This window comes from Sulfitobacter sp. W027, assembly GCF_025143985.1.
Classification (GTDB): Bacteria; Pseudomonadota; Alphaproteobacteria; order Rhodobacterales; family Rhodobacteraceae; genus Sulfitobacter.
In genome coordinates this window covers 999,901-1,057,176 of record NZ_CP083564.1, presented here as the reverse complement: position 1 = coordinate 1,057,176, position 57,276 = coordinate 999,901, and the positions used below count along the sequence as shown (strand labels likewise).

50 protein-coding genes, 1 tRNA gene and 1 pseudogene (2 of these 52 cut by a window edge) are annotated in these 57,276 nt (G+C 61.5%); 20 read left to right on the top strand and 32 right to left on the bottom strand.

The features are described 5' to 3' along the window. From hflK to rpiA, 3 genes are all read right to left on the bottom strand, one after another. A protein-coding gene (gene hflK / locus K3759_RS05260) for an FtsH protease activity modulator HflK (protein ID WP_259984661.1) crosses the window boundary here: on the bottom strand, positions 1–928 show its 5' portion. Its footprint begins 296 nt before the window's first position; the window shows 928 of its 1,224 coding nt (coding positions 1–928); the start codon lies at positions 926–928; the stop codon falls past the left edge of the window. A gap of 68 nt (positions 929–996) precedes the next feature. Beyond that, complete coding sequence (gene gorA, locus K3759_RS05255) at positions 997–2,376, bottom strand: glutathione-disulfide reductase (RefSeq protein ID WP_259984659.1); 1,380 nt, start codon at positions 2,374–2,376, stop codon at positions 997–999. Positions 2,377–2,438: 62 nt separating this feature from the next. Continuing rightward, a complete protein-coding gene (gene rpiA / locus K3759_RS05250) occupies positions 2,439–3,227 on the bottom strand; it encodes a ribose-5-phosphate isomerase RpiA (protein WP_259984657.1) in 789 nt (262 codons plus the stop codon). A gap of 165 nt (positions 3,228–3,392) precedes the next feature. Between rpiA and K3759_RS05245 the strand changes: the two genes are divergently transcribed. The 3 genes from K3759_RS05245 to K3759_RS05235 all read left to right on the top strand — a co-directional run bounded on the left by K3759_RS05245 (position 3,393) and on the right by K3759_RS05235 (position 6,464). Continuing rightward, on the top strand, positions 3,393–4,085 hold the full coding sequence (locus tag K3759_RS05245; protein WP_259984656.1) for a glutathione S-transferase family protein: 693 nt from the start codon (positions 3,393–3,395) through the stop codon (positions 4,083–4,085). Next, positions 4,085–5,458, top strand: coding sequence for an L-serine ammonia-lyase (locus K3759_RS05240; RefSeq protein ID WP_259984653.1), 1,374 nt, complete (start codon positions 4,085–4,087; stop codon positions 5,456–5,458). Before K3759_RS05245 ends, K3759_RS05240 begins: the two co-directional genes overlap by 1 nt. A 94-nt stretch (positions 5,459–5,552) precedes the next feature. Then, the gene (locus K3759_RS05235) at positions 5,553–6,464 is read left to right on the top strand and encodes a pirin family protein (protein WP_259984652.1); all 912 of its coding nucleotides are present in this window, start codon (positions 5,553–5,555) and stop codon (positions 6,462–6,464) included. An 18-nt stretch (positions 6,465–6,482) separates the two neighbouring features. Here the strand turns inward: K3759_RS05235 and K3759_RS05230 are convergent, their stop codons facing one another. Continuing rightward, positions 6,483–7,067, bottom strand: a complete 585-nt coding sequence (locus K3759_RS05230) for a TetR/AcrR family transcriptional regulator (protein ID WP_259984651.1) — start codon at positions 7,065–7,067, stop codon at positions 6,483–6,485. Positions 7,068–7,142: 75 nt separating this feature from the next. Here K3759_RS05230 and K3759_RS05225 point away from each other — a divergent pair, with 75 nt between their 5' ends. The 5 genes from K3759_RS05225 (at position 7,143) to K3759_RS05205 (ending at position 12,136) form a co-directional block, all read left to right on the top strand. Then, positions 7,143–7,511 (top strand): hypothetical protein, encoded by a 369-nt coding sequence (locus K3759_RS05225; RefSeq protein ID WP_259984650.1) that lies wholly within the window; start codon positions 7,143–7,145, stop codon positions 7,509–7,511. A gap of 116 nt (positions 7,512–7,627) precedes the next feature. Beyond that, the gene (locus K3759_RS05220; protein WP_259984649.1) at positions 7,628–8,914 is read left to right on the top strand and encodes a homoserine dehydrogenase; all 1,287 of its coding nucleotides are present in this window, start codon (positions 7,628–7,630) and stop codon (positions 8,912–8,914) included. Between the two features lie 280 nt (positions 8,915–9,194). Beyond that, positions 9,195–10,157: a class II fructose-bisphosphatase gene (gene glpX, locus K3759_RS05215; protein ID WP_259984648.1), complete on the top strand. Its 963-nt coding sequence runs from the start codon at positions 9,195–9,197 to the stop codon at positions 10,155–10,157. A 52-nt stretch (positions 10,158–10,209) separates the two neighbouring features. Then, positions 10,210–11,949, top strand: a complete 1,740-nt coding sequence (recJ, locus tag K3759_RS05210) for a single-stranded-DNA-specific exonuclease RecJ (protein ID WP_259984647.1) — start codon at positions 10,210–10,212, stop codon at positions 11,947–11,949. A 112-nt stretch (positions 11,950–12,061) separates the two neighbouring features. Next, positions 12,062–12,136 (top strand) — tRNA-Glu (locus K3759_RS05205). Positions 12,137–12,156: 20 nt separating this feature from the next. Here K3759_RS05205 and K3759_RS05200 read toward each other — a convergent pair. The 3 genes from K3759_RS05200 to K3759_RS05190 are packed head-to-tail and all read right to left on the bottom strand — an operon-like array spanning position 12,157 to position 13,869. Further along, on the bottom strand, positions 12,157–13,227 hold the full coding sequence (locus tag K3759_RS05200) for a tyrosine-type recombinase/integrase (RefSeq protein ID WP_259984646.1): 1,071 nt from the start codon (positions 13,225–13,227) through the stop codon (positions 12,157–12,159). Next, a complete protein-coding gene (locus K3759_RS05195) occupies positions 13,224–13,403 on the bottom strand; it encodes a hypothetical protein (protein ID WP_259984645.1) in 180 nt (59 codons plus the stop codon). The genes K3759_RS05200 and K3759_RS05195 overlap by 4 nt, the downstream gene beginning before the upstream one ends. Before the next feature lie 10 nt (positions 13,404–13,413). After that, positions 13,414–13,869, bottom strand: coding sequence for a hypothetical protein (locus tag K3759_RS05190; protein ID WP_259984644.1), 456 nt, complete (start codon positions 13,867–13,869; stop codon positions 13,414–13,416). Between the two features lie 648 nt (positions 13,870–14,517). Between K3759_RS05190 and K3759_RS05185 the strand changes: the two genes are divergently transcribed. Together K3759_RS05185 and K3759_RS05180 are read left to right on the top strand one after the other, a co-directional pair. After that, positions 14,518–14,745 carry a helix-turn-helix transcriptional regulator gene (locus K3759_RS05185; RefSeq protein ID WP_259984643.1) on the top strand — a complete coding sequence of 76 codons (228 nt, stop codon included), beginning with the start codon at positions 14,518–14,520 and terminating at the stop codon, positions 14,743–14,745. Position 14,746: 1 nt separating this feature from the next. Further along, complete coding sequence (locus K3759_RS05180; RefSeq protein WP_259984642.1) at positions 14,747–15,193, top strand: hypothetical protein; 447 nt, start codon at positions 14,747–14,749, stop codon at positions 15,191–15,193. Between the two features lie 110 nt (positions 15,194–15,303). Here the strand turns inward: K3759_RS05180 and K3759_RS05175 are convergent, their stop codons facing one another. The 9 genes from K3759_RS05175 to K3759_RS05135 form a co-directional block, all read right to left on the bottom strand. Further along, positions 15,304–16,368 carry a phage portal protein gene (locus K3759_RS05175; protein WP_259984641.1) on the bottom strand — a complete coding sequence of 355 codons (1,065 nt, stop codon included), beginning with the start codon at positions 16,366–16,368 and terminating at the stop codon, positions 15,304–15,306. Positions 16,369–16,370: 2 nt separating this feature from the next. After that, entirely contained in the window at positions 16,371–16,856 is a 486-nt protein-coding gene (locus tag K3759_RS05170) for an HK97 family phage prohead protease (RefSeq protein ID WP_259984640.1), read from the bottom strand. Positions 16,857–16,949: 93 nt separating this feature from the next. Then, positions 16,950–18,185, bottom strand: coding sequence for a phage major capsid protein (locus K3759_RS05165; protein ID WP_259984639.1), 1,236 nt, complete (start codon positions 18,183–18,185; stop codon positions 16,950–16,952). Continuing rightward, the gene (locus tag K3759_RS05160; protein WP_259984638.1) at positions 18,178–18,528 is read right to left on the bottom strand and encodes an HNH endonuclease; all 351 of its coding nucleotides are present in this window, start codon (positions 18,526–18,528) and stop codon (positions 18,178–18,180) included. The genes K3759_RS05165 and K3759_RS05160 overlap by 8 nt, the downstream gene beginning before the upstream one ends. Beyond that, complete coding sequence (locus tag K3759_RS05155) at positions 18,525–18,866, bottom strand: phage head closure protein (RefSeq protein ID WP_259984637.1); 342 nt, start codon at positions 18,864–18,866, stop codon at positions 18,525–18,527. Before K3759_RS05155 ends, K3759_RS05160 begins: the two co-directional genes overlap by 4 nt. Then, entirely contained in the window at positions 18,857–20,566 is a 1,710-nt protein-coding gene (locus tag K3759_RS05150; protein ID WP_259984636.1) for a terminase TerL endonuclease subunit, read from the bottom strand. The genes K3759_RS05155 and K3759_RS05150 overlap by 10 nt, the downstream gene beginning before the upstream one ends. A 380-nt stretch (positions 20,567–20,946) precedes the next feature. Continuing rightward, positions 20,947–21,174 (bottom strand): hypothetical protein, encoded by a 228-nt coding sequence (locus K3759_RS05145; protein WP_259984635.1) that lies wholly within the window; start codon positions 21,172–21,174, stop codon positions 20,947–20,949. Continuing rightward, a complete protein-coding gene (locus K3759_RS05140) occupies positions 21,171–21,719 on the bottom strand; it encodes a hypothetical protein (protein ID WP_259984634.1) in 549 nt (182 codons plus the stop codon). The genes K3759_RS05145 and K3759_RS05140 overlap by 4 nt, the downstream gene beginning before the upstream one ends. Next, positions 21,716–22,126 (bottom strand): hypothetical protein, encoded by a 411-nt coding sequence (locus tag K3759_RS05135; protein WP_259984633.1) that lies wholly within the window; start codon positions 22,124–22,126, stop codon positions 21,716–21,718. The genes K3759_RS05140 and K3759_RS05135 overlap by 4 nt, the downstream gene beginning before the upstream one ends. Positions 22,127–22,838: 712 nt before the next feature. Between K3759_RS05135 and K3759_RS05130 the strand changes: the two genes are divergently transcribed. The 3 genes from K3759_RS05130 to K3759_RS05120 all read left to right on the top strand — a co-directional run bounded on the left by K3759_RS05130 (position 22,839) and on the right by K3759_RS05120 (position 26,015). Beyond that, positions 22,839–23,621 carry a sugar transferase gene (locus K3759_RS05130; protein WP_259984632.1) on the top strand — a complete coding sequence of 261 codons (783 nt, stop codon included), beginning with the start codon at positions 22,839–22,841 and terminating at the stop codon, positions 23,619–23,621. 71 nt (positions 23,622–23,692) lie between these two features. Continuing rightward, positions 23,693–24,598: a CpsD/CapB family tyrosine-protein kinase gene (locus K3759_RS05125; RefSeq protein ID WP_259984631.1), complete on the top strand. Its 906-nt coding sequence runs from the start codon at positions 23,693–23,695 to the stop codon at positions 24,596–24,598. A 115-nt stretch (positions 24,599–24,713) separates the two neighbouring features. Beyond that, complete coding sequence (locus K3759_RS05120) at positions 24,714–26,015, top strand: DUF874 domain-containing protein (protein WP_259984630.1); 1,302 nt, start codon at positions 24,714–24,716, stop codon at positions 26,013–26,015. 5 nt (positions 26,016–26,020) lie between these two features. Here K3759_RS05120 and K3759_RS05115 read toward each other — a convergent pair whose 3' ends face one another. Continuing rightward, positions 26,021–27,331 (bottom strand): oligosaccharide flippase family protein, encoded by a 1,311-nt coding sequence (locus K3759_RS05115; RefSeq protein WP_259985570.1) that lies wholly within the window; start codon positions 27,329–27,331, stop codon positions 26,021–26,023. Positions 27,332–27,490: 159 nt separating this feature from the next. Here K3759_RS05115 and K3759_RS05110 point away from each other — a divergent pair, with 159 nt between their 5' ends. Next, a complete protein-coding gene (locus K3759_RS05110) occupies positions 27,491–28,696 on the top strand; it encodes a glycosyltransferase family 4 protein (protein ID WP_259984629.1) in 1,206 nt (401 codons plus the stop codon). Here K3759_RS05110 and K3759_RS05105 read toward each other — a convergent pair. The 8 genes and pseudogenes from K3759_RS05105 to K3759_RS05070 form a co-directional block, all read right to left on the bottom strand. Further along, a complete protein-coding gene (locus K3759_RS05105) occupies positions 28,693–29,547 on the bottom strand; it encodes a glycosyltransferase family 2 protein (RefSeq protein WP_259984628.1) in 855 nt (284 codons plus the stop codon). The genes K3759_RS05110 and K3759_RS05105 overlap by 4 nt on opposite strands. After that, entirely contained in the window at positions 29,538–32,138 is a 2,601-nt protein-coding gene (locus tag K3759_RS05100; protein ID WP_259984627.1) for a hypothetical protein, read from the bottom strand. The genes K3759_RS05105 and K3759_RS05100 overlap by 10 nt, the downstream gene beginning before the upstream one ends. Beyond that, entirely contained in the window at positions 32,135–33,079 is a 945-nt protein-coding gene (locus K3759_RS05095) for a hypothetical protein (RefSeq protein WP_259984625.1), read from the bottom strand. Before K3759_RS05095 ends, K3759_RS05100 begins: the two co-directional genes overlap by 4 nt. 187 nt (positions 33,080–33,266) lie before the next feature. After that, positions 33,267–33,620 (bottom strand): annotated as a pseudogene (locus tag K3759_RS20275) (4'-phosphopantetheinyl transferase); the annotation flags it as partial. Positions 33,621–33,765: 145 nt separating this feature from the next. After that, positions 33,766–38,346, bottom strand: coding sequence for a MupA/Atu3671 family FMN-dependent luciferase-like monooxygenase (locus tag K3759_RS05085; protein WP_259984623.1), 4,581 nt, complete (start codon positions 38,344–38,346; stop codon positions 33,766–33,768). Continuing rightward, positions 38,343–39,356, bottom strand: a complete 1,014-nt coding sequence (locus tag K3759_RS05080; protein WP_259984622.1) for a glycosyltransferase family 2 protein — start codon at positions 39,354–39,356, stop codon at positions 38,343–38,345. Before K3759_RS05080 ends, K3759_RS05085 begins: the two co-directional genes overlap by 4 nt. Continuing rightward, positions 39,353–45,790, bottom strand: a complete 6,438-nt coding sequence (locus K3759_RS05075) for a type I polyketide synthase (RefSeq protein WP_259984621.1) — start codon at positions 45,788–45,790, stop codon at positions 39,353–39,355. Before K3759_RS05075 ends, K3759_RS05080 begins: the two co-directional genes overlap by 4 nt. Before the next feature lie 170 nt (positions 45,791–45,960). Continuing rightward, complete coding sequence (locus K3759_RS05070; protein WP_259984619.1) at positions 45,961–47,403, bottom strand: hypothetical protein; 1,443 nt, start codon at positions 47,401–47,403, stop codon at positions 45,961–45,963. A 221-nt stretch (positions 47,404–47,624) separates the two neighbouring features. Between K3759_RS05070 and K3759_RS05065 the strand changes: the two genes are divergently transcribed. Then, positions 47,625–48,371: a WecB/TagA/CpsF family glycosyltransferase gene (locus tag K3759_RS05065; RefSeq protein ID WP_259984618.1), complete on the top strand. Its 747-nt coding sequence runs from the start codon at positions 47,625–47,627 to the stop codon at positions 48,369–48,371. A gap of 3 nt (positions 48,372–48,374) precedes the next feature. Here K3759_RS05065 and K3759_RS05060 read toward each other — a convergent pair whose 3' ends face one another. From K3759_RS05060 to K3759_RS05045, 4 genes are read right to left on the bottom strand one after another with little or no spacing between them, the layout of a single operon-like run. Continuing rightward, entirely contained in the window at positions 48,375–49,307 is a 933-nt protein-coding gene (locus K3759_RS05060; protein WP_259984617.1) for a glycosyltransferase family 2 protein, read from the bottom strand. Beyond that, positions 49,304–50,404: a glycosyltransferase family 2 protein gene (locus K3759_RS05055; RefSeq protein ID WP_259984616.1), complete on the bottom strand. Its 1,101-nt coding sequence runs from the start codon at positions 50,402–50,404 to the stop codon at positions 49,304–49,306. The genes K3759_RS05060 and K3759_RS05055 overlap by 4 nt, the downstream gene beginning before the upstream one ends. Positions 50,405–50,437: 33 nt before the next feature. After that, a complete protein-coding gene (locus K3759_RS05050; protein ID WP_259984615.1) occupies positions 50,438–51,472 on the bottom strand; it encodes a GGDEF domain-containing protein in 1,035 nt (344 codons plus the stop codon). Continuing rightward, positions 51,469–52,053 carry a heme NO-binding domain-containing protein gene (locus K3759_RS05045; RefSeq protein WP_259984614.1) on the bottom strand — a complete coding sequence of 195 codons (585 nt, stop codon included), beginning with the start codon at positions 52,051–52,053 and terminating at the stop codon, positions 51,469–51,471. Before K3759_RS05045 ends, K3759_RS05050 begins: the two co-directional genes overlap by 4 nt. Positions 52,054–52,249: 196 nt before the next feature. On the opposite strand from K3759_RS05045, the gene K3759_RS05040 reads away from it, so the two are divergent. The 3 genes from K3759_RS05040 to K3759_RS05030 all read left to right on the top strand — a co-directional run bounded on the left by K3759_RS05040 (position 52,250) and on the right by K3759_RS05030 (position 53,631). After that, positions 52,250–52,396 carry a hypothetical protein gene (locus K3759_RS05040; protein ID WP_259984613.1) on the top strand — a complete coding sequence of 49 codons (147 nt, stop codon included), beginning with the start codon at positions 52,250–52,252 and terminating at the stop codon, positions 52,394–52,396. Positions 52,397–52,462: 66 nt separating this feature from the next. Continuing rightward, complete coding sequence (locus K3759_RS05035; protein ID WP_409202503.1) at positions 52,463–53,110, top strand: DUF998 domain-containing protein; 648 nt, start codon at positions 52,463–52,465, stop codon at positions 53,108–53,110. Further along, positions 53,110–53,631, top strand: a complete 522-nt coding sequence (locus K3759_RS05030) for a DUF421 domain-containing protein (RefSeq protein WP_259984612.1) — start codon at positions 53,110–53,112, stop codon at positions 53,629–53,631. The genes K3759_RS05035 and K3759_RS05030 overlap by 1 nt, the downstream gene beginning before the upstream one ends. 8 nt (positions 53,632–53,639) lie before the next feature. Here the strand turns inward: K3759_RS05030 and K3759_RS05025 are convergent, their stop codons facing one another. Then, entirely contained in the window at positions 53,640–54,338 is a 699-nt protein-coding gene (locus K3759_RS05025; RefSeq protein ID WP_259984611.1) for an HAD family hydrolase, read from the bottom strand. After that, the gene (locus K3759_RS05020) at positions 54,329–54,613 is read right to left on the bottom strand and encodes a DUF3572 domain-containing protein (protein WP_259984610.1); all 285 of its coding nucleotides are present in this window, start codon (positions 54,611–54,613) and stop codon (positions 54,329–54,331) included. The genes K3759_RS05025 and K3759_RS05020 overlap by 10 nt, the downstream gene beginning before the upstream one ends. 96 nt (positions 54,614–54,709) lie before the next feature. Here K3759_RS05020 and K3759_RS05015 point away from each other — a divergent pair, with 96 nt between their 5' ends. Together K3759_RS05015 and K3759_RS05010 are read left to right on the top strand one after the other, a co-directional pair. Beyond that, positions 54,710–56,104 (top strand): diguanylate cyclase, encoded by a 1,395-nt coding sequence (locus K3759_RS05015; protein ID WP_259984609.1) that lies wholly within the window; start codon positions 54,710–54,712, stop codon positions 56,102–56,104. A 226-nt stretch (positions 56,105–56,330) separates the two neighbouring features. After that, positions 56,331–57,257 carry a DMT family transporter gene (locus K3759_RS05010; RefSeq protein WP_259984608.1) on the top strand — a complete coding sequence of 309 codons (927 nt, stop codon included), beginning with the start codon at positions 56,331–56,333 and terminating at the stop codon, positions 57,255–57,257. Here K3759_RS05010 and K3759_RS05005 read toward each other — a convergent pair. After that, positions 57,193–57,276, bottom strand: partial view of a thiamine diphosphokinase gene (locus K3759_RS05005; RefSeq protein ID WP_259984607.1) — the final stretch only. 612 nt of this gene lie beyond the right edge of the window; the window shows 84 of its 696 coding nt (coding positions 613–696); the start codon falls outside the window, past its right edge — the gene reads right to left on this strand; the stop codon is at positions 57,193–57,195. The two genes, K3759_RS05010 and K3759_RS05005, sit on opposite strands and share 65 nt — an antisense overlap.

Genomic DNA, 57,276 nt, shown 5'->3' with positions numbered 1-57,276 from the left:
TGGCATAGGCATCCGCCTGACGCTCCACCCGGTCACGCTCCTGCTCGGCGGCCTGCACGTCGCGGAAGGCATCGACGACCGATTGCGTGGTGGTGTTACCATTCGGATCAGTAACCTGCACGGTCTGGCTGGGCGGGTCGACCTTGTTCACGTTCACGCGCAGCACGTTGATGCCGGTGTTGCGGTTGTCGAGCGTAGTTTGGATCAATTCCTTGACCCGGTCAGCCACAGCACCACGATCCCGGTTCAGGATCGGCGCGAGTTCAGACTGAGCGATAACCTCACGCATCGCGGATTCGGAAATCGCACGAACAGAAGCTTCGGGATCACGCAGCGAGAATTTGAAGTCGCGCGCGTTCTTAATGTTCCAGACCACCTGAAAATCGATGTCGACGATGTTTTCGTCGGTCGTCAGCATCAGCCCGTCATTGCCGCCGCCGCCGCGCCGCACGCCGAGTTCCTCGGTGCGGTTGGTGGTAACGTCAAAGACCTCTGCCGTGACCAGCGGCCATGGGGCAAAGTTCAGACCTTCGGTGCCAATGCCCGAGAACTCGCCCAAGAACAGTTCAATCGACTGCTGTTCGGGACGCACAGTATAAAAGCTCGCAAAACCCCAGAGCGCCACACCCGCCAACAGCGCGATGCCAACGGTCGAGCGGGTCACACCCGGCCCACCCGGGCCACGGCCACCGCCACCGGTGCCATTGCCCCGGTCACCGCCACGGCCGCCCATCAGGACGCGAAGCTGCTCTTGACCCTTGCGGACCAGATCGTCGATCTCCGGCATTTGCGGACGGTCACCGCCCTGCCCGCGTGGACCTTCTTTGCGTCCTCCGTTGCCGCGGTCTCCACCGGTGTCACGGTCTCCGCCGTTACCCCGGTTGCCGCCTCCGCCGCCCCCCCAAGGGCCTTGCGAATTTCCTGCCATTGTTATGTTCCCCTCTTGGCCGCCCATGCGGCCTATCGTTCTAAAAATTGTACGCAATCGCGTGGAATTCAAGCAGTTCGCACCGGATTGCGCATGGTGACCAGTTCTTCGGACATGGTCGGGTGTACCGCGCAGGTGGCATCAAACTGTTCTTTCGTAGCACCCATCTTGACCGCGATGCCCACCATCTGGATCAATTCGCCCGCGTTAGGTGCGACGATATGACAGCCCAGAACGGTGCGATTTTCCGCATCCACGATCAGCTTCATCAACACCCGATCCGCCTTTCCGGCAAAGGCACCCTGCATCGGCTTGAAAGAAGTCGCATAGACCTCAATCGGCCCCTTCTCACGGGCGTCTTCCTCGCTCAGCCCCACCGTTCCCATTTCGGGTTGGGTAAAGATCGCCGAGGGCACAAGGTCATGGTCCACCGGGGTCGGATTGCCGCCAAAGACGGTCTCGACAAAGGCCATGCCTTCGCGGATCGCCACCGGTGTCAGGTTGATCCGGTTGGTCACATCGCCGATGGCGTAGATCGACGGCACAGCAGTCTGGCTGTATTCGTCGACCTCGATCTCTCCGCCACGGCCGAGTTTCACGCCGACCTCTTCCAGCCCCATGTCGTCGCTGTTGGGGCGACGACCCGTGGCAAAGAGCACTTGGTCGAACATTTTCTCGGTGCCATTGGTCGGCTTGACCTTCATCGGACCGCTGCCGTCCTCATGGCTGGGCGTCATCTCGAGTATGTTGGTGCCAACATGTAGATCGATGCCCTTTTCCTGCATCATTTCAGCCACCATGCCGCGCGCTTCGTCGTCAAAGCCGCGCAGGATCTGCGCGCCGCGGTAATACTGCGTCACCTCCACACCCAAACCGTTGAGGATACAAGCGAATTCGCAGGCGATATAACCACCGCCAATGATCAGGATGGACTTGGGCAGCTTCTCCAAATGGAACAGGTCGTCAGAAACCAGCCCCAGTTCCGCGTTCTCAAGGTCGGGCCGCACGGGGCGGCCACCGCTCGCGATCAGAATGTGTTTTGCGGTCTTTTCGGTACCATCGGAAAGCGCCACGGTATGGGCATCCTTGATCCGGGCACGGGCGTCAAAGGTCTCTACGCCAGAGTTCTTCAGCAGCTTGCGGTAAACGCCTTCAAGACGGTCAAGCTCGCCATTCAACCGGGTGCTAAAAGCGTGCCAGTCAAATGGCCCAGCTTTCAAATCCCAGCCGAAACACTGGGCCTCATCCACCACATCTGCATAGCCCGAGGCGAAAACCATCAGCTTTTTTGGTACACAGCCGCGGATCACGCAGGTGCCGCCATAGCGGTCTTCCTCGGCCAGTCCGACCTTGGCTTTATGCTCGCCCGCCGCGACACGCGCCGCGCGCACACCGCCCGAGCCGCCACCGATGACAAACAGGTCGTAGTCGAATTCATTCTTGGCCATTGGGGCGCCTCTCTCAGTCGTTTGTTGGTCTTGCGCGGGATCGCGCGTGTTCGCTTGGGGCGTCAGTCGCTCAGGTCGGAAAACAGGTTGTCAGTCTCGACAAATTCCAACCGGTCGGTCGCCACAGTGCCTTCATTTATGTCGCGCACCTCAACCCTGCCATCCCCGTAGCCGATCACAACCGCGTCACAAATATCGATAAACAGGCCATTTTCCACCACGCCGGGCATTTGGTTGAGCACCAGCGCCAGTTGACGCGCATTGCCGATGCGGTTCAGCCGCAGATCAAGTATGTAGTTCCCCTCGTCGGTAATGAAGGGCACTTCACCGTTCATCCGCAGGGTCGAGTTGCGGCCCAGCACATCCATCGAGATCAGTGTCTCTTCGACCAGCGCCTGCGTGGTTTGCCAACCAAAGGGAATCACTTCGATGGGCAGGGGGAAGGCACCGAGATGCTGCACCTCTTTGCCGACATCGGCGATCACCACCATCTGGTCGCTCGCGGTCGCAACGATCTTTTCTTGCAACAGCGCACCACCGCCGCCTTTGATGAGGTTCAAATCGCCGTCAAATTCATCCGCCCCGTCAATCGTCAGGTCGAGCCATTTCGCCTCATCTAGCGAGATCACCTCGATCCCCACATCCCGCGCCAGCTGCGCAGTGCGCGAAGAGGTCGGCACGCCTTTTATCCGCAGCCCATCGTCGCGGACCATTTCGCCCAGACAGCGCACCAGCCACGCGGCAGTGGACCCGGTGCCAAGCCCGACCCGCATCCCATCTTCCACAAAATCACACGCCCGTTTCGCGGCCACGAATTTAGCCTTGTCGATGGGTGATAGTTCTCCGGACATGGGGCAGCTCCCTACAGGCGTTTGCCGCGTTATAGGGCGAATTGGCATAGGGTGCGAGGGGCAAGTCAGCGGTTTTTGGCGCTGCGTCTGCCCTATTGACCGCTCTGACGCGAAAGGGGTCGCTTTTATCGCGGCGCGGCAGCGCAGATCGGCTATCACTGCGCCATGACCTATGTGCTGCATTACGCCCCCGACAATGCCTCTTTGATCGTTCGCTTGGCGCTGGAGCATCGCGGCCTGCCCTACCGGGCGGCGCTGGTGGACCGTGCTGCCAAGGCGCAGGAAACGACGGGTTTTCGCAAGCTGAACCCTAATGGGCTGATCCCGGTTCTGGAAACACCCGAAGGGCCGCTTTTTGAGACCGGGGCGATCCTGCTCTATCTCGCGGATCGACATGGCGGCCTTGGCCCCGGCCCGGATGCCCCGACCCGCGGCGATTTCCTCAAGTGGCTGTTCTTCTTGTCTAATACCATCCACCCTGCTCTCAGGAGGCTGTTCTATCCTGAGAAATACATCGCCCTCGCACATATTGATGCAATGCGCGCGGGCACGCAAACTGACCTCGCCCAGCACTACGCAACGCTAGAGGCGCAGGCCGTGCGCGGCTGGTTATTGGGCGGCCCAGCACCAACTGCGCTAGATTTCTACGCTGCCGCCCTGCTGCGTTGGCCAAAACTCTACCCCGCCACTGCGTCGCGCGATTGGTTTGACCTTGCCACCCACCCCGCCCTCGCCCGGCTCGCCGCCGCTGTTGAGGCGCTGCCCGCGACAGTCGCCTTGCAAAACGCCGAAGGTCTGGGCGATACCCCTTTCACCGCACCGAGCTACCCCCAACCTCCAGAAGGGTCCGCCACCTGATGTTTCTCTCCGTCTTCGATATGTTCAAAGTGGGCATCGGCCCGTCGTCTTCGCACACCATGGGGCCGATGGTGGCCGCGGGCCGGTTCCTTGATCAAATGCGTGCCTCGCCGTTCCAATTTGCCGGGCTGCGCGCGTCGTTGCATGGCAGTCTTGCCTTCACAGGTGTTGGCCACGCGACCGACCGCGCGACGATCCTTGGCCTCGCTGGTTTCACGCCGCAGGACTATGACGCCGAGGCTGCAGAAAAGACGTTGGAAGAGATAAAGCAGACCCACCGCATTACCGTCGATGGTCTGCCCGAACTGCGCTTTGATCCCGCGCAGGACATGATTTTCGATTACGACACCAAGCTTGCGGGCCACGCCAATGGCATGATGCTGATGGCCACCGATGCCCAAGGCGATGTGACCCTGCGCGAGACCTATTATTCGATCGGTGGCGGATTTGTCATGACCGAGAAGGAATTGGCCGCAGGCAAGGACACGGATGAAGGCGCGCCAGTGCCGTTCCCCTTCAAGTCCGCCGCAGAAATGCTTGAGATGGCGAAGAAATCTGGCAAGTCTATCGCGGGCATGAAACGCGCCAACGAAGAAGCGCGCGGCGGCGCTGACAACCTGCGCGAGGGCAGCAAACGGCTCTGGCAGGTGATGCGCGATTGTATCGACCGGGGGCTGACCACCGATGGCATCTTGCCGGGGGGTCTTCAGGTGAAACGCCGCGCCAAGGGTATCTATGACGCGCTGATGGCCGAGCGCGGGCAGAACCAATCCGCACCACATACGATCAACGATTGGATGAGTGTCTATGCCATGGCGGTGAACGAGGAAAACGCGGCTGGCGGGCAGGTCGTTACCGCTCCGACCAATGGCGCTGCGGGCGTGATGCCCGCAACCCTGCGCTATTACCTCGACCACGTGCCCGGCGCGTCTGAGGCGCATATCGAAGACTTCCTGCTCACCGCCGCCGCGATTGGTGGGCTGGTGAAATACAACGCCTCGATTTCGGGGGCCGAAGCTGGCTGCCAGGCCGAAGTCGGCAGCGCCGCCGCGATGTCCGCCGCCGGGCTTTGCGCCGTAATGGGTGGCACGCCGGAACAGATCGAGAATGCCGCCGAGATCGCGCTTGAGCATCATCTCGGCATGACCTGCGACCCGGTCAAAGGGCTGGTGCAGGTGCCTTGTATCGAGCGCAACGGCTTGGGCGCGATCAAGGCGGTGTCGGCGGCCTCTCTGGCGCTGCGCGGCGACGGCACGCATCTGGTGCCGCTTGATGCCTGTATTGAGACCATGCGCCAGACGGGCGCGGACATGAGCGAGAAGTACAAGGAAACCTCGCTCGGCGGGCTGGCGGTGAACGTGCCAAATTGCTGAAGCTGCGCAAATTTGCACAGCCTCCGTTCGCCGGGGCCAATTGTTGGGGGCACCGCCGCCCCCTATCTTCTAAGCAACTGCAAAGGAGAGCATCATGTCCCTTAGACCCACATTGGAAACCCGCCGCGCCACGCCCACGATGGAGGGCGCAGGCGTCAAACTGCACCGCGCCTTCGGCTTCCACGACCCGTCAGAGCTGGACCCCTTCCTGCTGTTCGACGACTTCCGCAACGACCGCCCCCAAGACTTTGAAAAGGGCTTCCCTTGGCACCCGCACCGCGGGATCGAGACGATCACCTATGTGCTTGAAGGGACCGTGGAACATGCGGATTCGCTGGGTAACACCGGCGATCTGAACGCAGGCGATGTGCAGTGGATGACCGCCGGTTCGGGCATTCTGCACCAAGAAATGCCGCGCGGGAACGACAAGGGACAGATGCATGGTTTCCAGCTTTGGGGGAACCTCCCCTCGGCCCAAAAGATGACCGCGCCGCGCTATCAGGATATGAAATCCGCCGATATTCCGGTGGTGACCGATGACGACGGCACACGGGTGAAGATCATCACGGGCGAGTTCTGGGGCAAACGTGGCCCCGTCGATGGCATCGCCGCCGATCCGCAATATCTGGATGTGTTCGTGCCCGCAGGCGTGAAGAAGACCTTTCGGATCGACACCTACCGCCGGGCCTTCGCCTATGTCTTTGAAGGCGCGGGTGCGTTCGCGGATGCCTCTGCCCCCTCGGGTGTGCTGCTGGAAAAAGAAGTCGGCGGCGAAGAGGTCAACATCCGCGACATGTCGGGCGACCGGACGCTGATCCGTTTCGGCACCGGGGATGAGGTGACGGTTCAGGCCGGGCCGGAAGGTGTGCGCTTCCTCTTGATCTCGGGCGCGCCGATTGAAGAGCCGGTGGCCTGGCATGGGCCGATCGTGATGAACACCCGCGCCGAATTGCAGCAGGCGATGCGCGATCTGAACAACGGGACGTTCATCCGCCCTGCACATTGAATGAAGGGCCGTGGCCGCTCAGGCGGTCACGGCCTTGCGCACCATATCCCAATATTGCGCAACGACCTCATCCAGCGACAGCCGCCCGCCCGCGCGGTACCAGGTGTTTACACCCGTCAACATGGCAATAATCGCCAGCGTCACGATCTTGGTATCGGCGACGGAGAAATCGCCGCTGGCCACCCCGGCGCGCAGGATCGTCTCCAACCGGTCCTCATAGTCACGGCGCAGGCGCTCGATCACGGCAAAATTCTCCTCCGTTAGATTACGCAATTCCATATAGGCGATGAAAACCTCATCAGGCCGATCCGCGTGAAAACGGATGTGGAAGGCCACAAAATCCTGCAACTGTTGCATGGCAGAGCGGTCTGCATCGCTGGGCGTTTCGGCCAGCAGGTCGGTCATATGGGCCTGCATTAGGTCAAACAGCAGGCTCTGTTTATCGGGCGTGTAGTTATAAAGCGCCCCGGCCTGCACGCCGACTTCGGCGGCGATCGCGCGCATCGACACGGCAGCATAGCCGCCCCGCGCAAAAAGCCGCAGCGCAGCCGCGCGGACGCGCGGGCCAGTGATATCGGAGTGTGAGCCTGTGGTTCTTGCCATAGCCGCAATTTAATGAACAAGCGTTCAAAAGCAAACCCCGCTTGCGCGAAGATCACCGCTGGGGCAGAACGAGGCATGACCCTCATGTGCACGCCCCGCCCCCTCTCGATCACCGCCATGTTTCTGGGCGTCTCGCTGATTGCGAGCTGCACGCAGTTTCCCGAACTTGACCGCACGATCACCCCAGAGCTTGAGGCAGCGCCCTACCCCGATCTGGTGCCGATCGAACCGCTTTTGGCCAAGGCCACCGCCGGGCGCATCGACCCCGTTCGGACCGAAGCCGAACTTTCGGGGCGCGCCGCCCAGCTTGACGCCCGCGCCGGGCGGATCGGCACAACAGGCACTGACGCCACGACCGCGACGCGGGTGACGCGACTGCGGGCAAAGGCCGCTGAGTTGCGGCGCGCACGTCAGGCCGTCGAAACCAGTGCAGAAGCTGAATAAACAGGCATGTCTGAGATGCGTATGCGCGTTGCACGTGCGCGCTGAACCCGATACATCGCGGCTATGCCCGGCCCCATCTGCCGGGCCTTTCGGATCAGACCAGAAGGACCACCGCCATGTCTAAGCCGCTTCGCCTCGGGATTGCCGGATTGGGAACCGTGGGCGTGGGTGTCCTGCGCATTCTGCGCCAGCAGGCCGCCCTGCTAGAGGCCCGTACCGGCTGCGCGATGACGGTTTCTGCGGTGTCGGCCCGCACCCGCAACAAGGACCGCGGGCTGTCGCTGGCGTCTTATGACTGGGAAGATGATCCCGTCAAACTGGCGACCCGCGATGACGTGGATGTTTTCGTCGAACTGATGGGCGGCGCGGATGGCCCAGCCAAAGCCGCGACCGAAGCCGCCCTGGCAGCGGGCAAGCATGTGGTCACCGCGAACAAAGCCATGCTGGCGATACACGGCCAAGCGCTGGCCGAACAGGCCGAAGGCGCAGGCGTGGCGCTGCGCTATGAGGCCGCTGTGGCGGGCGGCATCCCGGTTATCAAGACGCTGATGGAAGGGCTTGCTGGCAACGAGATCACCCGGATCATGGGCGTGATGAACGGCTCGTGCAATTACATCCTCACGCGGATGGAAGACTCTGGCAAAACTTATCAGGAGATTTTTGCCGAGGCTGATGGGCTGGGCTATCTCGAGGCCGATCCGCAATTGGACGTAGGCGGCATCGACGCGGCGCATAAGCTGGCGATATTGTCGTCCATCGCTTTCGGCACCAAAATCGACTTTGATGGCATCCAGCTTGAGGGGATCGAGCGGGTCGCAATTGAAGACATCCGCGCCGCTGCCGATATGGGCTATAAGATCAAACTCTTGGGCGTGACCCAAAAGACCGGGCGCGGGCTTGAGCAGCGGATGATGCCTTGCCTTGTGCCGCAGACCTCGCCCTTGGGTCAGCTGGACGGCGGGACCAATATGGTGGTGATCGAAGGCGACGCGGTGGGTCAGATCGTGCTGCGCGGCGCAGGCGCAGGCGAAGGTCCGACGGCGAGCGCGGTGATGGCCGATGTCTGCGACATCGCACGCGGGCTGCGCGGGCCGGTCTTTGGCCAGCCTGCCGACACGCTTGAAGAAACCACCCCCGCCAGCAGCCAGCGCCCTGCCCCCTATTATCTGCGCATGGCGCTCGTCGACAAGCCGGGTGCCCTGGCCAAGATCGCAACTGTATTGGGCGAAGCGGGCGTAAGCATTTACCGGATGCGGCAGTATGAGCACGCCGATACCTCTGCCCCGGTGTTGATCGTCACGCATAAGACCAGCCGCGATGCGCTGATCGAGGCGCTGGCGAATATGGACAAGACGGGCGTGCTCGCGGGCGAGCCCGTGGCGCTGCGGATCGAAGAGGTCTGAGGGTCATCGCCTGCCCGCGGGTCGGCGATGAGACGGTGCTTCGCGCCACTTTATAGTGCGTCCGTGATCTGCGTTTCGCGAGGGCGCACCTAGCATCACCAAAGCGCCTACCCAGTCGCACCAAAGGTGCGCCCTTATAATACGGCACGCCTTTGGCGTGACGGCCCGCCGCCTGCGGCTTCTTTCCGGGCCAAGTGCTACCTGCGCACAACCCAAAACTTGCCCCGAGGCCCGCGCGAGGGTACAGGACAGAAAACCCATCTGATCCCAAGGATATTCCATGACCGCTTCCGCCGAATTTCAAGACCGCATGCTCTCGCTCGGCCTCGCCCGCGTTTCCGAAGCCGCCGCGCTGGCCTCGGCCAAGCTGATCGGCAAAGGTGACGAGAAAGCCGCCGACCAAGCCGCCGTCAACGCTATGCGCGAGCAGCTCAACATGCTCGACATCGCGGGCGTCGTAGTCATCGGCGAAGGCGAGCGGGATGAGGCCCCGATGCTTTACATCGGCGAGGAAGTCGGCACCGGCAATGGCCCCGGCGTGGACATCGCGCTTGACCCGCTCGAAGGCACCACCCTGACCGCCAAAGACATGCCCAACGCGTTGACCGTGATCGCCATGGGCCCGCGCGGCTCCATGCTGCACGCGCCGGATACCTATATGGACAAGCTGGCGATCGGTCCGGGCTATGATGCTGACGTGGTCACACTCGACATGACCCCGGGTGAGCGGGTCGAAGCCTTGGCCCGTGCCAAGGGCTGCGCCGCCTCTGACATTACCGTTTGTATTCTTGAGCGTCCCCGCCACGCCGACATGATCGCCGAAGTGCGCGCAACCGGCGCTGCCATTCGCCTCATCACCGACGGTGATGTGGCTGGTGTGATGCATTGCGCCGACCCGGCGACCGGGATCGACATGTACATGGGTGCAGGTGGCGCGCCCGAAGGCGTGCTGGCTGCAGCAGCGCTGAAATGCATGGGCGGGCAGATGTATGGCCGCCTCCTGTTCCGCAACGACGACGAAAAAGGCCGCGCGGCCAAGGCGGGGATCACCGACTTCGACCGTGTTTATACCCGCGATGAAATGGTCACCCAAGATGTGATCTTTGCCGCAACAGGCGTCACTGGCGGCAACATCCTTCCGGGTGTGAAACGCGAGCCGGGCTGGCTGACCACCGAGACGCTGATCATGCGCTCGCGCACCGGGTCGGTCCGTCGGATCAACTACCGCACCCCGACAGAGTGAGGGCCAGACTGGCCTTCACCACCCCCTCCCATAACGGCCAGATGAGGTCCGAATGAGCTTTCTCGGTGTCGAAACATCTTTGACCGGGCGGCGCTGGATCGGCCCTGACGTGGAACTGACCCGCGCGGCAGAACTGCTGGTGCAGCGCGCGGGCCTGCCCGACCCGGTGTGCCAAGTGCTGGCGCGCCGCGGGGTGGTCGATACCCAAGCCGCGGGCTTCTTGGCCCCCGCCCTGCGCGATCTCTTGCCCGACCCGCGTTCCTTGCGGGATATGGAGGCAGCGGCGACGCGGTTCCTTGCGGCGCTTCAGGCCCAAGAACGCATTGCCATCTTTGCCGACTACGACGTGGACGGCGGCTCATCGGCTGCGCTGCTGCTGGTCTGGCTGCGCGACATGGGCCACCGCGCGACGCTCTATATCCCCGACCGTATCGACGAGGGCTATGGCCCCAATGACGAGGCCATGTCGGCACTGGCGGCGGAGCATGACCTGATCGTCTGCGTCGACTGCGGCACACTCTCTCACGGACCAATCGAGGCGGCCAAAGGCGCAGATGTCATCGTGCTCGACCACCACCTGGGCGGCGAAACGCTGCCTGATGCGCTGGCCGTGGTGAACCCCAACCGCCAAGATGAAGATGGCACACTAGCGCATCTCTGCGCCGCTGCGGTGGTCTTTTTGATGCTCGTCGAAGCGGGGCGTCAGTTGCGCGAAGCGGGCCGCAAAGGACCGGACTCGATGTCGATGCTGGATCTTGTGGGGCTGGCCACCGTGGCAGATGTGGCCCCCCTCATCGGCGTGAACCGCGCCTTCGTACGACAGGGCCTGAAGGTCATGGCCCGCCGCGCGCGGCCCGGCCTCGCAGCGCTGGCCGATGTCGCACGGATGGACACGGCGCCCACAGCCTACCACCTCGGTTTCCTGCTTGGCCCCCGCATCAACGCGGGCGGACGCATTGGCCAAGCAGACTTAGGTGCGCGGCTTCTGGCCACAGCCGACCCGCATGAGGCCGCGGCCCTCGCCGAACGGCTGGACCAACTGAACACCGACCGCCGAGAGGTTGAGGCCGCCGTGCGCGCCAGCGCCATGGCACAGGCTGAGGATCGCGGCTTTGACGGACCACTGGCATGGGCCGCTGGCCCCGGCTGGCACCCCGGCGTGGTGGGCATCGTCGCCTCACGGCTTAAGGAAGCGTCGAACCGCCCCTCAATTGTCATCGGCGTCGAAGACGGCATCGGCAAAGGCTCGGGCCGCTCGATCAGCGGTATCGACCTCGGCGCGCCGATCCAACGCCTTGCAGCTGAAGGGCTGCTGATCAAAGGCGGCGGTCACAAGATGGCGGCGGGCCTCACGGTGGCGGAAGACAAGATCGATGCGGCCATGGAACGCTTGGGCGAATTGCTCACCAAACAGGGCGCGCATTTGGCAGGCCCTGCAGATCTCAACCTCTGCGGCATGATGATGCCCGGTGCGGCCACGGTAGAACTGGCCGAGATGGTTGACCAAGCCGGCCCCTTCGGCGCAGGCGCCCCCGCGCCGCGCTATGCCTTCGCCGATATGCAAATCCGCTTTGCCAAACGCGTGGGCGAGAACCATCTCAAAGTGAGTTTCGGAGACGGACTGGGCGCGAATCTGGAAGCCATTTCCTTTGGCGCCTACGACGGCCCCCTCGGCCCCGCGCTTGAGAACCACGGCGGCGCGCGTTTCCACCTCGCAGGGCGTCTCGACATCAACAATTTCCGTGGTCGGCGCAGCGTTCAACTGCGTTTGGAAGACGCCGCACGAGCCTGAAAACTTTTTCTAGAAAAAGTTCATTTTTCTGCTTGCAGCCCTCCGCAGGATTACTTAAACGTCCGCTCACAGACAGAGCAGCAACACTTCAAACGCTGCACTGACACAGAGTGGCCCGTTCGTCTATCGGTTAGGACGCCAGGTTTTCAACCTGGAAAGAGGGGTTCGATTCCCCTACGGGCTGCCACTTCCACACATAAGCCGTTGTTAATCATTAGCTTTTCCTTCCTTCTTGTCCAACTGGTCGGATGGGTTGGACACTTTTCCCGCATTCAGCTTCGCAAAACCGCTGTCCGCTAAGCGCGCCCGGTTGGCTTTCTTGGTGTAGACCGCCGCCTGTGTCGTGTCGGAGTGCGCAAGGTAAGATGCGATCTCCCATTCCGACGCTCCGGCGTTTGCAAGCCTGGTGGCCCCGGCCTTCCGCAGTCCGTGCAGCGAACCTGGAACATTGGCCTCGGCGCATCTGTCACGGAACCAGTTGCCGAGCGATGCGACAGCATATGGCTTGTCGCTTTTTTCCTGGGTGACGAACAGTAGCCGATCCTTGGGAACGTGGCGCAGTTCTTCGGCCAACTCAGGCAGGATTGGCATGTCAGCCGCTACGGCGGTCTTATGCCTGCGATAGGCGATCCGGCCCTCCTTGACGTGCTGGCGACCGACACGCGCAAGGTCTTGCCGTGCCATGCCGGTATTGAGCGCCAGGAGCATCACCAGCCGCGCTTTTGTGGTCGGGCCGTGCTGTTCGAGGAAGCGGCTCACCTCGGCGTCAGTCCATGTATGGAAACCGTCCGGGTTCGTTTTCATGCGTTCGGCATGGCGCGCCGGGTTCGGGCCAGTATAGCCAAGTTTCTTAGCCGCAAAATTGAACAGCATGGACAGGTTCTTTTTAACTGTGTTGGCGGCGGTCGGTCCTTTTTTCTTAGACATGAGGGCTTCGACGTGCCGGACTTCCAGCCGCTCAAACTGATACCTCCCCGCCTCTTTCCGCAGCCAATCCAACTCAAGGCGGATCGTGCGCTTGCGGCTGTCGGAAAGGTTCTGAAACCGCAGGCTACGCAGGTATTGCTCGATCAGCCATGCAAGCGTGCCTGCAAGTGCAGTCGATGCGCTTGAGGGCTTGGAACCGGCAAGCGCGGCCTCGTATGCCGCCAGAAAGTCCGCTGAGCCATAGGGGCCGGGCAGATTGATACGGAAGTCACCGCGCTCAAACTTCCAGTAGATGCGACCTTTGACGACATTCTTGCGAACGCCTGGGTATGGGTTCTTGCGTCTGGTCATCGCAGCAACTCGTCGGGATCGGGGCCTACTTGATCGACGTCAGTTGCCCCTGCAACAATCTCATGAGAACCGTCAACGCGGACCACGACACGCCATTGCTTCACCCCTGCCGCCTGCAACGCCTTAGCGTAGCGGGTGAGCTCAGATTGCTTCAGAACTGCGGGGCGACCAGACATGAATATCTCCTCAGGCGCTTTCGCCAGACCAATCGGCGAGCTTGGCATCCGTCGCAGCCTGAATGCCGGTCAAGCTGAAGCAGATGGTGGCAATCTCCGAGCCAACTTCGCCTGCGAAAAACGCTGGGGGCTGGTCATACTTGTTTGCAATCCAGTCATCGTTGAACCCACTCAACGGCAAGTCGATCCGGTCGGAGCCTTCAGGACGGTCCGAACGCAGGGCTTCTGCGACCTTACAAGCGTACATCCCCGCTACCTTTTTACTGATGGCAGGCTTTCGTTCGCGGGGCTTTGTGGCAGTTTCGCCCTGCGCGCCATAAACGCGGAGAAGAAACGCGTAGAGGAAAAGTCCGCACAAGTCCGGCTTGTCCCAAAAGCGACCCGTCGATTTTTGCGCCTCGGGGGCGCATTGGTAAATACCTGCTGCAATGTCTTCATTCAGGCGCTGACGATCCAGCCCCATCACATCGCACGCCGCTGATGTTGGCAGTATATCCAAACTCATCTTTCGTCTCCTTGCCTCTTTACCCAATATCTAAACGAATAGAAGGACCCTGCCGGGTCGGTCTATAGCGAATATTCGAACTGGACTTTGCTATTCCGGAAGTGTATTAACTCTGGCCGCGCCCCGCCAAATCGCTTGGATTAGCCTGTTTCCTTCCCACTCAGATTGCTCTTTGTACAAGTCGCTACCTGGCGCCGCCGATGGACCCTCATAGACCCATAGAACATGGGCTATCGCCGCGATTCCCTCCGAACTGGTTGGCGTTAAGTTTCCCAAAGCATCAAGTGCCACAAACTCTGCTCTATCAGCGGCTAAAGTTTCAGGGCTGTCAGCATCGCCGTTTCCGGGAATTGCAGCGGCGCGTTCCCAGTCTGCACGGGCAGAGCACCAATTGTGGTAGATTGGCAAAACGGGGTCCTCAACACTGGCCGTTACTGGAACCGCAAAAGCAACAGTTGCAGGAAATACACTCAACAGAGTGCGGCGAGACATAACTGGGCTGTTCGCGCAAACGCGTTTATTGGTCATTGTCACGATCTCTCAACTGGGGTAGCAATAGTTTATGTTGATAAGGATAGACGCCCAAAGCGTCAACATTAAATATTGATAATGACTCCAGCACAATGCCGGGCAGCCCGCGCCTTAATCGGACTAACTCAGCCAGAATTAGCGAAAGCAGCGGGCGTTGGTCTTTCAACCATTGTTGATTTTGAAAAAGAACGTCGGGTTGTTTCGATTAAGGCACAAGCAAAGTTGCAAGAAACGCTCGAGAAAGTGGGAATTGATTTTATCCCGGCGAATGATCGCGGTGTGGGCGTCAGATTGAGAAAGTCATAGAATGTCAGATACTAACTTGGAGAAAGTATTTTCTGCGGTAAAGCGGCGAAGCCCCACTGCAGAGAACCTCAAAATCGTTTCAGTGCAGAACCGTTTTTTAGACGGATCACTCTATACTGTCGGTTTTGATTGGGAACAACAGGGCGTAACAACTAGTGTTATTAACCGGGTATATGTCCATGGTAAGTCTGTCGATGTCTATGGCTTCGATGAACAATTACTTGCGATAGTTGGCGCCACTCACGGCAGAGGCATCACTAATTTCATCAAGAGCCCACGGGCCGTCACTTCGATGATCGCTATCTCCATTACCCTGTTGATTTGCATCCATCAGGGAACATCAATTTATTACGGGAGTATTCCTGAGATACCGGAATTCCTCTCGAGCGGCTTCCTTCTGATACTTGGCTTCTATTTTGGCAAAACCATACATTCGGACGACGGTTGATGCGCGCCGCGCCCGAGAGTTTAGAGAACGGGCCGCGCGCCGTCGGGGTTGTTGCGGTACTCGCCGACTAAACCGGATCACGTGGCGAAAGACAGCCAAGGGTGATCGCCTTATCTCTCCCAATCCACCATGCGCATCGCGCCGGAAACGGCAGCCGGATCGATGTCAGCCGCCTTCGCTTCGGCCAGCGTTTTGATGATCGCGGATAGCGCCCTGGCACGGCCTCCCGCGTCGAAGGCTTGCAAAGGCCGGATCGTGTCAATTTCCACCTTCACACCCAGCTTGTCCGACGCCTCATCGGCCAGCAGCGCAGCGATCGGCTGCAAGGTCCAAATGGCAAGCTGTCGCTGCGCCTCTCGCACCGCTGGCCCAGTGACCGCACGGTTGGCTAGAGAGGGCAGGACGCCGTACGCCATTAGAATGCCCTCACGTGCCGCTGCCAGCGTTTCGTCCGTCATGCTCTTTGACAGGTCGGGTGAAAGCTGATCTGGCTTCTGGCCGATCGTCGGGTTCATGCCCGCCGCCGTGGCCTGAGCCACGCCCTCGATCACTAGCGTCGAGCCGCGCCTCCCTTTGAACGCCGCTCGCATGGTTTCCATATCGTCGGTGCCGGTGTCGGGCAATGGCACGATCTGGGAGCCGAGTGGTGCGCTCTCGAACGTTTCAGCAAGCGCAGCTTCTACAGCATGTAGCATCCCGCCTGTAAGGCTCGATCGGCGCAAGGGTGCGCTACCACTCCAAGGCGCTATACTTTCTGATCCGATCCGCAGATGTAGCACTTCTTCAGCAAGTACCGTTTGCGATCGCCCGCCGGTCGCCTCAGGAAGCGTCACACGATATGCGCGCGGGCGTCCATTGCGCGTCGTTACATCCCAATCAGTCGCCGGGACCAGCCCCATTTCAGTGAGAAGAAAGACGGCCTCGCCATTTAACGCGATAGAACGGGCGGTCATTGCCATGTGCTGTCGCGTTAGCAAATCGGTGCCAGTCACATCCGCCATTGCGAACCCGCCTTCCCATAGCGACACGCAGCTCTGAACGGTCGCCGTCAGCTCGGCGACCCCGCGCCGCCCGCTGATGTAGCCCTCACGCGCTGTCATCACCTGCGTAGTGTAGCTTGATCCGCCCGACCGCGCCTCGATCGGGCGCAGCTTGTTCTTAAACCATCCGAGCATATTCACCTCCATCGGATTGCGGGATGAACGCTCACCACGCGTTGCGCAGCTTCCGCCACAGGCTGCCAATTCCGCGCCTCGATCTGAGCTTGCGGATAAGCTGGTTTGGTTACCGCGCTGATTTCAATCAGGTCGGCGGCGCGGATCGTGCGCAGGATCGCTCCGCCGCGCGCTTCAACCGTTTCGCCACCTGGCCGAACCCGAAAGCCTGGCGACAGACCGCGCACTAGCCCGGCCGCATGGGCAGACAGGAAGTCGCGAACATAAGAAACCTGCCCCATGTCCGCGCTGATCCGGGCTTCGATAATCAAAGCATCGTCAGTTTCCGTCAAAGTAAGGCTGCCAGCGGAACGTGATGCCAGCGGCTTGTTAAAGTCATGGCCGGAAAGGAAATGCACGTCCTCGCCCCGGTCCAGCCGATCGGCAAAGGCGCGAGCTGCAATCATCTCTCGACGCTCACGCCCCGCGCCCATGCGCTCGGCCAGCACGGTTTCCCGGCCATATGGAAAGGTTGCCCGAAGGCGGATTTCTCCGCCCCTCGGTGCGCAGCTCAAGGCTGCCGGTGTGAGCACCCCAAAGCATTATACGCCCGCCAGTCCAGTCAGAATGCGAGTTTGCAGCCCACGTGGCACGGTGAAGTCAGCGGTCACCAGACCAGTCAGGACCAACGCACCAGAACCCGCTTTGGTGTAGGGATCCCGGATCAAGTCGACGCCGCCGTAGAGACCCAAATAGCCAGGGGCGATACCTTGGACGTTGGCAGTCATAATTGACGATGCAGCAGGGATTACATTGCTGATTGCAGGTGTGCCTACATGCTTGGTCAGGCGATCCCATTCCGAAACAGCGGTGCCTGCAATCAGGGCCTCATCCAAATCGGCCCAGATTGCCGGATCAAAGGCAAGGTTGACCTGGCTGGCGCTAGAAATGGCGTTCGCTTGCATGAAGGCGACAACCTCAGCCCGGAACGCCGCCCAGGTGGCTTCTGCTCCAACAGGAGTGCTTTGGATACCGTAGGTCGTCGCGCCGGGAATGATCCCAAGAGGTTCGCCAGTTGCGCCACTGCCATTGATCACCACGCGGTCCAGCTCGGCCCCGATCACCGCATTCAAATCCCGCCGAATGGCTGCCTCAAGCCCTTCGCCGCTTTGCTTCATCGCCTTGCGGCTGATAACCATCTGCGCGCCGCCGGTGTGGTCGGGCGACAGGCTGCGCTCGGTCGTGGCATATTTCTTCTGCGCCCCAACATCGCCCAGCTCGGTCGTTTGCCAGCCAAAGATTGCGCCAGAGGTCGCCACAGGAAATGCCAGTGAACCTTGCGCGATGCTGATCCGCTGAACACCGATTTTCTCGGCCACAGAGCCGGGGAAGATGCGGTCGATGACCGGGCGGATCGCCTTGGGATCAATATTATCCGCGGCGACGGTTTCACCCGCGCGAGTTTCCAGCGCGGCATAGGGGACCGGGATGCCCTGATAACCGCCGAGACTGCGCATCTCGTCAATGATCTCTTTCGTTGCGCCATCCAGTGCGCGCCCTTCATCAAGAGCGAAAGCAACCTGGCGCAACTCGAACCGCCCCATGATTTCGACCCATTCACGATCGGAGCGCGTCTCAAGTTCCTCTCCCGCCTCACGACGTTCGGTATCCTCGGCGATGAGGGCAGCACGATAGCGCGTTTCGTTCGATCGATATTCGGTATCGAGTTCGCCCATTTTCCGGACTTCATCCTCGGACGGTGTTTCCTTATTTGCCAGTTCGGAGAGGTTCTGACGGATTTCCGACTGACGCCGGGCGATTTCGACTGATTTAAGCATCTTTGACTTCCTTTTGATTGATGCCGCGTTCGTCGGGGCGCGATAGCGCCTCGACAGCTTGCCGCCAGTTTTGGCGGTCTTCTCGGGGCGGGGGATGCCCGCACTCGATCCTTGTTTTCCTGGTGTGGCAGCTCGGACAGAGCGCTTGCAGGTTGCCGGGTTCATAGGACAGCTCGGGATGCGTCCGGACCGGCTTGATGTGATCCACTTCCAAACGCCCACCGCAGCCGCAGGAACGGCAGCGATAGCGATCGCGTTCGAGGATTTCCGCGCGCAAGACTTGCCAGCGTTTGGTGCGTGTGACGCGTTTTGAATAGCGGTGGTGATCTCGGCGAATGCTCATTGATCGGCCCTCGCCGAACAGGTCAGCTCCAACATGCGCCGCCGCCGATCTGGCGTTTCCTTGATGCCGGTGATGTCGTATTCACGGCCTTCACAAGTCAGCCGATCTTTAGGATCGAGGTCGGCAGTGAAGCTACTCCACCGGACCGTAAAACGCGTTGTGATCGAGGCTTGGACTTGATCCGCGCTCCACCGTTCCGCATCGCTCACGTCACGTTTTGCAGCGGCGACAGGTGTGCCGTGATCGCTCCACTCCTCGACCTTGCCGAAACCGTCATCGACCAGGATGAAGCGGCGGAATTGAACCCGCCTGTCCAGATTCCCTGCGTTCAAAACCATTGCATTTTCGCCTTCGCTTTGGGTTGAGCTGCGATCCGCGCGCCCTGGGCCACCGCAAGGACGGACGCCGCCGCCGCGTCGATGCGACCTGTGGAACGGGCTTTCGCAATTTTGATGTTATTGGCGGGATCGCGCAGGCAGACGGTGTCACCGAAGGCAGAGCGCAAAAGTAGGGAGGGCTTGGCCTTGATTTGCCCATCAAAGGCGGCCCGGCGGAACCTTTCTGCATCTTCGCCGCCATCGCGGAAACCTTGCCCGCGCCAAACCAAGGGCGCACGAATACCGGCCCTGGCAATTGCCTCGCCGAGTTCCGCCTGTTTGTAGCGGTCCATAGTGATCGCGGTGATGGGCTCTCCCTCGACATGGCGCACCACCTCGACCAGCCAGGGCGCGACCGGAACTGTCTTATCGCCGAGGACAGACAGTTCACCTCGATCATGCATTTCGACGTAGCGATCGGCGACGCCATCAGATTGACCACGATCCAACAGGCTGGGCATGGATGGGAATGTACCTTTGCATTCAAGACGGCCTGTTTCTGGCCAGTAGAATGCCGCCGCTGTCATTGAGGCAGAGCCGCCGAGGTCGATCCCGATCACCACGCCGCCTTCACGCGGGGGCAGTACATCGGCTTCACATTCCAGCCATTCGTCTAGCGTGATCAGAAGATCGCGCGTCTCGCCGGACACTCGCTCGTTGCGGTTATAGAGCCGGAAGCTCGTTAGGCTGGACCCACCTCTGGCAATAGCGCGTTTGGCTTGCGCCTCAAGCCAGCCCAGTGAACCGCCGATACCATGTGGCGCACCAGGATTAGCGATCAAAAGGCTTTCCGTATCATCGGCAGGAAGGCCCGGCGCAGGACGATGCTCTTGGACATAGGAACCCGATGTCGGGTCATCGATCCATCGAGAGAAAGGATGCGTGTCGTCGCTGGCGCTGGTGCTGATCAGAAATGCCCGGCCTTCCCGCTTACCCAGGCCGGATAGTAGCGCATGTTCCAGCTCATCGCCTCGATCGAGCGCCCAATGGCCGCGCTCATCTAGAATTGCCATCGTCGGCGCGCCGCCGAGTGCTGATTTGCCGTCAGCTGCGATCACGCGAAGAACATGCCCACCGCCATCGCCGCCATACTCAATTTCGAGCCTAGGCGCGCGGCGGAAAATGAAGTGTCGGCGGATTTCTAAAGGCAGGCTTTCGATGAAGCCCGCTACAAAGTCCCAGATGATCCGGCCCTGATCGCGGGTACGCGCAGCGGCGATGATCTCCCGCCGAGGCTGGCGATCCCAGATGCCGAGCAGACCTCCGAGGGCGAGGCCCGCCGTTATAGCGGATTTCCCGTTGCCGCGACCGATGCTCAGAACAGCGTTGACGGTATCGGCTGCCAAAGCGCCTTCGATAAATTGCCGCTGAAAGGGCGCGAGCTGAACCGGCTTGCCAGCGTTCGGACCCTCAGGAATGTTAAGTCCATGCATGAACTGCATAGCTCTTTCCGCTGGGGCCTGATTTTCCCAATCTGAGCCGGGCGCGAAAATTGATAACTCTCCTCCCCGGTCCCGCGCGGGTGCCAAAGTCGCGGCATTGGGACCATTGCCGAAGAGGTCATCTTGGCGTTGCTCAGACAAAGACAGCTTGGGCGCGGTGGGCAGCTTCGAGCCATCCGCCTTGCGCCACGTCCTCTCTCTCTTCTTCGTCTCTGTCATCGTCTTGCCTCTCGCGCGTTACTCTACTGTCGTGGCCCTCTGCTCACTGGTGAGGGTTGCTGTGACGGTCAGAAAGCGGGTTACTGCAGCGGGGTTGAAAACCCGCCTCCCGCCCTGACCGCTACGATCTTGCCTGCTCACCGGAGCCGGGCCGCCGCTTAGGTCAGACCTCGCCTTCCCCTCGGCTCGATCCGCACTCCCATGTTCACCGCCTAGGAGGGTGGCAGTGGGGCCTTAGGGCGTGGAGTGACCGCGTGACGCGGAATAGCTGCCCTTGTGCTGTGGCCCGTTTCCCGGTAGCACTGTGATGCGTCAGGCCCGGCTAACCCGTAAAAGCCACCTGCCGCATAGGCCCGCCGTTTGTCCCGGCGGGCTTTCTTTTATCTCTCGATCACTTCCCCTTCAGATGACGGTGCCGTGCCCAGTTCGGACACGAGCCGCCGCATGATCTGCTCTTGCTTGTGGGTGGGACGCCACGAAGCCCGCTTGCCGTGCTTTGCGATCGAGCGGGCGAACCCTTTCAACCATTCATCACTGCCCGCCATTGCGGCGCGCAGGACCAGCGGCCAGCGGTAGTGGAGGATTTCATCAAGCTCGCGGCTGGTCATAGCCGCAACCCGCGATACCGTGCTGCCACGCGCGTCATGTGGGGCGACATCGTCAACTCGCGCTGGCTCATGGGCGATCGGCCATCATAATGCAGCGCAGTCTGATCCATGATCGCTTGAGCCAAGTCGTGTGGGATGTCAGAGGGACTACTGCCAAACCCCGCCTGGTAGGTAATTTCCAGCCGTGTCAGCCTGTCCGCTGCGACGTCATCATCCCAGATGATCGTCGGAATGTGGCCGGGAAGCAGGGTGAACCTTGTAACCGGAGAACCGTCGACAGCAACGGTCGGAACCTCGCCGTCCAGCACTGGGCCGATCGGAAGAACGAAGTATGACGCGGGGGAAGGATCCAGGACGACAACTCGGATAGTTTGCGTCAGAAGTGCAATCCCAGCGAAACCCATCACATCGAGGGCCGCTGTGTGTGCCATAGTGGTGATTGCCTGATCCTGGTCAGAGCCATCAACCCGCAAGTGTTGCTTCACCGCAGTCAAATCAACAGGCAATTCGGTCGGCAAGCTGAGGCGGTCTACAAACATCTTCATGCTGCAATCTCCACTTCACTGATGTGCTGAAAGAATGCGGCCTGGTCCTGCGCACTCATGGCGTCATGAGCAGCCAGAGCATATGCCTTAAGTTCCGATCGAGTGGCGCAGGATGCCCAAAACCGGGCCTCATCAAGTCCACCGAGGAAAGCGGGTAGCGGAGAACCTGCGGCTTTGAGGACCGCAGCGGCTGTCAGCTCTACATGCTCTGGTTTGAGCGCCATAAGAGCAGCCCAGGCCAAGGAGGCCCGCTCGGTCGCGTCTAGCTTTGCAGATGCGACTTTCGAGAAACCAAGCCACGCATCTGAGGTCTGCAATGTGAGACAGTAGCCGATCATCCGCGACATGCGCTTATGATCGGGAGCGATGTGGCGTCCTAGGTTGGAGCGCTTTTTCGGGTTGGACAAAGCGCATTTTTTCGCTTTGTTATCAATGGGGGTCGCACCGCCTGTTGGACAAGCTAGACCGTTGAATTGACTGGAAACTGGTACAACCCTACGGGCTGCCACTTTTCTCCTTCACAAATAGCTAAAACAGACCCTGGGCCGCATCAGAGAATCCCTTTGGGGTTTTGCACACGATTTAGCTCGACTTATCTCTACATCCCCGTGCCTCTCGCCCAACTGTCGCCCATTTATCGCCCTGACATTGCTGTGAGAACTCTGAGCTACGGCGCTTCAAGCGGTACGGAAGGTTCACACCGACAGTCTTGACCGAAGGGTCCGGGACATTCTGGCAATAGCGAAACATGCATCAGGCCAGCCCCCTCACACATCCATTGGTTAAGAAGATTTATTTATATAGATCAACATATTATAGACTTCACCCGGTTTTTGGGCCAAGCACTTAGATGCGCTGACAAACTGCTCGTGAATCCTGTCATCCGACCTAGAGTAATTCCTCTACCCCACCATTTCATTGGTCAACTTCCGCCAACCCACTCTACCTTGAAACAGTCTGTTTCTAAGAAAATGGATCAAATAAGGCGAAAAGGTGGTATGAAAGGATACATATCCTACCTGTCTGGATAGGTCAGATAGACCTTCAAGACGCAGCGGTGTGAATGCGCTGTGGATCGTGCTGGTCCAATTACACAGGATAAAACCCTGGGGGGTTTAAATGAAGTACGTTAACGTCGACGGCCATGCTTATGGCTTGACGGAGGTCACCGCAGGAGCTCCGATATTGGGCGGCTCTATGGGCCGCGCCCTGAGTGGTGCGCAGCCTGCCGTTGCGCGCGGTGCTATGCTGCAAGCGCCGCGCGCTTTGGCTTCCTTTTGCCTGCGCCCCACCGGACTTTATGGCCGCTACGCCAAGCCAATTATCGACAAGTTGTTGATCCTTGCCGCCCTGCCCATCGCGCTGCCGATTATCGCGCTCTGCGCGCTGGCGCTGTGGATCGAAAGCGGTCAGCCCTTCTATACTCAGCAGCGCCTTGGCCGAGGTGGAAAGCGCTTCTCTATCCTGAAACTGCGGACCATGGTGCGCGATGCCGATGCGGTGCTGGAAAGCTATCTTGCCGCGAACCCGGCGATGCGCGCGGAATGGGATGAGATGCAAAAGCTTAAGAACGATCCGCGCATCACACGGGTGGGCAGTTTCCTGCGAGCTACGTCACTTGATGAGCTGCCACAGCTATGGAACGTGTTGATCGGAGACATGAGCTTGATTGGCCCGCGTCCGATGATGCCCGACCAGCTTGAGATGTATGGCGATGCGAAAGCCTACTTTGCCCTTCGCCCCGGCATCACTGGCCTGTGGCAGGTCTCTGCCCGCAACAACAGCCGGTTTACCTACCGTAATGAAGTGGACGGCGCCTATCGGCGTAATCTGTCGCTGCCGATGGATCTGACCATTCTTCTCAAAACCGTCGGTGTCGTCTTGCGTCGGACCGGGTGCTGAGCGATGTTTGCCGCGCCCATTAACGACCAGAAATTGTTCGCCTCATGTTTAGAAAATCGAAAGGGACAAAGATGAAAGATCTTTACGCATCTGACGCCCTTGGCGCGGACAACAGTGATGTTATGGCGTCCTTTGGCGCTCCGGGCATGCGGCACAGCATCCGCCCGCGCCGCACGGTGATAGACCATGAGGATGAGATTGATAGCGATCTGCCTTTCGAGGAAAGCCTGCCCATCTCCTCCGCCTCCGCCGCCGCTGCGCCTTACGTAAGCGATGACCGCGTGCCCCGTTGGCAAGACCTGCCCGTGGCCACACCCGGCCCAGGTGGGGACATGCCTTTGGTCGACGATCACCGCAACAGCGCTGCCGCACGGGCCTTTGATCTTTTGCGTACGCGCCTGCGTCAAACCACGTTTGAGCATGGTTGGGTCAATATCGCGATAACCGCCCCCACGTCTGGCTGCGGCAACACTTTTTCCGCTACCAATCTGGCGCTGAGCCTGTCGCGGGTGCCGGGATCGCGCACCGTCCTGATGGACATGAACATGCGCAGCCCCGGTCTGGCCCGCGCTTTTGATCTGGAATCCCCCGGTGCGATGAGTGATCTGCTCGGCGGTCGTGTCGATCTGGGCCAACAGATGCTGCGTGTCAGCGATACTCTGGCGCTTGGCTTGAATGACCAAGCCGAGGTGAACGCAGCCGAGATCCTGCAAGACAGCGCCACCGCCGAAACGCTACTGCGCATGCGTGCAGCACTTCAGCCCGAAATCGTCCTCTATGACATGCCGCCCATGTTGGAGCACGACGATCTTTCAGCCTTCTTACCCCAATTAGACGGCGTTTTGCTGATTTCTGACGGCAGCCAGACCATGGCGCGCCATCTGCGTGAATGCGAACGGATGCTCGAAGGTCAGGTGCCACTCTTGGGCATCGTGCTGAACCGTGCGCGGACCTCTAGCCTGCCGAAATATGCCTGACACCCCCTGTCTTTGCGCCCCTTAGCGCCCTATTATCGCCCAAGTCTTCTGGTCTAGGCAGGGAAACCCCGCCGGGCAACGGTCTGGGGGCTTTAGGCAGGTTGGAAAGAGGCACATGGGACCGATCTATACATTCGATGACGTCATCGACATGCTGCGCCGTCGCGCGGGCGTGATCATTCTGATTACGCTTCTAGGCTGCATCGCATCGGTCTATTGGGCGCTCTCAATCGCGCATGTCTACCAGTCTTCCGAGGTCATTCAGATTGAGCAACCCAAGATCGCAAATGATCTGGCCCCCTCGACCGTCGAAGGGTCCTCAGCCCGGCGTTTGCAATTGATCGAACAGCAGTTGATGGCGCGCGGCACGCTGGTCGACATCATCCAACGCTTTGGTCTCTATGAAGATCTGACCGCGCTGCGGATGTCGGAAAAGGTCGATCTGCTGCGCCGTTCGGTCACGATCACCGGGGTCGCCGCCCCGCGCGAAGGCTTTGCCGACGACGGCACGATTTCTGTCATGACCTTCACCGCTGAGATGGACAACCCCGCCGATGCGCAGGCCGTGGCCCGCGAATTCGCCGATCGCACCCGTCAGATGTCCGCAGCTCAACGGCAAAGCCAGACACTTGAGACTTTAGAGTTTTTCCAACGCCAAGAGCAGAACCTGATCCGCGACATCTCAGCGCTTGAGGCGGAACTGGCAGACTACCGGGCCGAAAACGACCTCTCTCTCGAAGGCAGCCTTGAGTTTCGCCGGGGCGAGATCAGCAGCCTGAATGACGCCATCCTTGAGCTTGACCGTGAGATCATCGCCACGCGGCTGGCGCGCGACCGCACCAACCCTGATGCCCGCGCCGCCACCATTGCCCGCGAACGGGCGGAACTGGACGCCACGCTGGAAAGCCTCACAACGCAGCGCGACCTGCTGCAAGAGCAGCGCGAGACCCTCACCACCAGCCTGCAAACCTCGCCTGAGGTCGAGCGTGAACTGGCCCGGTTTGACCGTCGCCTGACACAGTTGCAGGACCAGTTGGAGGTGATCACCGCGCGCCGCAATGAGGCAGAGGTGGGGTTCTCACTCGAATCCGATCAGCGGGGCGAGAAACTGATCACGCTGGAACAGGCTGAACTGCCGGATTACCCCGTCTCGCTCAGCCGCAAAAAGCGCGCGGCTGTGGGCGGCATGGGCAGCTTTGCCCTTGCGCTGATCGTCGCCTTCCTGCTCGAATTGCGCCGCCCGGTGATCCGCTCGGCCCGGCAAATGACACGCGAGACGGGGCTGATCCCCGTCGTGTCGATCCCCGATCTCAGCCCGCGTGAGAGACGTCGCACCCTGGGCAAGGTCTGGCAGGAGCGCCTCAATGCAGGCAAACAGGGGCGCGCCGCGCGGATGGCCCGCAAGCAAAAGAGCTGACCCACTCAAACCGTGGCGCTGAGACCCAGCACCCGATCCCAATGCAGCCAAAGCGCCAGCGCGCCAAGCGCCAGCCCGAGCAGAGCGAAGGTCAGATCATGGCGCGCGTCCCAGACGCCGTGCGCTCGTGCCAGCCAGATCAACACCAGATGCGACAAGATCATCGCCAGCCCAAGCCCAAACAACGCACCGGGCAGCCCGGCATAGATCACGCCCACCAGCAGCATTCCAATCTGTAAGGTCGCGCGCGAGGCGGATGAGATGAAAAACCGCTGCGAATCTCCCGCTGCCAATGCGGCTTGATCATAGGTCATCCCGATCACCTGCGGCATCAGCGCCAATGCCAGCATCACCAGTATCGCGCCACTTTGCAGATAGCGCGGGTCATAGAGCACCGAGACCAGCCATGGCCCCGCCAGGGCCATCACCGCCAGCAGCGCCAGCAGCCCGCCACTCAGCCCATAGCGCATCCGCCGTAACTTCGGGTGATCCCCGCCCCCCGCCTCGCGGTAGATCGGGATCATCACCCGCCCGGTGACATTCTGCCCCAGAAGCAGCGGAAAACTGGCAAGGAAATAGCCAATGTTGTAAATCCCCAGCCCTTCGAGAGAGAGGAACTTGCCCAAAATCGCCTTATCCCCTTGGCTGGCGAAGAACCAAAACATGGTCGACAGGAAAATCCATTTGCCGAAATGCACCAATTCCTGCACCGCCGGCTGCTCCCAACGAAAGCGGTTGCTCGGTCCGGGCAGGAAGGCATGGGTCAGCGCCAGTTTCGCTAGCGCCCCCACCACACCGCCAACCACCAATGCGGCGACGGACTGATACAGCAACGCGCCCAGAATCATCACCACAATACCGATCACCTGCGAGGTGAGGTCCAGCAGCGTCAGCCGCCCCATTTGCAAATGCCGATGCGATGTCTCAATCCGTGTGGGATTGAATCCCGCAACCACAAGGCTCAGCGCCGCGATGGGCAAATAGGTCAGCAGCGAAGGCTCATCATAGAAAGCCGCCACCGGCCACGTCAGCGCACAGGCCGCAAGCCAGAGGCAAAGCCCCCGGATCGCTTGAATCGTCCAAGCGGTGTCTAAGAAGTCTCGATCATCGCCGCGTTTGCTCTGTGCGATCGACGGTGCGATGCCCACGTCTGAAAACAAGGTCAGCCCGACGATCACCACCTGTATCAACGCCATCAGGCCAAAGGCCTCGGGGAAAAGCAGGCGCGTCAAAATTAGGTTCGACGCCAGCCGGATCGCCTGCGCGCCGCCATAGCCCAGCACAATCCACGAGGTTGACCGCAGCGCCCGTGCCATCAGGCGATTGCCCGTCACCGCTTGGGAAACCTTTGAAAACACTTGATCCTGCGCCTTTGCCAATTCTTTGCGAGAGACTAATGGCATGCCCGCCCTTGTGCCAGTGGCAAGCAGGCGGGTAACAAGGTTTATCGCCCCCAGTCTAAGGCCTGCGCCCCTGTGAAGATCGCCTATATCCTCAATACCTACCCACAGCCCTCGCATTCCTTCATCCGGCGCGAGATTGCGGCTTTGGAGGCGGCGGGTCATGAGGTCATGCGCTTTGCCATGCGCGGCCCCGACGTGTCGCTGGTCGATGCGCAGGACAAGGCCGAGGCGGCGCGAACGCATTATGTTCTGGCCACGGGCGGGGCCGCCCTCGCCCGTGCCAGCCTGCGCATCTTGCTACGCTCCCCCAGTCGGTTCGGCAAAGCGCTCCGAGAAGTCTGGGACGCCGCCCGCCGGGCCGAGACGGGAATGGCGCGCCATCTGATCTATCTGGCCGAGGCTTGCTATCTGCGCGCACAGCTTGAGGACAGCGGCACCCAACATCTACACGCGCATTTCGGCACCAATGCCACCATGGTCGCGATGCTCAGCCACCTGCTGGGCGGTCCGGGCTATAGTTTCACCACCCATGGGCCTGAGGAGTTCGACAGCCCCCGCGCGCTTTCCCTCGGCCCAAAGATCCATCATTCGGCGTTTGCCGTTGCGATCAGCCAGTTCGGGCGCAGCCAGCTTTGTCGCTGGGCCGATCCTGCCGATTGGCCCCGCATCAAGGTCGTGCACTGCGGCATTGAGCCCGCCAAATTCCCTACCCCCGCGCCCCTCCCGAGCGGCCCGCGCCGCATGGTCTCCATCGGTCGTTTCGTGGAGCAGAAGGGCCAGCTTGCCCTCATCGACGCCATGGCACGGCTGCGCGACAGCCACCCCGACCTGCATCTTACCCTGATCGGCGACGGCCCAATGCGCGGCGCGATCGAAGCGGAAATTACCCGCCACAGGCTCCAAGACCGCATGACCCTGACCGGCTGGGTCGATGAGGCGCGCGTCACCTCCGAACTTGCCGAGGCCCATGCGCTGGTCATGCCCAGCTTTGCCGAAGGCCTGCCCATGGTGGTGATGGAGGCGATGGCCGCCGCCCGCCCGGTGATCGCCACCTATATTGCTGGCACGCCGGAATTGGTGCAGCCCGGCAAAACCGGATGGCTGGTGCCCGCCGGCGATGTGGCGGCCTTGGCCGAGGCGCTGACCGCGCTGCATGACGCGCCGCCCGCGACGTTAGAAGAAATGGGGGCGCGGGCCCGCGAGCGGGTCTTCGCGCGTCATGATGTGGCCCGAGAGGCCGCCAAACTGGGGGAGTTCATCCAACTGGCTGCCCGCTAGCGCCCCCGCACCCAGCGGTTTGCGCTGCGCAAGACCGGGGCGTGGATCGTCAGCCGCACGGCGACAAAGACCAGCGCGCCCAAAGGATCCGCCAGCGCACGGCGCCAAAAGGGGCGCATCTGATCATGTAAGTCATCGTTCCGCATCAGATGCGGGAAAAGCTGCTCTACCTCTGCCACGCCCACGTCCTGCCGCCGCCGCACACGCACCAGCGGGGCAAAGCCTTCGATCATCGGCCAGGCGTAAGTAGCAGGCACCGAGATGCGTTCTTCGGGGCGGAAATTCAGCCGCGCGAAAGTATCGTCCGAGATGATATCCGGCCAGACGCACCAACGCGCCCGCCCGGCGCGGTTCATCGCGAAAACACCAAACCCCGGCACGCCATGGGTCATGAAGCCAGTGGTCTGCCAGAACCGCGTGTAGTGCCGCGTTACCCAATTGCCCGAGGTGGTCACCTGTGGCACCCCGCTGGCATAGCGCGGCGCGCCCCCTGCCAGCGCCTCGGCTAGCTGCGCCAGCAGAGGCGGCGAAACCAGAACATCGGCATCGAGATAGACGAGAACATTCCCAAGGGCTGCCGCCTCACCCGCGTTCCACGCGCCGAGCTTGCCGCCCTTGGCCAATTCCAGCACCCGCAGCGACCAGCCTCGCGCCTCAAAGGCCGAAGTCTCCCCGCGGGCCAGTTCTGCGGTATTATCCGAGCAGCCATTGGCGACGACGATCACCTCGACCGGCCCCGCGACTGGCTCCGAGGCGCAGAGCGCGTCGAGGCAGGCCGGCAGCCAGTCCGCTTCATCATGGGCGGGGATCAACACGCTCAGCCCCTTAAAAGCGCCGTCGTTTACTGCCATGCGGTCAAGGCTTCCCATCGCGGGTTGTCGTCCGCCAGAAAGCGCAGCGCCCCCCAAGAGCCCCATTTCGTCGGCGTGTAGACGTCTAAATAATGGGTGAAAAGCTGCCCACCGACAGCTTCCCACCCGGCCATCAGATCGGCGTAAAGCGCGCCCATCTCAGGGGTGTAGTTAAAATGGTGAAAGAATTCGGTAAGCGCTTCGTCATCCACCTGCGCCCCAAGACCGACTACATGGCTGCCGCCTTCGTACATCACCAGATCAAGGTCATGCGCCCGCGCCACGGCGGCGTGATAGGGCCAGACACGGTCCATCAGATCGGCCAACGTATCGTTCTCAAGGCCACTGGTCCCGCCATTGCGCAGGTCTTGCGCAGCAAGCGTCGAGGCCACGTCATAACGGTGCGCCGCGATGTAATCCGCCAAATCCGCGCCTCTCAACCCCTGTGCCTCTCCCTCTGCGCGGGCCTTGGCAAGGCTGTCGGACAGCCAGCCATCGACCCGTTCGGCATTATCCGCCAGCCCCAGCACCCCGCCGAAATACCCGGTGATTGCATAGGCATCAAAGGCCGTCGCAGGCGCGCTGTTTCCCGCTTTCTCGGCAACATAGAGCGGCGCATCCAAGGCTTCGCGCTCAAGCCCCAGCCATCCGGTCTGGCTGGCGATTACATTGCGCAACCGTGCCTCGGCTTCGCCGCCGAAGACATCCGTCCAAATCCGTGCCACTTCAGCGGCACGCAGGCTGTAGAACTGCATGCCCTTCTCGGCCTCGCCCCAGCGGGCCTGCGCCATCTCATCGGCCCATTGGGTCTGGGAGAATTGCCAGTTCCAGACCTCATTGGAGAACTCAACATAGGCCGTGCGATCTTCATCAAGTGCCTCTTCAACATAGGTCGCAAAACCTGTGACATAGGCGTCATCGGCCAGATGCGGCATGTTGAACCACGGGTCGACCTCTAACTCATTTGCCAATGCGACCATGACCTCCACCGGGACGCCGCGCAGGGCATAGGTGACATCCTTCGGGCGCGGGCGGTCTTCCCACTGCGCGATGGGGCTGTCGTTCGTGCCCATCCAATCCATGAAGCGCAGGACCTTCATCCCGGTCAGATGCTGAGTCCAATCGGGATTAAACCGCGCGCCGGCATCGTAATCGGCGGCCCGGTCTTCACGCACGACAGTGATGTTGCGCGGCGGGTCGCTGCGGTGCATCCGCTGAACGCGAATGTCCACACTGCCCGGCCCCGGCGCGTAATCAAACCGCACCTCATTCGTGCCATAGCGCACATTCTGCGCCCGGCCCGTGACCTCAATCACTCCCTTGCCGTCGAACCGAAGCAGATAGCGCCCTTTCAGCGATGTCGCCTGTTCTGGCATGTCAGTCAGGATCAGCGTGCCGATGCTACCCAGCTCACGCGGCATCTCAATAGGCCAGCCTTGGGCATCTAGATAGCCGCCCGCAACCAGTTGCGCATATTCCATCCCGCCAAAGCGTCCGGCCATATGACCGAGCCACGGGCGCGCGGTTTTCATCAGATCAAGGAAGGGGGCCTGCACGCTCCAGTCGGCGATGGCGGCAAGGCCGATGCCCATGTCGCGGGTGCCTGCGACAGCCCCTTCAGACGCTGTGATCTCGAATGGGGCGTCGGCCACCGGCGTGGCAGACACCTCAGGTGCAACGCGCGCAGGCGTAGGCTCAGGCTCCGCAGGCGGGCCAGTGGGGGAGATCGGCGCGGTCTGCGCATTGTCTGCGGCGGCAGGCCGTGTTGCAGGGGGCACCGGCACCACGGCATCGCCCTTATAGTCGCGCACCGCATCCCAAGCCACGCGCTGCAATGCCCGCGCGAGGTCGGGCTCTGGCGTATCGAACGCCTTGCCCCACCGGTTGTTGAAGTCCGTCGGCAGCCCAAGCGGCTCTTTGCCCGTCAGGGTGGCATATTGCACCATGGCAACAAAGTAGTGGCCCAGGTCGTTCAGGTGGATGTCATCGGCAAAAAGCGCGTCGATCTCGCTTAGCCCCGGCACCCGTTCGGCGGCGATCTCATCATAGAGCCGCGCCATCGCCTGCCCTGCCGGGATCACCTCAATCGTCGCGCTGTCAGAGCTACGCCCGTCACTCACTGCCGCTGCGATCCCCTCCCAAACAGGCAGATCGCTGTCCAACCGCTCACGCCACGGGATATGGGCATTGTCGTCATATTCCACGGCAACGCCGCTGCCGCTTTTCAACGAGTGCCATGTCTCTTGCAGATAGACCTTCACGCTCGGATTGGCCGCTGCCGCGAGGCCAAAGAACGCCTGCGCATAGACTTCGGTATCCGACCAGCGGGTGTGGTTGGCAAGCGGGATTGCCTCGGTCAGGATCAGATGGGTGGTTTGCCCCTCGGGCAAGACCCCGCGGGCATCGACGCCCTCGGCACTGTCCGATTCATCCCAATTATAGCGCAACGGTGCGCCGTTGATGATCTGCGCCCGCACCTCGCCCTGCCCCAGCCCGGCACGCAGCGCTTCTTGCAACATGTCCGGCCCGTCCGCCCCAAAAAGGCTGTGGCCCACCATCAAGACTGAGAACAGCCCGCCCAGACCGCTCATGCTGCAACCCCGCTGTCGGGATGGGCGCGGACCACGTCCCAGACCACGCGTTGCATCAGGGCCGCGGCCTCGGCGCTTGGCGTGTCAGCCGGGGTGCCGTCCGCGCGGGTCAACTGATGCGGCAACCCCGACGGGTCACGGTGATAGAGCGTCGCGTAATGGGTCAGCGCCACGAGATAGGCCCCCTGATCGTTGAAATGGATCGTATCGGGCCGTCCATTCTCGTCGCGCGAGAAAAGGTCGTGCAAGCTGATGATGCCGCCCACCCCTCCGGCCGCGTCGACCGCGCGGGTAAAAGCTGCCATGACCTGCCCGGCCGGGATCAGATGAATGGGCAGGTCTGATTGCTGTAAAGCCGGATAGAGCACCTGCCGCCGCCAATATTTATCCAGATCCCGATCGATGCGGTTCAGCCACCCAGTGCCATCGTCGGTGTAATGCCATGTCTCGTAAAGATAAACGCGGGTATCGGGCCGTGCCTCGCGTGCCAGATTGGCCCAACGGGCGAGGTAGTCAGGGCTGTCGTGATAGCGGATGGCATCGGCGATCTCGACCATCTCGGTCAGCACCACGGCGTCATATTCGCCCGAGCCGATGGCCGCACGGGCCGGACGGTGCCGCGCGTGATCGTTGGCGCGGTCAAAGCCATTCACCGGCATTTCAGGCTCCCAATGCTCACGCAGGGAGGTGCCCCAACCCGTCTGGCTGTGGTAGCTGTGGCCCGCCCCCGCCATCTGCGACAGCATCGCGGGCATGTCCTCCCCCACCAACGAATGCCCCAAATGGTAGACCTGCATCGGTGCTGTCGGCGGGGTCAGCCGCGTGGCATAGAGTTCCGCCGCGCGGTCCTGCAACTGCGCCCGGCGAAAGACCCAAGATCCACCGCTGAGACTGGCAAGGGCGGCGGCTCCCAGAAAGAGGCGGCGTGAGAGTGCGACCATGGGATGAAGCTCCTTTGTGATCAATCTGCCCAATCGCCACCGCGCTGACAAGATGGTCCGCCACGGAAACGATCCGCCCCGGCAGCTTATCGCCGCGCCTAAAGCGTTCAGTGTCTTGGGTAAATTCCGCGTCAAAGGCACTGCCGTTTGCGCGGAGCGTGACGTCAAGCCGATCAAAGCCAAAGAGCGTTTTTGTGAGCGGGTATTGCGCCTTATAGGCCGCTTCTTTGGCACAGAAGATACGTTTGGCGGCAGCCATATCAGCGCACCCAATACGCGCAATTTCCGCCGGAGTGCAAATCTCGTGCAGCAGGTCGCTAGGCAGCGGGCTGTCTTCTTCGATATCTATCCCTAACGCTGCCACATCGCCGTCGCGCGCCAGCACCGCGACACACCACGCAGCGCAATGGCTGATCGAACCGGTCAAACCCTGCGGCCAAATCGGTGCACGGTCGGCGCTGGCCGGCACCGGCGCTGGTGGATGACCGAGCAGCTCCATCGCCTTTCTTGCCGCGCTGCGACCGGCGGTAAATTCAGCCACCCGGACGGGCCGCGCGCGCGCGATGATGGTGGCTTCATCGTCCAGCAAAGGCGGATGGGACGCGTCAGGCCGGGTTACCGCCACAGCAACGGGCAGGTCGAAAAGCCCGCGGACCGCGGCGGCGATCTCGGCCTCTGGAGTCACCTCATTCCCGCCCGCGGCCACGTCCGGCGCGCATCAGACGGCGTTTGGACATGGTCTCGGCCCGTGCAGGCGCGTCGGTGGCAGAGGCGCTGGTGGGAGGCTCCGGTGTCTGACCGCTCAGCCCGTCGATGTGAGCCGCCAATCCGAAGAGGGTGGGGAAGCGGAAGATATCGGTGATCGACAGAGCGCTGATGTTCAATGCCGCTTTGATGTCCCGATGCGCCTGTACCGCAAGCAGCGAATGCCCCCCGAGGGCAAAGAAGTTATCGCCGCCGCGGATATCCCCAAGGCCCAAAAGCGTGCTCCAGACCTGTGCAATGGCAGCTTGGCTCCCGCTGACCGGCGTGGTCGCCTTCTCGGTGGTTGGGGCCACACTGCGTTTGACAGGAGCGGGCAAGGCCTTGCGGTCTATTTTCTTGTTGGGCGTGAGGGGCATGGTGGGCAAAGTTACGATGGCCTGCGGCACCATGATATCTGGCAAATGTGCGGTCAATTGGCGCCGTGCCACGTCGCTATCGACAGTGTCATCCGCGACGACATAGCCAACAAGCTGCGCCCCGCCCTGCCCTGCGTCTTCGCGCAGCACGGCCACGGCCTGTCGCACCCCCGGCAGTTCGGCCAACCGCGCCTCGACCTCCCCAAGCTCAATCCGGTGGCCGCGTATCTTGACCTGCGCATCGGCGCGGCCTTCGAAATGCAACACGCCCTCGGCGTCCATCCGCACCAAATCGCCCGTGCCGTAAAGGCGGCCCGCGCCGGAGAAGGGATCGTGGATGAAACGTGCCGCCGTCATCTCCGCCCATTCCCAATAGCCCTGCGTCACGCCCTCGCCGCCGATCCAAAGCTCCCCCGCCGCGCCGATGGGCAGCATCTGCCATGCAGCGTCGAGGACATGGACCTGCGTGTTGGCGATCGGCCTGCCGATGGGCGCAGTAGTGGCGTCGGTATCTGACAGCACATGAGTGGTGGACCAGATCGTCGTCTCTGTCGGCCCATACATGTTCTGGATCTGCGCCTGCGTCGCCTCGCGCAGCGCGCGAGACAGCGTGCCGGGCAACGCCTCCCCCCCGATCATCAGGGATTTCACCCGCGCCAGAGCGCCGCGCGCTTCGTCGTTCATCACCATCATCTGCGCCATTGAGGGCGTGCATTGCAGATGGGTCACCCCGTGGCGGATGATCTGAGCGGCGATGGAGTGGTCATCCGCCGCCGGTTGCCCGCCTGTATTGGCGCGGCGCAACACCTCGGCCAAAGGCTTGAGCCCCGCCATCACCTTGTCGGTGGGGATACCGTAGTCGATCAGACAGGCGATCTCATCCACGCCGATCCGCTTGAGTTGCTCGGCCCGCGCCAAACCGTCGGCCACGGTGCCAAACATGCCGCTGTCGTTGAAATAGCGTTGAAAGGCGAACTCAAGGATCGCATCCATTTCCTCAGGCGAGAGACCCTCAAGGTCGATCTCAAACGGGTTCGTCGTGCCCGCCGGTTTCTTGAAGGCCGGGAAGGCCCAAGCGTATTGTTTGATAAGCCCCGCCGCCGAGCGCAGGTAGTCTTTCATCGGTTCGCGCGCCACCTCTTCGGCCTCGGCGCGCGTATCCGCCAGATAGCTGTGCAGCATCACCGTGACTTTATGGTCCGCCGGGTCATGGCCCGCGCCGCGCAGAGCGTCGTGGTAGATTTTGATCTTATCCGCCAGCTCTTCCACGGATTGGCCAAGCAGGTGGGTCAACACATTGGCCCTAATTTCCCCCGCCTCTTTCCACGTCTGCGGGTTGCCCGCTGTGGTCACCCAGATGGGCAGCACTGTCGACACGGGGCGCGGTTGCGTTACCACTGCATGGCGTGTGCCATCGGCGCGCGGGAACTCTACTGGTTCCCCGGCCCAGAGCTTGCGCAGCTGGTCTATGGCATCATACATCGCGGGCTTGTTCTGCGGCGGTGTGTTTTCCGGGCGAAGCACGAAATCGTCGGGCTGCCAGCCGCTGGCGATGGCCAAGCCGACACGTCCATTGGTCAGATTGTCGATCACCGCCCATTCTTCCGCGATCCGCGCGGGATGGTGCAGCGGGGCCACGCAAGACCCGGCCCGAACATCGAGGTTCTGCGTCACCGCTGCCACGGCAGCGCCGGTGACGGAGGGGTTCGGGTAAGGGCCACCAAAGGCATGGAAATGCCGCTCGGGCGTCCAGACGGCGTTGAAGCCATTGGCATCCGCGAATTTGGCCCCTTCGAGCAGCAGTTCGTATTTCTTGGGACCAACACCGTCGTCATTGCCCCAATAAAACAGGTTGAAGTCGATCCTGCGGTCGCTGGTGGCAATCGGCCCGTTTGACATGAGCGCCCGGCTGTCATCGCCCGCTAGCACCAGTTTGAAGCCCCGCGCGAGGGTCCAGAACAGCTCTAGTACCGAGATATCAAAGCTAAGGCTGGTGACCGCGAGCCAGACCGCACCCGCATCATGGTCGATCCGATCGTCCATCCCGGCAAAGAAATTCGCGACATTTCCATGGCTGACCATGACGCCCTTTGGTGTCCCGGTAGAACCGGAGGTATAGATCAAATATGCGAGGTCATCAGCCCCGGCGCTGGCTGTGGGGTTCGTGTCCGACGCGGTGGCGAGGCGCGGATCGCGGTCCAACTCCACCACCTGCGCGTCATGCGCGGGCAGGCTGGCGGTGAGGGTTGATTGCGTGACCACGACCGAAGCGCCACTGTCCGAGAGGTAATGCGCCAGCCGGTCCGCCGGATAGGCCGGATCAAGCGGCACATAGGCGGCCTCGGCTTTCAGGATACCAAGTGTACCAACCAACAGATCCACCCCCCGCGCGGTACAGAGCGCCACTGGCATCCCCGGCCCCGCCCCCATCTCACGCAGCAGATGGGCCAGTTGGTTAGCGCGAGCGTTTAGCGTGCCATAGCTGAGGGTCTCGCCCTCAAACACCAGCGCAGGCGCGTCGGGTGTGCGTTTCACCTGCGCCTCGAAAGCGACATGGATGGGGAGGGGGTCATAGTCGCGCGCGGTCGCGTTGACCTGTGTCAGCAGTTGCGCTTCGGCCTCAGGAAGCGCCCAGACGGTGCCGCAGTCAGACGCCTCTGCCACCTTGGCAAAGGCAGTTTCCAGACGATCTACAATGAGGCTAATCGCGTTGTCGGAGAGCCTTTTGCTGTCGGCGATCAAGGTGGTGCTTTCAGGTGTAACACACAGAGTAAGCGCTGATCCGGAAAGGGGTTTGTCATCGAAAGAGAGGGCAAAATCTGGCGTGGCCAGAGAACCGATTGCCGGATCACGCAACGGCAGGTCACGCGCGAGGCTCGCAGTGCCCATGGCGCGGGCAAGTTGAGGCTCAAGTTGCGCCAGTAGATCGGCTATTGAAGTGTCCGCCTCTGCCGTGATGGTCATCGGAAGCCAATCGGCAAGCAGGGGCGCAGGCTCTCCCTTACGGCGCAGGGCGATGCCGCCCGCATTAACACCTGCGCTGCGCATTGCCACCAAGGCGGCAGCGGCGATTTGCTGCGTCAGATCAAGCCCCTGCGGCAGGACGATCTGTCGCTGGCTCCAATCTGGGGTCGCCGTCGATGCAGCGGCCAAGGGGACCGGCAGCGCGTCAAACCCGGTCAGAGCGCGCCGCCAGTAAGCCTCCTCAACAGGCACAGCGGGCGTGTCTGCGTCACGGGCCAGCTTATCGCCGGGTGCGAAAATCTCGGAAAGAAGAACATCCTCCCCCGCCATTCCGCGCAAGCCATAGAGGGCCACGTGAGCGTCAGCAGCAGCCACAACGACGCGTGCTTCATCCACCTCAACCACCGTGCCTGCTGTGCCGCCGCTGGCCCCCAACACCTCCATACCAGAGACAGTCAGCACGCTCCCCGCGGCACTCACCACTTTCGCGGTGGTAAGCGGGTTCCAATAATCGCCAAAGTCCAGCCCTCGGACCAATGCGCTGAGTTCCTGCGCCGTTCTGGTGAGATCGAGGATGCCACCATTGTCAGGCCGCTTGTCCTTTGCGAAATAGCTCCGCTGGCTCAGGTCTTGAGCGGTGCCTTGCAGCGCGCCGCTTTCCAACTGAGCCAAAACCTCGCCAAAACTCTCCATCCCGGCGGCGTAGCATTTGGAGTTGAGGCTAAACGCCGTCTCATCTGGTGCGATATCCACCATGCGCTGCGCCAGCAAATCACCTGTATCGACGCCCGTCTCGATCAGGTGCCAACTGACCCCGTGCTGCGCCTCACCATTGATAATCGCCCATGCAGGCGTGTTCAGCCCCGCATAGCGTGGCAACGGCCCGTCGTGAAAATTGATCGCGCCACGTTTTGGTAGCGCCAAAACCGCCTCAGGGATCAGCCGTAAATTGGCGATACTCAGCAGCCAGTCAGCGGCCAGCCCCATGGTCAGGAGTTCTTCCGCGTCGCGGCAAAGCGGCAACCCCTGCGCTTTGGCCCAACTGCGCACCGTATCATCCCGGCTAATCACGCCAGCAATCTGGTGCCCACCCGCCAGCAGCATATCCCCGCAGGCGATGGTCAGGGATTCGTCGCCTATCAATAGGGCGGAAAACGGCTCTGTCTTAAAATTGGCGGTCATGAACGGTCCTCCGTGGCGGGGCTACGGCTTGGGTCTTGGGCGGGGCGGGCCGCGCGTCTGGCAGTGAGCGCATGGGCCGCGAGGTCACGGTAAAAACCGGGAGCATCCTCTGGCTGGCGTCCGGTCAGCAGGCAGCGCAGGTGGTGCAGCCCGCCCCCGGCGAGCCGCGCAAGCAGCGCCAATGTGGCATAGGCGCGCCCGTGATTCTTTGTAAAATACCGGCGGCGACTGTCGAACCAATAGCGCGGCATCCGGCGCCATTCCTTCATCCCGGTCGAGACCGAGCCGACATGCACGCAGCGCGCCTGAGGCACATACCAGCAGTCCCACCCGGCCCGCGCGGCGCGCAGGCATAGGTCAGTTTCCTCGTAATAGAGGAAATAGTCTTCGTCGAAGAGACCGACCTCGGCCAGCATGTCCCACCGCATCATGACGCTGGCCCCGGCCACCCAATCGACCTGCGCGGCCTCTTGCGGCAAGGGGGGCGCCACCACGGCAGAGGATAACAGTCTCGTCAGCGGGCCGAACCGTGCGGCCCCTTCCAACTCGCCTGCGGCGGAGGGGAAGCGAAAGGCTGTGGTATGGGGCAGATCATCCTCCCCGCGCACATGGCTTCCGGCCAATCCGGCGCGGGGGTGGTTTTGAAGATGGCGCAACAGGATCTGAATACAGCCCCGATCAAGGAAAGCATCCGAATTCACCACATGCACGAAATCCGGCGCTGCGCCGTCCGACATCCCCGCCCGCATGGCGATGTTGTTGCCCGCGCCAAAGCCGCCGTTGCGGGGCGATGCGATCAGCCGCACCCGGTTGCCCGCGTCCCAACCCCGCGCAGCGATCTCTTGCTCCAGCAGCGCGACAGAGCCGTCGCCACTGTCATTGTCCACGATCACCAGCTCGGCACCCGCGGCGGGCATATCGGCCAAAGCCGCCTCAGCCGCGCGCAGGGTCATTTCTGCAGTGCGATAGTTTAGGATCACGACCAAAAGACGGGGCGGTTGCTGCATCATTCCGCCGCCCTGGCATAAGGCTGGGCGCGGTCGGCGTCACTGGGCAGGGCTGCCGCGATCACCTCCGCCAATTCTTGCGCAAGCACGGTGACATTGGGGGCCAGAACCATGCTCACATGGTCACCCGGCACTTCGATCACCTGCAGGCGCGGCGCAAATTGGCGCCACTGGTTGTCCTCATAGACGTATTCCTTTTCTGCGGTGACGAATTGCCCCGAAGACACCGCCCAGTGCCGATCCAGCGGCGGCCGGAACAGCGTCATAGGCCCGTCCCACCGCGGCGTTTCATAGCGCCCTACAGCCCCTAGGAAGGCCGCCTGAATGCGCAGACTGTTAAAGGAAACACCCCCCTCACCCTCGCCGCCTGCCTCCTGAGGCGCTCGGCGGAGCTCACGCTCCCACGCCCAACGGTTGCGCGCCCATTCCAAAAGATAGGCCGGTCCCTTGCGGCGCAGTTCTGCCAACTTGATATGCGCCTTGTCGATCTTGCTGAGCGCGGCGCGCACAGGCAGCGGCGTGTCGAGCATCGCCAAAACGGCCACCTCTTGCCCTGCCGCTTTCAATTGCTGTGCCATCTCATAGGCCGCGATCCCGCCGCCGGAGTAGCCCGCAAGCAAATAGGGGCCTTGGGGCTGAAGCGCGCGGATTTCGGCGATGTAATCTGCGGCGGCGGTCTGCACCTCCTCATGGGGCGCGGCGTCTCCGATCAGCCCCCGCGCCTGCACCCCATAGACCGGGCGCTCGTCGCTGAAGGGCATGGCAAGATGGCGCAGGTTCAGCACATTGCCGAACATCCCCGCAACCACGAATAGCGGGGCCGCCGCGCTGCGCGACTGATTGAGCGGCACGAGGTAGTCAAAGCGCTGCTGAGGGGCAGATGGTGCCGTATCCCCGACGTCGGACTGCGCCAGATCACCGCGCTCTGCCGCGATCAGCGCGGCGCATTTGGCGATAGTCGGCGCTTCGAACAGAACGGAGATCGGGAACTCGACCTTGAATTCTCGCTTAACGGAAGCAAAGAGGCGCACCGCGATCAATGAATGCCCGCCAAGGTCAAAGAAACTATCCTCGACCCCTACCGGGCTGACGCCCAAGAGGTTCGACCAGATATCGGCCAGCTTTTCTTCAATCGCATTGCGCGGGGCAACGAAAGAGCCGTCGAGATCGGGTCGCTCAAAGCTCTGCCCTTGGGGAGCCGCCTCGCTTACCGGCGCTTCGGCCTGAGCGATCAATGTTTGTATCGGCAAAGAGGAGACCATAATTTGCGGCGCATCCAGCGCCAGCGCACGGCGCAGGGCTTCGGGCCCTTCTTGCGCGCGGATGCCTTGGCGCACCAACCGGGCCAGACGCTCTTCGGCGGGGCTGAGGATCTCGGCACTGTCTGCCCCTTCGAAAATCACTTCGCGGGCGTCGGGGGGGGGTATGTCGGCAAAGGCACCTTCGAGCCGTTTCATCGCGAAATCGCGCACCTCGACGAGGGTCACACCCTCCGTATCGGCGATCGTTACGTCGAACCGGGCCAAGCCCTCAGCCGCCAACCCGTCGACCAGCCGAACATGCGAGCGGATCTCGGCAGGCAGGGGCGCGTGAAGTGTGATCTCACCATAAGACAAGGGCACCCAAAGATGCCGCGCCGCATAGCCGGGGATCAGCGATATGGCCCAGCCGGTGGCGATGTCCATGAGGCCGGGGTGCAGCACATAGCCCGCGTCCAGATCCCCCCGCGCGCCTTCGGGCAGCTGTAGCGCGGCGATCCCTTCCCCCTGCCCCAGAGCCGTACGTTGCAGCACATGCCAGCGCGGGCCGAACTTCAGATGCGCCTCTTGGACGGCGGTCAGACGCCCGCCCGGTGCGGCCTCGGCCACGTCTGTGCAGCGGCCCGCGATGCCAGCAAGGTCGAGCGGTTCGGCAGCGCGGTCCTCGGCAGTCAGCCGCGCTTGCACATGCAATTGCCATGCGGGCTTTCCGTTGACCACACAGGCGCTGCGTAACTCGGCGGCAAAGCCCGCGCCCTCCGGGGTCAGGGTGATCTTGATCTTGCGCCGCGCCCCATCGGCCAGCGGCAGGGGGCGCAGGAAATAGAGGTCTTGCAGCGTGAACTTTTGCAGCCCTTGTGCCTGCGCCGCTTCGGCCAAAAGCTCAATATAGCCTGTACCGGGCATCACCGCGCGGCCATCCCCGGTGCGGTGCTGGTCCAGCAGCCAATGCGAAGTTGCGATCTCGGTGGTGAATTCGAGTGTGCCGCTATCGCCGGCCCCGGCGCTTTCGAGCAGCGCGGCATTGATTGCCCGGGCAGACAGCGCCACAGCACCGCCCCCGCCAAGGGTTTCCGCCGCCATGCCTACATCAGCCCAAACGCCCCAATTCACGGCGACCACGCGGGTTTTCGCCCCCCGCCGCGATTGCGCAAAGGCGTTGAGCCACGCATTCGCCGCCACATAGTCCAACTGCCCCGCCGCGCGGGTGGCGGTAGAGGTTGAGGAGAAGAGCACCAACAAATCAAGCGTGCCGTCGGGCAGGAGTTGATCCAAGACCCGCAGCCCCTGCACTTTGGGCGCTAGCACCGCGTCAATCCCGGCGTCGGTTTTGGCCAGCAGCGGCGCATCGTCCAGCACACCTGCGGCATGGATCACCCCTGTCAGACCGCAATGGCGCGTGGTCAGATCGTCAATCACGCGGCGCATCTGGGCGAGGTTGGCAACATCTGCGCGGGCGACTTCAACGGCCCCGCCCGACTGTGCGGCCTGCGTCTCAAGCTGCATGACGGCGCGTAGGCGGCGCGCTGTGGGATCCGCAGGGCCGTGGCTCGCGAGATAGCCCTCCCATTCATGGCGCATCGGTAGGACAGTGCGGCTTAGCAAAATCACCCGCGTGCCCGGTGTCTCCAGAATGTCCGCCGCAAGGGTCAGACCGATCCCGCCAAAACCACCGGTGATGAGGTAGCTTCCCTGTGGCTGCCACCCCGGCAGATCATTTGGCGGTAGGGCGGCGGCGCGGTAGCCCAGTTCAAATCGGCGGCCAGCGCGATGGGCGACCTGAAGGTTGGCGGGCCGGGCCAAAAGCTCTTCGAGCAGATCGTCGGCATCAATCACCGGCGCGGGTTCTACCGGTTTCGCAAACCATCCCGCGGGTTGCTCAGGCGCGGCAATGGGCAGGTCAATCTGACTGGCCGTCAACCCTGGCACCTCGCGCGCCATGACGCCAACGGGGCCAGAGATCAGCGCCTTCTCGGGATAGCTCACCCCCTCCTGCGCGACCTGCGCTGCACCGGTGGCGAAGACGCTCAGATGCAGCGGCGCGTCAGTTTCGGCCTCGGCCAAGGACTGCGCAAGCCATGTAAGGCTCCAGAAGCCCTGTTCGATATTGCGATCAAATCTGCTGGAGCCGGGGCGTGGGGCGACCTGATCATCAGTCAGCCAGAAATGCGCAATCCGGTCGGGCATCAGCCCCTCGGTTTGGAGTGCGGCGAGCAGTTGATCATAGCCCGAGCGCCCCTGTTCGGCGGCCAGAGTAAAGTGATCACAGGAGACGCGGGCGAAGGCATCTCCCGCCGTGACCTGCACCACGCGGTGCCCTTGTGCTCGCAACTGCGCGGCGGCATCAGCCCCCAGCCATGCCATATCGGCAAAGACGAGCCAGTTCAGCGGGCCGGACAGGCCCATGTCCGCTTCGGCATATCGAGGTTGCCAATGCGGCAGCGCCCCCCATTCGCTGATGTCATCCAACCGTTGCAGCGGTTGCTCAGCGGGGCGGGCTGCGGTCTTGCCCGGCTCGATGAAGTAACGCGCGCGCTGGAATTGATAGCTCGGCAACAAGACGCGGTTGCGCCGTGCCTCGCCCCAGATTTGCGCCCAGTCGGCCTCGACCCCGCAGGCCCAGAGCCGCCCGATCACGCCTAGGAAATAGGCATCATCCGCGATCTCTTGCTCAGGATGGCGCAATGAGGACATCACCTGCCCCGGTGCCACATCCGCGTTCATCTGCGCCAAGGCGGAAAGCGCCTTGCCCGGCCCGACCTCAAGATAGATCCGAGGCGCATCGCTGCTCAACGCGCTGATACAATCGGCGAAATTCACCGTATTGCGCAATTGCGCGACCCAATAGTCGGGGTCGGTCGCCATCTGCGCCGTGATCCTCTTGCCGGTGCGGTTCGACAGGAAGGGCATCGTTGGCGCACGTAGGTCGAGCTTGGCAAGAAAGGCGCGGTAACGGTCGAGGATCGGGTCCAACATCCGCGAGTGGGCGGCGATGTCGATGGCAATGCGTTGGTGGTCGAGACCTGCTGCGTCCAACCGCTGTTGCAGCGCCTCCAGCGCGTCATCCGGGCCGGACACCGCGATCAGTTCCGGGCCGTTGACACTGGCAATATCCAGCGCATCGCCCAGAAGCGGCGTAATCTGCTCTAGCGTGGCGGAGATGCTGATCATCCCGCCTGCTGGGACTTCGTCAAACAGCCGTCCGCGCAGCAGGACAAGGTCGATGCATTCCTCAAAGCGCATCACCCCGGCAAGGCAGGCGGCGACATTCTCGCCCATGGAATGGCCCACCATAGCCGCAGGCTTCACCCCCCAAGACAGCCAGAGCTGCGCCAGCGCGTATTCAACGATCATGATCAGCGGCAATTGCACCGAAGGCTGTTTCAGCTTGGCCTCAGCCGCCACGCGGTCATCGGGCTTTGGCAGCCAGATCGCGCGGATGTCGTAATCCAACTGCGGTGCCAGATGGTCGAGCCCCCGGTCCATCCACTCGGCAAAGACCGGTTCGGTCTCATAAAGGTCGCGGGCCATACCGGCATATTGCGCGCCGCCGCCGGGGAACATGAAGACGACCTCAGGATCGGGGCCGAGATGGTCGTGGGTAAAGACACGGCGGCGGTCGCCTGCCTCCAACAGTGCTGCGGCCTCCTCATGGCTTTCGGCCACCAAAACGCGACGTTTGTCGAAACCGCGACGGCCCTCTTTGAGGGTGAAGGCCACATCCGCCAAAGGTTGCTCGGGATGCGCGCGCAGATGGGCGGCAAGGGCAGCACTGTTGGCGTCCAAGGCTGCTTTGTTGCGGCCCGAAAGGCAGAGCACGTGGAAAGGAAAATCGCTTTCCTCGGACGGCGCACGGGCGGGGGCCTCTTCAAGGATCATATGCGCATTGGTCCCGCCGACGCCGAGCGCGTTGACCGCCGCGCGGCGCGGTGTGGCCGCCGCAGGCCAGTCATAGAGCCGGTCATTCACACGGAAGGGCGAGCCTTCGAAGGGGATCGCCGGGTTCGGCGCTTCATAGCCCAGCGAGGGCGGGATTTGCTGGTGGTGCAGCGACAGCGCAGCCTTGGCCAACCCCGCCACGCCCGCCGCAGTGTCGAGATGGCCGATGTTGGTCTTGACGGAGCCGATGCGGCAGAAATCCTCGGCCTGCGTCTCTGCCCGGTAGGCCTGTGTCAGGGCGGCCACCTCGATCGGGTCGCCCAGATAGGTGCCGGTGCCGTGGCATTCGACCATGCCGATGCTCTGCGCCGCCACGCCCGCATCATTGAGCGCGCGGGCGATGGCTGCTGTCTGCCCGTCGACCGAAGGGGCCAGATAGCCCGCCTTGGCCGCGCCGTCGTTGTTGACCGCAGAGCCTTTGATAACGGCCCAGATGGGATCGCCATCGGCGATGGCATCCTTTAAACGCCGCAACGCCAGGGCCCCCGCGCCAGAGCCAAAGACGGTGCCCTGTGCGCGGTGATCGAAGGCGTGGCATTCGCCATCGGGGGAGAGGATCTCATTTTCCTTGAACTCGTATCCCCTGCCCTGCGGCAGCTCAATGGTCACCCCACCGGCCAGCGCCATGTCGATCTCACCCGCGCGCAGGGCCTGTGCCGCGTAGTGGATCGCCACCAGAGAGGTCGAACAGGCGGTCTGCAGGTTGATCGACGGGCCTTTGAGGTCAAACACGTGGCTGACGCGCGTCGAAAGGAAATCTTTATCGTTGCCGGTATGCCGCAGCAGGAACATGCCCACATCATCGACCAGATCGGAGTTCGAGCAGATGTTGAAATAGAAATAGCTGCCCATGCCGCAGCCCGCGTAGACGCCGACCGGGCCGGAGAGGTTTTTGGGCATATGCCCCGCCTGCTCCATCGCCTCCCAAGCGACCTCAAGAAACTTGCGGTGCTGCGGGTCTAGGATCGCGGCATCCTTGGGGGAGAAGCCAAAGAACTCGGCGTCGAACATGTCATAGCCCGGCATCTCGGCGGTGACAGGCACGTAGTTTGGCCGGGCCATGCGCTCTGCACTTTCTCCGGCGGCACGCAACTGGGTCTCGTCCAACCGTTTGAGTGCGCTCACGCCGTCGCGCAGGTTCGCCCAATAGGCATCGACACCTTCGGCTCCCGGCACGTTTACGGACATGCCGACAATCGCGATATCATCGCGCGAAAGAGAGTTGTCCGTACTATTCATTCCGACATATGTCCCATCGCCCGCTCGGTCACAGTGATGAGCCTTCTCAGGTTCAGTTTAAGCCTTAGGTGCAGCATACAACAGGCGATTTTGTCAAAAATGAGCCGAGAGCGTGCCGGAGCGGAAATTTCCGTCCAATTCACTTCATATCGCGGTGAAAGTTGCGCGGATCAGAACACTGTCCGTTTGGCGGTGAGCTCCGGGTTCGCGACATCATTAGACAAATTTTGACCTTTGCGCCCCGCTGCGAGCGCCTCAGCATGGCCAAGGATCGCCCCCGCCGTGAGCCAAGTGAGCGGTGTCAGGGTCGCGTTCAGCAACATGTCCATCATGGTGATGCCAAGTATTAAAAGCAGCGGTGCGATCCAAGGGGACAGGCCCGCGTCCCCGCGTCGGTAGAGGTGCATCCCCATCAGAAAGATGGGCAGCGCCAAAAGACCCATCTCGCACAGGTAGCCGACCCAGCCGAAGGTGCCGAAAACGATGATCCAGCGCCCGTCCGGGATCGAAAGAATATTGCCATTGGCCGCATCGCGGATCAGATTACGCCCCCATCCGCCCCAACCGAACCACGGCTTTTCGGCGGCGCGGGAAAGCAGGAGTTCCTCGTTGTGAAACCGGTAGCCCAAGGATTGTGCCCGCTCGGGGCTGATCGCCTCAGCCTGCGCGAGGATCGCATCAAGCGGGATCAGCCCCGCGTTGCGTAGCATCGGATAGATCACCGCCACTGCCGCAAAGGCAACGGCCAGACGGATCTGCCAGCGTGCCGGGGTCAGCAACACCATCGGCACCAACAGCAGCGCATAGGCGAGCGAGGCGAGGCTTTTGCACAGCAGTAGGACTACGGCGAGATAGCCCGCCAGCAAGAGCATCTTCCAGCGGTCGATCACCGGCGTTTGCCGCGCCAGCGCCACCGCCGAGAGCAGCGCGATACACATGAAAAGCGCCAGCCACAGCGCATGGGGCAAAAAGACAATCGGGCGGAAACCGCCATTGCGCATCATCTGGTCAAAGGAGTGCTGAAAGAAGCCGTAAATCCATGTGTTCAACTGCGGTGAGAACCGGATTTCAAACAGGGATGGCACCGAATAGATAACCCCGCCCAGCATGAAGGCCAACAGCAATTCGCGCAGCCCCTCCTCATCCGCAAGGAACTGACGCGCAAGCAAAAAGGGCACCAGCATCAGTATCTGGCCGATCAGGACCGAACCAATGTCACGGATCGACTGCCCCGGCAGCGCGTCCACCGGAAAGAGAATCGGCTCAAACCCACGGATCGCTTGAAATAGGATCGGATCGCCATTGGTCAGCACCGTCGGCACCGCAGAAAAGACCAGCCCCACAACCAAAAGCCCCGCCACGCGGGAGGTGGGCCAAAGCCGGAGTTTTTCCTGCGTGCCCAGCCAGATGATCAACAGAACACTCAAGTTGGGGATCGACACTTTGTCGAGCCCCGGCACCAACGGCAGGTTGAACTCCGCCAGCGGGGGCAGAAAAAGATAGCCGCCAAGGATCGACCAGATCAGCGCCCGCTGGAGCGGTAGATTGCGGAACAGGGCCAGACAGATGAAGGGCCAGATCAGCAGCATCAGATAGGCGATGGGATTTGGCATGATGTCCTTGCATGGGCCGGGCGACACGCGCGGCAGGTGACCAGCCCTGAGGGGCGGTGTGAAAATACCATCTGGCCTGCGCCCTGTCATCCCGCTAGTTTCGTCGCGGGTTCACTTTGATGCAGGCGCGGTCGTTAGATGACACATGATATCAAACATTTGTCAGGCGCGCTTCATCCTGATCTGGCCGCCCTTTGCCGCGCTCAGTGGGATTAATCACAATGAAGTATGGCAAAGGCGACGCCGCTGTAGTGGTTAATGTGGCGACGCGGGCCGCATTGTTTCAGGCCCTACGGTCGCGTTGTGCTAAGGGCGAAGGATTCGCGCTCGCGACACTCAACCTTGATCATCTGACTAAACTGCCCCGCGATACGGCCTTTGCCGCCGCCTATGACGCGCAGGATTTGATCGTGGCCGATGGCCGCCCCGTGGTCTGGCTTTCGCGACTGGCCAAACAGCCGGTCGAGCTGATACCCGGCTCCGATCTGATCGTGCCCTTGTGTGAACTGGCCGCTGAACTCTCGCTGCCCATTGCATTTTTTGGCAGTGATGAAGACGCTCTCCAGAGGGCAGCGAAAGCCCTGCGGACCCGTGCGCCGGGGTTGGAGATTTGCCATATCGCCGCCCCGCCGATGGGATTTGACCCCAGAGGCACCGCCGCTGATGCGGCCTTGCGCGACATTACAACAAGCGGTGCGCGCCTGTGTTTTCTGGCCCTTGGCGCGCCCAAACAAGAGATTCTCGCCGCGCGCGGGCGCGAGATCGCGCCGGGGGTGGGCTTCGCCTCTGTCGGGGCGGGGTTGGATTTTCTGGCCGGACGGCAACGCCGCGCACCAAAGTGGATGCGGATGCTGGCCCTTGAATGGCTGTGGCGTGCCCTGCAAAACCCGACCCGGATGGTGCCGCGCTATGCCCGGTGTTTCGCGATCCTGCCGGGGCTTGCGGTTGACGCGTGGCGCGCGCGCTGAGCGTCAGCGGTATTCGATGATCTGCCCATCGCGGCGCATGTGGTATTTTAACGCGCCCAAGGCTTCGGGGAACTTGCCCAGCAGTGTGAAGAACCCCCAAGCCGCCCCGCCGCGCCGCATCAACCGCAGCAGTTGCAGCGGATAGAGCAACGCCAGCCCAAGTGCGGCCCAAGGCATCAGCAGTGCAAATAGCAAGATCACCGCAGGCAAAAGCGCACCCCAGAGCATCGCACGCCGGGTCTCTGCCACCCAATGACGGTCGGGGCCACCACCATGCAGTGCAGCCCCTTCAGCGAAGGCATGGCCAGCGCGCAGGCTGCGCCGCCACCACTGACCAAAGCGCGTGATCTGCGCGTCGTGCCATGTCATTTCGGCATCAAGCCGCCATATCTGCCAGCCCGCTCGGCGTAGTCTTTGGCAGAGCTCTGGCTCCTCCCCGGCGATCATCTCTGCCCGGTAGCCGCCGACAGCGCGCAGCGCGTCCAGCCGCATCAGGGCATCACCGCCACAGGCTTGCGCCTCGCCGACGGGCGTATCCCATTCGCAGTCGATTAACCCGTTATAGATTGAGGCTTGGGGGTGCTCCTCGCGCCGTCTGCCGCAGACGACGGCAACTTGCGGATGAGCCTTCAAATGCGCCTCCGCCGCTGCCAGCCAGCCGACCCGCAGGATGCAATCCCCATCGAGGAATTGCACCAGAGAGACCCCCTCGCCCAGTGCTGCCATGCCCGCGTTACGCGCCCGCGCGGCGGTGAACGGCTGCTGCATGTCCAATTCGACCACATCCGCCCCCAGCCCGCGCGCCATGGCGACGGAACCGTCGGTTGAGCCGCTGTCGACATAGACGATTTGCGCCACCTGCCCCGCCAAGGCCTGCAAGGACCGCTCCAACCGGACACCCTCATTGCGTCCGATCACGACGGCACCGATGCTCATGCGACATGCTCGTCACGCCAAGCGGCGACATGGGCGCTATAGGCGTCGGAGGGCACCAGAAAACCTGCGCGATACAAAAGCTCGACCCGGTTCCAACGCCGCGCGTCTAATGAGAAGAGCGAGACATCGGGGTTCTGGCCGATCACCGCCATGCGCCGCGCGTCTTCACCATGCGCCAGATTGCCCGCGCCCAGCGTTTCGGCATCCCGCGCGGCGGCGTCATTGGCGAACTTGTAATGTTTGATTACCGCCGTCATATCCGCCACGCGCAGCCCGCAGGACAGATGCGGATGCGGGGCCGGCGTTACCTCGGGCCCATTGAAAATAAGCGGGTGTTTCGTCAAGCAGCAGCCCTCGTCAAACACTTTGCCGCGCACGCCGCCAAAGGCGAATTTCACCGCATCGTTGGAGAGCGCATTGTCGACGAGCAGCGCGGAAAACGGAATGTCTGGATTGTGGTAATCGACTTTGCGCACCGCGCTGATGTCGTAATAAAGGAAGGATTGCAGCGCCTGTTTATAGGGCAAGCCCGCCGCTGCGGCGAGGCTGGTTTTCGGAAACATCTCAAGCATCTGCGCCACCAAAGCCGTATAGCCCTGTTGCTCAAGATAAGCGGTCAGTCCCTTGATACCGATCTGGCTGCGTCCTTCGAAGTCAAAGATTTCGTCCATATCGACGTAGAGGCACCAGCGGTTCTTGCCATAGGTCTGTGCGGGATGCTGGCGGATCAGGTCTTCGTATTGGGCAAGCGGCAGGCTGCAACGGTCGATCACCGTGCCCTTTTGTGCCTTGATCCGGGCGATGGTGTCATCGCGCGAGCCGTTGTCGATAAAGACGAAATGCTGCACGCCCATCGCGCGGTAATGGCGAAAGAAGGCGTCGAGGTAATAGCTGCCATCGCGCACCAAGGCGATCAGCACCACCTCACCCGGTGCCACATCAAGTTTGCTGGGCCCGTGCAGATGCTGCAAGGAAGCGGCAAAGCGCGCGCGGCGGCGGGCCTCGTGCAGGCGTTGGCGCAGGCGGCGGAGCAGATGCAGGGGCGATTTCATGCAGCGGTGATACGACAGCCAATCTGTGCGGTCTACTGCCCCCATGCCAAATCCCGCGCGCAGCACAGCCCCGAGCGACTAGCTGCCGCAAGCCCCCTCTTGGCCCGACGCGGGCGTATCTATGCTCGCGACCTCACCCATGGCGGCTTTATAGAACGTATGGCGCGCGCGGCCTGCGTGTTTCGAGGCATAGAGCGCGGCATCCGCATTGGCCAAAACCGTCTCGCGCGTCCGGCAATCGCCGCGCTGCATCCAGACCGTGCCAATGCTGGCAGAGACCTTACAGACCTCCCCTTTGAAATGGATCGGCTCTTCCAAGCGGTCGATGATCCGCTGCCCGATCCGTCGCAACATGCCTTCATTGCGCACATCCGGCAAAACCACGGTGAACTCATCCCCGCCCAAACGCACCACCATGTCAGAGCTGCGGGTCTCTTGGACCATGATGCGCGCGACCACTTGCAGCACATGGTCGCCAGCGGCATGACCAAGGCTGTCATTAACCGCCTTGAAGTAATCAAGGTCGATGTGCATGACGGCAAACCCCTCTCCCGCCGCGATCAACCGCTCCAACACGGTATTCAAGGCACGGCGGTTCTTTAGCCCGGTCAGAATATCGGTAAAGGCCTGCTCCTCCGCGGCGATGCGCGCCTCTTGAAGGCGTAGGTTCAGGCGACGGGAGGCTTCCATGGCGGCTGATTTCGCCTCCATAAGATAGAGCATTTCAATCGCCAGATCGGTGGCTGCGAAATCTGCGTTCGTCAGCGCATAGTCCTGAACTCCGTCGAAAATCGAAATTCCGAATGAGAGGTTCACGATCATTCGACCATCACCCAGCGGAACCAGCAGCCCCTTCAGCTCGGTCCGGGGGGCATCGCGAAAGGCGAGATGGAGCTTCACCCCAGTGACCTCGCGCAGCTGTTCCATTCCGTGGATACCGCGGGGCCGTTTGACGGCGACCGTATCCAGAAACTGTCGCCCAGCCATCGGAGATTGCGGCCTAAGCTTTTGGACCGTCGGCCCTGCATGGCGAATGAACCCGGTCGCGGACACAAGCAGATGCATCGGGCAGAGTATGTCCAGAACCGCCGTGTCTTGGACCACCTCACTCATGCCCGGGCCCCAAGCTCAAAACGGCGCCCTTCCGAGAAATCGACTTCGACCAAAATGATCTTCAGCGTCTCGATACCGTCCGACCGCCCGCCATGCTCTAACAGCACCAGCGCGCCATAATCGTCCGCCATGGCCCGCAAGACGCCCATCATAAGATAGCCATAGCCGATAAGCGGGGCTTCGCAGATCAAGGAGTACTGACCGTCGCTGTCTTCGCGCAACTCGATCCATGGCAAATGCAGTTCTGAAAGGGCAAGGCGTGTCCGGTCTGGCAAATCATCAAGTGATTGTAAGAAATCACTGAAGCTCACCCCGCCAAAGCGCAGCAAACGGCGCACTGCCTCATAGCCCGGTTGCGCCACGAGGAAGGTTCCAACGTCCTCCATCACCTCCGCCCGGGGCCGATCAAGCACGGCGCATACCGCATCCAGCACCGCCGGTGTGACGTGGTCCGGATAGGTAAGCATCGCCTCGAACTCGGTAAAGTCCAACCCGGCCCGACAGACCACATCGGCCCAAAGCGCTTGGCCATAGTTGGCACAAAAGTAGTTTTGAATGCTGCGGTTGATAAGCCCGTGCATGACTGCCTCATTCCCATTTTTCCCGCAACTAGAATGCAGGTGCAGTGGTTAAGATTGGGCTGATGATTCCAGTTGTTCAGAAATTGCCTTTGGTGCCGCCCCCTCTTGTGCGCGGAACCGCCGCCGCTGCCTATGCGTTCGATTCCTAAGGATGGCGCAATGCCTATCCCAAGCGCAGCAAGCGAGGAGTATTTCCATGAGCGATGATCCCAAGCACCCAAAAGACGACAATAAGACACCGCCCAAGAAACCCCAAAAAGACCTGCACCGGCCCGAAGCCACATTGGACGAAGCCCCCGCAGGCAGCCCCAACGCCGAAGAACGCTCGCGGCTTTCGGACTGATGCTCTTAGTCTGACCCCGGTGTCAGGCCACATAGATACTGAGGCGGCGAAGAAAGGTTTCGCGAAATGAGTAAAGAGGTCACAGCACCCCGGCAGCACAGCGCGCCGGGGTTTATGATTTGTCTGGGCTGGGTCGCAATCCTTGGCTGTGTGGTGTTTGCCGTCTCAATCCTGATTGCAGACTTTGTGGTGCCGGATCACGATTGGATCGCCGATACGATCAGCGATCTGGGCGCGGGCCGGTATGAGTTTATCGTCGACATCGGCATCTACGCGTTCTCTGCTGCGCTGATTGCCTGTGCTCTGCTTTGCGCCCATGTGCATTTCGGCGACGGGTGGTGGAGCACCGGCACGATCGGCCTCGCCCTCTTAGGGCTTATCGTCTTTCTGGTCGGCGCAAGAAACGAATACGGGGACCGCGATTCCGATGGCGTGGTGATCCATATCTATCTGGTCTACGCGCTTGGGCTGATCATGCTGACCGTCCCTTGGATGCTGTCCAAAGGCTTTAACGAGTTCTCTGCCATAATTGCGAAAGCGCTTAAAGGTATCTCGCTCCTATGGCTGATCTCAGCGCCACCGTTCTTTTTTCTCCCGACCGGGATCGATGGCATTTATGAGCGCTATCTCGGTCTGATCGCCATGGCCATGGTGGTGCTTCTGGGGCGGTTCTTCATCCGGCGTGGCAAAGCGCTGAACGAGAGGCAAGTTTGATGTTTTTTGACAGTGTCCCGTTGGATATCCTCGCCCGTGCGCTCTTGCTTTCCGCCATCGCGCTGGTTTGGGTAATTTTCGTGGTGCGCGTGATTGGGCTGCGCACATTCTCCAAGATGACCGCCTTTGATTTCGTCGCCACAGTTGCCACCGGCTCGCTGCTTGCAGGGGCCTGTCAGGCAACCACATGGCCAGAGTTTGCGCAGCCCACCTTGGCCATTTCGGCATTGCTCGGCGCGCAATTCGTCATCGCGAAACTGCGGCAGGCTTCTGATCAGATTGAGGAGACGGTACAGAACGAGCCGGTAATCCTGATGCGCAACGGCAAGATTTCGGACGACGCTCTACGAGAGACCCGCGTGGCACGTGCAGATTTGATCGCTAAATTGCGGGAGGCCAACGCGCTGCGCTTCTCTGATGTACGGGCCGTCGTCCTCGAGACAACGGGCGACATCTCGGTCCTGCATGGAGACGATCTTGATGACGCGATGCTTGAAGGTGCACGCTCAGTCACGAGCTAGAGGCGTCCTTAACCGTTCAGATAATCGAGCAGATAGCCAATGTCCGGCAGCACCAGATCGGCGTGGGGGGCAAGTTCCTCCTCGGCCGCAGGTCCGGTAAGTACCGCGACCCGCACCATTCCCGCCGCACGCCCCGCTTCAAGGTCATGAACGCTGTCGCCGATCATCGCGATGGCCGAGGCGGGTAGGTCCACATGAGAGGCAAAGGCATGCAGCTGACCGGGTGACGGCTTTCCACCATGCCCGCTGTCGAACCCCGCGATAAAGTCGAACATATCAATCACCCCTCCCGCCATAAGATGCGCCCGTGCGGGATGTTCGGCATCATTGGTCGCCACACCGAGGCGGAGCCCTTGATCGCGCAGGCGTTGCAAAAGCGGCCTCAACGGCACCGCCGCACGCTGCGGGGCGCGGCTTGCCTCCGCGTTGATCATTTCAAGCAGAACTGAGGGCAGCCAGTTCGGAAAGTGCGGTGCTAAGGCGTCGACCACCTGTTGCGGTGTGCCTGCGATGGCAATGCTATCTGGGGCAAACCTGCGCGCGGCAAGGTCAAAGCCGATGTCTTGCCCTACCCGGGTGGCAAAGCTGCGATCTCCGTCGCAGGCGCGCAGCAGGAAGGCCTCGGCCCATGGCTCCCAAGTTGCGGCAAAGTCAAACAGGGTGCCATCCTTGTCGAACAGCAGGCCCTTAATATTCTTTAAGTCCAATGCACCTGCTCCCCGCCGGGCAGGGCCGCGCGGGCTTGCATGATCCGCTCATAGGGTATCGCCAAGTGGTCACAAAGCCCGATGACCCAAGCGTCATCCATCATCAAAAAATCCAGTACGGCAGCCAGAAAAACAGGGTCACTGGCCAGAGTTTTAAGCTCTGCTTCGGACGCGCCGGTACTGCCCAGAAACACCGGCAACAGATCGTCATTCGCGGCCAGCCAAGCCAGCGCTTGCAGCGCTAAGGTCTCGGCGGAATCTTGAGTGTAGGACATTGAAACCGACTTTTGCAGGAGATTGGAAACCCTTTGTTAACCATTAGGGGTCAAAGACTGTGGCATCAAACTGATTTGTACGGTGAAGGAGTTGTCGTGCAAGGGACTATCCTTATTGCAGATGCGATTGCGACCAATCGTATCGCCCTCAAGGTCAAGCTTTGTGCGGCATACTATCACGTCGTTCAGGCCGAAGATATGGAACAGGCCTTGGCTACCGCGCGGGAAAATCCGCCGGACCTTGTGATATGTGCCTTAACCCTTCCGGGCGGCGGGGCCGCTGACCTATGCCGCGCGTTGCGCGCTTCTGCCGATACAGCAGAGCTTCCTGTGCTGGGCATCGGCAACGCCGATCAAGCCGTAGACCGTTTTGCCGCGTTGGAAGCCGGGGTAAGCGACGTATTGTTAAAGCCGCTTGATTGCACCCTATTATTAGGTCGCACGCGCAGCCTCATCCGCGCTCGCAACGCGGTTGACGAATGGGAAATGCGCGATGATACCACCCGCGCGCTTGGACTGGCTGAACCGACGGCGGAGTTTACGGCGTGCAGCAAATGCGTGCTCATCCATTCCGACAGCGCGATCAGCGTGAACTGGGCCAAACAGCTCCGCCCCCTTTTGCGCGCACAACTCACCCTCGCCAATTCCGAAGAGGCCATTCGCGCCGCCGCCACGAACGGGCCGCCAGATGCATTCATACTCGTATTGCCCGAAGACCCGAGTACCGCCACAGCGGCGCTGCGCCTCATCTCGACACTTCGCGCTAACGCCCAGACCCGCCATGCCGGGCTGTTGGTGGTGCAATTGGCCCCCGACACGGCGCAAGCGGCCACCGCCCTTGATTTGGGCGCCGACGACCTAATGACCGAAGGGTTCAATACAGCCGAAATGGTCCTACGCTTACATGCTGTTCTGCGGCGCAAACGGATGACCGACCAACTTCGTGATACGGTGCGCTCAGGGCTGAAAGCCGCAGTATTCGACCCGCTGACAGGTCTGCATAATCGCCGCTATGCCCTGCCCCATCTGGACCGCATCGCAGAACACGCCCTTGAAACCGCTCGGCCCTTTGCTGTGATGGTCGCTGATCTTGACCATTTCAAAGGTATCAATGACCGCTACGGCCATGCAGCGGGGGATTCCGTGCTGGTGCAAACGGCAGAGCGTTTGCGCAACAATCTGCGCGGTATGGACCTTGTCGCACGGATTGGGGGAGAGGAGTTTCTTATCGTCATGCCGGGTACGAACCTGTCCGATGCGGAAAAGACGGCCGCGGATATTTGTGCTGACATCGGCAACCGGGGCTTTGTCGTACCTGGCACGCCGTTGCCTATCCATGTAACGATCAGCATCGGTCTTTCGATCGGGCCGATTGGTGAAGAAGGCCGTCCGCTTTCATCGGACGCTCTTATGGCTCAGGCCGATCGAGCGCTTTACTCTGCAAAATCCCATGGCCGAAACCGGGTGAATTTAAGCCGTCCGGCGGCTTAGGCCCAGTCGCAACGGCTGAGGTTACCTCTGCTCTGCTCTGCTCTGCTCTGCTCTGCTCTGCTCTGCTCTGCTCTGCTCTGCTCTGCTCTGCTCTGCTCTGCTCTGCTCTGCTCTGCTCTGCTCTGCTCTGCTCTGCTCTGCTCTGCTCTGCTCAGAGCACGCGACAAAACCAACCGCGCTGCAACCAAAGATTGCACTTTACGCAAACCTTCCCTAACGTAACGCCATGCAGCAGGATCGGCCTCTTGTAGGAATAGCCCTCATGATGGGCTTTTGCATCATCGCCCCCGTGGGCGATGCGGTAGCCAAATTGTTGGGAGCTTCGGTCCCTTTGGGGCAGGTCGTTCTGATCCGTTTCGCCATTCAAGCACTTATCCTCATCCCGATCGTTTGGCACTCTGACCGGACGTGGCACATGCATGGGCGGGTGTTTTGGCTCACCCTGTTGCGGACCATCCTACACATGGCAGGGATCGCTGCGATGTTCACGGCGCTAAAATACCTGCCCTTAGCTGATGCCGTCGCCATCGCTTTCGTCATGCCCTTTTTCATGCTGCTGCTGGGCAAGTTCATCTTGAAAGAGGAAGTCGGCGCAAGACGGCTGGGGGCTAGTATCGTTGGATTTCTGGGCACGCTTCTGATCGTTCAGCCGAGCTTTGCAAATGTGGGCTGGCCTGCCTTGCTTCCGATCGTGGTGGCGGTTGTCTTTTCATTCTTCATGCTGGTCACACGGCAGATCGCCAAAGAAACCGACCCGATCAGCCTTCAGGCCGTCAGTGGTGTCATGGCCGTTTTGATCATTCTGCCTGTTCTGGCGCTCGGCTCTGCCACGGGCATCGCGCCGCTCCAGATCATCCGGCCGGATGCATTCGACTGGACCCTGCTGCTTGGTATCGGATTTCTTGGCACCATTGCGCATTTGCTCATGACTTGGTCCCTGCGCTTTGCCCCATCGGCCACTCTGGCCCCAATGCAATACCTCGAAATTCCTTTCGCCACTCTGCTTGGTCTGCTCATTTTTTCGGACCTACCAAACCCACTTGCGGGTTTGGGCATTATGATCACCATCGCTGCGGGCCTTTATGTGATCATGCGTGAGCGGGCCACGGCGCGGGCGCTGACCGCAGCAGCTGTGCCGCCAGTGGCGCCATAAGGCGGCGCGGTAGAATTAG

Coding starts and splice junctions, on each gene's coding strand:
- K3759_RS05175 (WP_259984641.1), bottom strand. CDS start 16,368: ATGCTCGGATGGTTTAAGAACAAGCTGCGCCCGATCGAGGCGCGGTCG.
- K3759_RS05115 (WP_259985570.1), bottom strand. CDS start 27,331: ATGGCACGGGCGCTGCGGTCAACCTCGTGGATTGTGCTGGGCTATGGC.
- K3759_RS05035 (WP_409202503.1), top strand. CDS start 52,463: ATGAGTAAAGAGGTCACAGCACCCCGGCAGCACAGCGCGCCGGGGTTT.
- K3759_RS05030 (WP_259984612.1), top strand. CDS start 53,110: ATGTTTTTTGACAGTGTCCCGTTGGATATCCTCGCCCGTGCGCTCTTG.
- K3759_RS05230 (WP_259984651.1), bottom strand. CDS start 7,067: ATGGCAAGAACCACAGGCTCACACTCCGATATCACTGGCCCGCGCGTC.
- K3759_RS05075 (WP_259984621.1), bottom strand. CDS start 45,790: ATGAATAGTACGGACAACTCTCTTTCGCGCGATGATATCGCGATTGTC.
- K3759_RS05055 (WP_259984616.1), bottom strand. CDS start 50,404: ATGGGGGCAGTAGACCGCACAGATTGGCTGTCGTATCACCGCTGCATG.
- K3759_RS05020 (WP_259984610.1), bottom strand. CDS start 54,613: ATGTCCTACACTCAAGATTCCGCCGAGACCTTAGCGCTGCAAGCGCTG.
- K3759_RS05095 (WP_259984625.1), bottom strand. CDS start 33,079: ATGGTCGCACTCTCACGCCGCCTCTTTCTGGGAGCCGCCGCCCTTGCC.
- K3759_RS05180 (WP_259984642.1), top strand. CDS start 14,747: ATGTCAGATACTAACTTGGAGAAAGTATTTTCTGCGGTAAAGCGGCGA.
- K3759_RS05120 (WP_259984630.1), top strand. CDS start 24,714: ATGGGACCGATCTATACATTCGATGACGTCATCGACATGCTGCGCCGT.
- K3759_RS05195 (WP_259984645.1), bottom strand. CDS start 13,403: ATGTCTGGTCGCCCCGCAGTTCTGAAGCAATCTGAGCTCACCCGCTAC.
- K3759_RS05040 (WP_259984613.1), top strand. CDS start 52,250: ATGAGCGATGATCCCAAGCACCCAAAAGACGACAATAAGACACCGCCC.
- K3759_RS05165 (WP_259984639.1), bottom strand. CDS start 18,185: ATGCTTAAATCAGTCGAAATCGCCCGGCGTCAGTCGGAAATCCGTCAG.
- K3759_RS05080 (WP_259984622.1), bottom strand. CDS start 39,356: ATGATGCAGCAACCGCCCCGTCTTTTGGTCGTGATCCTAAACTATCGC.
- K3759_RS05140 (WP_259984634.1), bottom strand. CDS start 21,719: ATGAAGATGTTTGTAGACCGCCTCAGCTTGCCGACCGAATTGCCTGTT.
- gorA (WP_259984659.1), bottom strand. CDS start 2,376: ATGGCCAAGAATGAATTCGACTACGACCTGTTTGTCATCGGTGGCGGC.
- K3759_RS05150 (WP_259984636.1), bottom strand. CDS start 20,566: ATGACAGAGACGAAGAAGAGAGAGAGGACGTGGCGCAAGGCGGATGGC.
- K3759_RS05060 (WP_259984617.1), bottom strand. CDS start 49,307: ATGAGCATCGGTGCCGTCGTGATCGGACGCAATGAGGGTGTCCGGTTG.
- K3759_RS05050 (WP_259984615.1), bottom strand. CDS start 51,472: ATGAGTGAGGTGGTCCAAGACACGGCGGTTCTGGACATACTCTGCCCG.
- K3759_RS05200 (WP_259984646.1), bottom strand. CDS start 13,227: ATGACCAGACGCAAGAACCCATACCCAGGCGTTCGCAAGAATGTCGTC.
- K3759_RS05240 (WP_259984653.1), top strand. CDS start 4,085: ATGTTTCTCTCCGTCTTCGATATGTTCAAAGTGGGCATCGGCCCGTCG.
- K3759_RS05105 (WP_259984628.1), bottom strand. CDS start 29,547: ATGGCAGTAAACGACGGCGCTTTTAAGGGGCTGAGCGTGTTGATCCCC.
- K3759_RS05145 (WP_259984635.1), bottom strand. CDS start 21,174: ATGACCAGCCGCGAGCTTGATGAAATCCTCCACTACCGCTGGCCGCTG.
- K3759_RS05185 (WP_259984643.1), top strand. CDS start 14,518: ATGACTCCAGCACAATGCCGGGCAGCCCGCGCCTTAATCGGACTAACT.
- K3759_RS05010 (WP_259984608.1), top strand. CDS start 56,331: ATGCAGCAGGATCGGCCTCTTGTAGGAATAGCCCTCATGATGGGCTTT.
- K3759_RS05045 (WP_259984614.1), bottom strand. CDS start 52,053: ATGCACGGGCTTATCAACCGCAGCATTCAAAACTACTTTTGTGCCAAC.
- K3759_RS05125 (WP_259984631.1), top strand. CDS start 23,693: ATGAAAGATCTTTACGCATCTGACGCCCTTGGCGCGGACAACAGTGAT.
- K3759_RS05155 (WP_259984637.1), bottom strand. CDS start 18,866: ATGGTTTTGAACGCAGGGAATCTGGACAGGCGGGTTCAATTCCGCCGC.
- rpiA (WP_259984657.1), bottom strand. CDS start 3,227: ATGTCCGGAGAACTATCACCCATCGACAAGGCTAAATTCGTGGCCGCG.
- K3759_RS05100 (WP_259984627.1), bottom strand. CDS start 32,138: ATGAGCGGTCTGGGCGGGCTGTTCTCAGTCTTGATGGTGGGCCACAGC.
- K3759_RS05065 (WP_259984618.1), top strand. CDS start 47,625: ATGAAGTATGGCAAAGGCGACGCCGCTGTAGTGGTTAATGTGGCGACG.
- K3759_RS05130 (WP_259984632.1), top strand. CDS start 22,839: ATGAAGTACGTTAACGTCGACGGCCATGCTTATGGCTTGACGGAGGTC.
- K3759_RS05085 (WP_259984623.1), bottom strand. CDS start 38,346: ATGACCGCCAATTTTAAGACAGAGCCGTTTTCCGCCCTATTGATAGGC.
- K3759_RS05235 (WP_259984652.1), top strand. CDS start 5,553: ATGTCCCTTAGACCCACATTGGAAACCCGCCGCGCCACGCCCACGATG.
- K3759_RS05070 (WP_259984619.1), bottom strand. CDS start 47,403: ATGCCAAATCCCATCGCCTATCTGATGCTGCTGATCTGGCCCTTCATC.
- K3759_RS05220 (WP_259984649.1), top strand. CDS start 7,628: ATGTCTAAGCCGCTTCGCCTCGGGATTGCCGGATTGGGAACCGTGGGC.
- recJ (WP_259984647.1), top strand. CDS start 10,210: ATGAGCTTTCTCGGTGTCGAAACATCTTTGACCGGGCGGCGCTGGATC.
- K3759_RS05225 (WP_259984650.1), top strand. CDS start 7,143: ATGACCCTCATGTGCACGCCCCGCCCCCTCTCGATCACCGCCATGTTT.
- K3759_RS05160 (WP_259984638.1), bottom strand. CDS start 18,528: ATGAGCATTCGCCGAGATCACCACCGCTATTCAAAACGCGTCACACGC.
- glpX (WP_259984648.1), top strand. CDS start 9,195: ATGACCGCTTCCGCCGAATTTCAAGACCGCATGCTCTCGCTCGGCCTC.
- K3759_RS05245 (WP_259984656.1), top strand. CDS start 3,393: ATGACCTATGTGCTGCATTACGCCCCCGACAATGCCTCTTTGATCGTT.